Source organism: Arthrobacter celericrescens (assembly GCF_003614925.1).
In the GTDB taxonomy this organism is placed as follows: domain Bacteria; phylum Actinomycetota; class Actinomycetes; order Actinomycetales; family Micrococcaceae; genus Arthrobacter; species Arthrobacter celericrescens.
The window spans coordinates 1-57,671 of the sequence record NZ_QYLP01000031.1; the positions used below are offsets into that span (position 1 = coordinate 1).

At 60.2% G+C, this 57,671-nt stretch carries 49 protein-coding genes (1 of these 49 running past the window's edge); 25 read left to right on the forward strand and 24 right to left on the reverse strand.

All coding sequences use genetic code 11. The features are described from left to right. The first annotated feature begins 1,216 nt into the window (after positions 1-1,216). From D3654_RS06735 to D3654_RS06750, 4 genes are all read left to right on the forward strand, one after another. Complete coding sequence (locus D3654_RS06735) at positions 1,217-1,774, forward strand: helix-turn-helix transcriptional regulator (RefSeq protein ID WP_120520748.1); 558 nt, start codon at positions 1,217-1,219, stop codon at positions 1,772-1,774. Between the two features lie 662 nt (positions 1,775-2,436). Beyond that, positions 2,437-3,594, forward strand: a complete 1,158-nt coding sequence (locus D3654_RS06740) for an ABC transporter substrate-binding protein (RefSeq protein WP_245413120.1) — start codon at positions 2,437-2,439, stop codon at positions 3,592-3,594. A gap of 145 nt (positions 3,595-3,739) precedes the next feature. After that, positions 3,740-4,582 (forward strand): carbohydrate ABC transporter permease, encoded by an 843-nt coding sequence (locus tag D3654_RS06745; protein ID WP_120520750.1) that lies wholly within the window; start codon positions 3,740-3,742, stop codon positions 4,580-4,582. Further along, a complete protein-coding gene (locus D3654_RS06750) occupies positions 4,579-5,436 on the forward strand; it encodes a carbohydrate ABC transporter permease (protein WP_120520751.1) in 858 nt (285 codons plus the stop codon). The genes D3654_RS06745 and D3654_RS06750 overlap by 4 nt, the downstream gene beginning before the upstream one ends. Before the next feature lie 432 nt (positions 5,437-5,868). Here D3654_RS06750 and D3654_RS06755 read toward each other — a convergent pair whose 3' ends face one another. The 9 genes from D3654_RS06755 to D3654_RS06795 all read right to left on the reverse strand — a co-directional run bounded on the left by D3654_RS06755 (position 5,869) and on the right by D3654_RS06795 (position 14,252). Further along, entirely contained in the window at positions 5,869-6,321 is a 453-nt protein-coding gene (locus D3654_RS06755; protein ID WP_120520752.1) for a VOC family protein, read from the reverse strand. A gap of 145 nt (positions 6,322-6,466) precedes the next feature. Then, positions 6,467-7,216: an SDR family NAD(P)-dependent oxidoreductase gene (locus D3654_RS06760; RefSeq protein WP_120520753.1), complete on the reverse strand. Its 750-nt coding sequence runs from the start codon at positions 7,214-7,216 to the stop codon at positions 6,467-6,469. Between the two features lie 138 nt (positions 7,217-7,354). Continuing rightward, the gene (locus tag D3654_RS06765) at positions 7,355-8,341 is read right to left on the reverse strand and encodes a Gfo/Idh/MocA family protein (RefSeq protein WP_120520754.1); all 987 of its coding nucleotides are present in this window, start codon (positions 8,339-8,341) and stop codon (positions 7,355-7,357) included. Between the two features lie 179 nt (positions 8,342-8,520). Then, positions 8,521-9,789, reverse strand: a complete 1,269-nt coding sequence (locus D3654_RS06770; protein WP_245413121.1) for an MFS transporter — start codon at positions 9,787-9,789, stop codon at positions 8,521-8,523. A 95-nt stretch (positions 9,790-9,884) separates the two neighbouring features. Beyond that, the gene (locus tag D3654_RS06775) at positions 9,885-10,877 is read right to left on the reverse strand and encodes a Gfo/Idh/MocA family protein (protein WP_120520756.1); all 993 of its coding nucleotides are present in this window, start codon (positions 10,875-10,877) and stop codon (positions 9,885-9,887) included. Next, positions 10,877-11,776: a sugar phosphate isomerase/epimerase family protein gene (locus D3654_RS06780; RefSeq protein ID WP_120520757.1), complete on the reverse strand. Its 900-nt coding sequence runs from the start codon at positions 11,774-11,776 to the stop codon at positions 10,877-10,879. Before D3654_RS06780 ends, D3654_RS06775 begins: the two co-directional genes overlap by 1 nt. A 4-nt stretch (positions 11,777-11,780) precedes the next feature. Beyond that, entirely contained in the window at positions 11,781-12,347 is a 567-nt protein-coding gene (locus D3654_RS06785) for a VOC family protein (protein ID WP_120520758.1), read from the reverse strand. Beyond that, complete coding sequence (locus tag D3654_RS06790; protein ID WP_245413122.1) at positions 12,344-13,366, reverse strand: LacI family DNA-binding transcriptional regulator; 1,023 nt, start codon at positions 13,364-13,366, stop codon at positions 12,344-12,346. The genes D3654_RS06785 and D3654_RS06790 overlap by 4 nt, the downstream gene beginning before the upstream one ends. Next, entirely contained in the window at positions 13,332-14,252 is a 921-nt protein-coding gene (locus D3654_RS06795; RefSeq protein ID WP_120520760.1) for a Gfo/Idh/MocA family protein, read from the reverse strand. The genes D3654_RS06790 and D3654_RS06795 overlap by 35 nt, the downstream gene beginning before the upstream one ends. A gap of 205 nt (positions 14,253-14,457) precedes the next feature. On the opposite strand from D3654_RS06795, the gene D3654_RS06800 reads away from it, so the two are divergent. The 5 genes from D3654_RS06800 (at position 14,458) to D3654_RS06820 (ending at position 19,208) form a co-directional block, all read left to right on the forward strand. Beyond that, a complete protein-coding gene (locus D3654_RS06800) occupies positions 14,458-15,105 on the forward strand; it encodes a bifunctional 4-hydroxy-2-oxoglutarate aldolase/2-dehydro-3-deoxy-phosphogluconate aldolase (RefSeq protein WP_120520761.1) in 648 nt (215 codons plus the stop codon). Beyond that, positions 15,105-15,647 (forward strand): P-loop nucleotide/nucleoside kinase family protein, encoded by a 543-nt coding sequence (locus D3654_RS06805; protein WP_120520762.1) that lies wholly within the window; start codon positions 15,105-15,107, stop codon positions 15,645-15,647. Before D3654_RS06800 ends, D3654_RS06805 begins: the two co-directional genes overlap by 1 nt. A gap of 312 nt (positions 15,648-15,959) precedes the next feature. Further along, complete coding sequence (locus D3654_RS06810; RefSeq protein ID WP_120520763.1) at positions 15,960-17,378, forward strand: MFS transporter; 1,419 nt, start codon at positions 15,960-15,962, stop codon at positions 17,376-17,378. 116 nt (positions 17,379-17,494) lie between these two features. Beyond that, positions 17,495-18,307, forward strand: a complete 813-nt coding sequence (locus D3654_RS06815; protein ID WP_120520764.1) for a sugar phosphate isomerase/epimerase family protein — start codon at positions 17,495-17,497, stop codon at positions 18,305-18,307. Positions 18,308-18,419: 112 nt separating this feature from the next. After that, positions 18,420-19,208 carry an SDR family NAD(P)-dependent oxidoreductase gene (locus tag D3654_RS06820; protein ID WP_120520765.1) on the forward strand — a complete coding sequence of 263 codons (789 nt, stop codon included), beginning with the start codon at positions 18,420-18,422 and terminating at the stop codon, positions 19,206-19,208. Positions 19,209-20,041: 833 nt separating this feature from the next. Here D3654_RS06820 and D3654_RS06830 read toward each other — a convergent pair. From D3654_RS06830 to D3654_RS06855, 6 genes are all read right to left on the reverse strand, one after another. Beyond that, a complete protein-coding gene (locus D3654_RS06830; RefSeq protein WP_120520767.1) occupies positions 20,042-20,923 on the reverse strand; it encodes a sulfurtransferase in 882 nt (293 codons plus the stop codon). Between the two features lie 81 nt (positions 20,924-21,004). Beyond that, positions 21,005-21,622: a CGNR zinc finger domain-containing protein gene (locus D3654_RS06835; protein ID WP_205571748.1), complete on the reverse strand. Its 618-nt coding sequence runs from the start codon at positions 21,620-21,622 to the stop codon at positions 21,005-21,007. Between the two features lie 57 nt (positions 21,623-21,679). Next, positions 21,680-22,468: an enoyl-CoA hydratase/isomerase family protein gene (locus D3654_RS06840; protein WP_120520905.1), complete on the reverse strand. Its 789-nt coding sequence runs from the start codon at positions 22,466-22,468 to the stop codon at positions 21,680-21,682. A gap of 54 nt (positions 22,469-22,522) precedes the next feature. After that, on the reverse strand, positions 22,523-23,728 hold the full coding sequence (locus D3654_RS06845; RefSeq protein ID WP_162943654.1) for an alpha/beta fold hydrolase: 1,206 nt from the start codon (positions 23,726-23,728) through the stop codon (positions 22,523-22,525). Positions 23,729-23,740: 12 nt separating this feature from the next. Beyond that, positions 23,741-24,463, reverse strand: coding sequence for a flavin reductase family protein (locus D3654_RS06850; RefSeq protein WP_120520770.1), 723 nt, complete (start codon positions 24,461-24,463; stop codon positions 23,741-23,743). 218 nt (positions 24,464-24,681) lie between these two features. Then, a complete protein-coding gene (locus D3654_RS06855) occupies positions 24,682-25,851 on the reverse strand; it encodes a thiolase family protein (RefSeq protein ID WP_120520771.1) in 1,170 nt (389 codons plus the stop codon). 231 nt (positions 25,852-26,082) lie between these two features. On the opposite strand from D3654_RS06855, the gene D3654_RS06860 reads away from it, so the two are divergent. The 3 genes from D3654_RS06860 to D3654_RS06870 are packed head-to-tail and all read left to right on the forward strand — an operon-like array spanning position 26,083 to position 28,910. Next, positions 26,083-26,976, forward strand: coding sequence for an alpha/beta hydrolase (locus tag D3654_RS06860; protein ID WP_120520772.1), 894 nt, complete (start codon positions 26,083-26,085; stop codon positions 26,974-26,976). Between the two features lie 33 nt (positions 26,977-27,009). Then, positions 27,010-27,861, forward strand: a complete 852-nt coding sequence (locus D3654_RS06865; RefSeq protein WP_120520773.1) for an MBL fold metallo-hydrolase — start codon at positions 27,010-27,012, stop codon at positions 27,859-27,861. Then, positions 27,831-28,910 carry a TDT family transporter gene (locus D3654_RS06870; protein WP_245413123.1) on the forward strand — a complete coding sequence of 360 codons (1,080 nt, stop codon included), beginning with the start codon at positions 27,831-27,833 and terminating at the stop codon, positions 28,908-28,910. Before D3654_RS06865 ends, D3654_RS06870 begins: the two co-directional genes overlap by 31 nt. 474 nt (positions 28,911-29,384) lie before the next feature. Here D3654_RS06870 and D3654_RS06875 read toward each other — a convergent pair whose 3' ends face one another. The 5 genes from D3654_RS06875 to D3654_RS06895 all read right to left on the reverse strand — a co-directional run bounded on the left by D3654_RS06875 (position 29,385) and on the right by D3654_RS06895 (position 34,302). Beyond that, positions 29,385-30,770: an MFS transporter gene (locus D3654_RS06875; RefSeq protein WP_120520775.1), complete on the reverse strand. Its 1,386-nt coding sequence runs from the start codon at positions 30,768-30,770 to the stop codon at positions 29,385-29,387. 233 nt (positions 30,771-31,003) lie between these two features. Continuing rightward, a complete protein-coding gene (locus D3654_RS06880; protein ID WP_120520776.1) occupies positions 31,004-31,825 on the reverse strand; it encodes an alpha/beta hydrolase in 822 nt (273 codons plus the stop codon). 252 nt (positions 31,826-32,077) lie between these two features. Then, the gene (locus D3654_RS06885) at positions 32,078-32,755 is read right to left on the reverse strand and encodes a tautomerase family protein (protein WP_245413135.1); all 678 of its coding nucleotides are present in this window, start codon (positions 32,753-32,755) and stop codon (positions 32,078-32,080) included. Positions 32,756-32,810: 55 nt separating this feature from the next. Next, entirely contained in the window at positions 32,811-33,773 is a 963-nt protein-coding gene (locus D3654_RS06890) for an alpha/beta hydrolase (RefSeq protein WP_162943656.1), read from the reverse strand. Between the two features lie 61 nt (positions 33,774-33,834). After that, a complete protein-coding gene (locus D3654_RS06895; protein WP_120520779.1) occupies positions 33,835-34,302 on the reverse strand; it encodes a tautomerase family protein in 468 nt (155 codons plus the stop codon). Positions 34,303-34,609: 307 nt separating this feature from the next. Between D3654_RS06895 and D3654_RS06900 the strand changes: the two genes are divergently transcribed. The 3 genes from D3654_RS06900 (at position 34,610) to D3654_RS06910 (ending at position 37,526) form a co-directional block, all read left to right on the forward strand. Next, positions 34,610-35,527 (forward strand): MBL fold metallo-hydrolase, encoded by a 918-nt coding sequence (locus D3654_RS06900; protein WP_120520906.1) that lies wholly within the window; start codon positions 34,610-34,612, stop codon positions 35,525-35,527. 415 nt (positions 35,528-35,942) lie between these two features. After that, complete coding sequence (locus D3654_RS06905) at positions 35,943-36,809, forward strand: AraC family transcriptional regulator (protein ID WP_425359396.1); 867 nt, start codon at positions 35,943-35,945, stop codon at positions 36,807-36,809. Between the two features lie 312 nt (positions 36,810-37,121). Next, positions 37,122-37,526 (forward strand): carboxymuconolactone decarboxylase family protein, encoded by a 405-nt coding sequence (locus D3654_RS06910; RefSeq protein ID WP_245413125.1) that lies wholly within the window; start codon positions 37,122-37,124, stop codon positions 37,524-37,526. Positions 37,527-37,618: 92 nt separating this feature from the next. Here D3654_RS06910 and D3654_RS06915 read toward each other — a convergent pair whose 3' ends face one another. Further along, positions 37,619-38,101, reverse strand: coding sequence for a winged helix-turn-helix transcriptional regulator (locus D3654_RS06915; protein WP_120520781.1), 483 nt, complete (start codon positions 38,099-38,101; stop codon positions 37,619-37,621). Between the two features lie 128 nt (positions 38,102-38,229). Between D3654_RS06915 and D3654_RS06920 the strand changes: the two genes are divergently transcribed. Together D3654_RS06920 and D3654_RS06925 are read left to right on the forward strand one after the other, a co-directional pair. Then, positions 38,230-38,946, forward strand: a complete 717-nt coding sequence (locus D3654_RS06920) for an SDR family oxidoreductase (protein ID WP_120520782.1) — start codon at positions 38,230-38,232, stop codon at positions 38,944-38,946. Between the two features lie 44 nt (positions 38,947-38,990). Beyond that, positions 38,991-39,542: a PaaI family thioesterase gene (locus D3654_RS06925; protein ID WP_245413126.1), complete on the forward strand. Its 552-nt coding sequence runs from the start codon at positions 38,991-38,993 to the stop codon at positions 39,540-39,542. A 445-nt stretch (positions 39,543-39,987) separates the two neighbouring features. Here the strand turns inward: D3654_RS06925 and D3654_RS06930 are convergent, their stop codons facing one another. Both D3654_RS06930 and D3654_RS20415 read right to left on the reverse strand, forming a co-directional pair. Next, a complete protein-coding gene (locus tag D3654_RS06930) occupies positions 39,988-40,497 on the reverse strand; it encodes a VOC family protein (protein WP_120520784.1) in 510 nt (169 codons plus the stop codon). A gap of 1,834 nt (positions 40,498-42,331) precedes the next feature. Beyond that, the gene (locus D3654_RS20415; RefSeq protein ID WP_162943658.1) at positions 42,332-43,255 is read right to left on the reverse strand and encodes a hypothetical protein; all 924 of its coding nucleotides are present in this window, start codon (positions 43,253-43,255) and stop codon (positions 42,332-42,334) included. Positions 43,256-43,562: 307 nt separating this feature from the next. Here D3654_RS20415 and D3654_RS06940 point away from each other — a divergent pair, with 307 nt between their 5' ends. From D3654_RS06940 to mobF, 8 genes are all read left to right on the forward strand, one after another. After that, the gene (locus D3654_RS06940) at positions 43,563-44,996 is read left to right on the forward strand and encodes a hypothetical protein (protein ID WP_245413127.1); all 1,434 of its coding nucleotides are present in this window, start codon (positions 43,563-43,565) and stop codon (positions 44,994-44,996) included. Positions 44,997-45,188: 192 nt separating this feature from the next. Next, positions 45,189-45,698, forward strand: a complete 510-nt coding sequence (locus tag D3654_RS06945) for an SRPBCC family protein (protein WP_162943659.1) — start codon at positions 45,189-45,191, stop codon at positions 45,696-45,698. A gap of 123 nt (positions 45,699-45,821) precedes the next feature. Then, entirely contained in the window at positions 45,822-46,715 is an 894-nt protein-coding gene (locus D3654_RS06950; RefSeq protein WP_245413128.1) for an oxygenase MpaB family protein, read from the forward strand. Continuing rightward, positions 46,702-47,187, forward strand: a complete 486-nt coding sequence (locus tag D3654_RS06955; RefSeq protein WP_120520787.1) for a hypothetical protein — start codon at positions 46,702-46,704, stop codon at positions 47,185-47,187. The genes D3654_RS06950 and D3654_RS06955 overlap by 14 nt, the downstream gene beginning before the upstream one ends. After that, complete coding sequence (locus D3654_RS06960) at positions 47,187-48,191, forward strand: DUF6545 domain-containing protein (protein ID WP_120520788.1); 1,005 nt, start codon at positions 47,187-47,189, stop codon at positions 48,189-48,191. Before D3654_RS06955 ends, D3654_RS06960 begins: the two co-directional genes overlap by 1 nt. A gap of 331 nt (positions 48,192-48,522) precedes the next feature. Next, positions 48,523-49,551 carry a DUF4192 domain-containing protein gene (locus tag D3654_RS06965; RefSeq protein WP_120520789.1) on the forward strand — a complete coding sequence of 343 codons (1,029 nt, stop codon included), beginning with the start codon at positions 48,523-48,525 and terminating at the stop codon, positions 49,549-49,551. Positions 49,552-50,014: 463 nt separating this feature from the next. Continuing rightward, a complete protein-coding gene (locus D3654_RS06970; protein WP_162943660.1) occupies positions 50,015-50,887 on the forward strand; it encodes an MmpS family transport accessory protein in 873 nt (290 codons plus the stop codon). A 936-nt stretch (positions 50,888-51,823) separates the two neighbouring features. Continuing rightward, on the forward strand, positions 51,824-55,396 hold the full coding sequence (gene mobF, locus D3654_RS06975; protein WP_162943661.1) for a MobF family relaxase: 3,573 nt from the start codon (positions 51,824-51,826) through the stop codon (positions 55,394-55,396). A gap of 613 nt (positions 55,397-56,009) precedes the next feature. On the opposite strand, the gene D3654_RS06980 is transcribed toward mobF, so the two are convergent. Further along, positions 56,010-57,671, reverse strand: the 3' portion of a protein-coding gene (locus tag D3654_RS06980) for an AAA family ATPase (protein WP_120520792.1). 279 nt of this gene lie beyond the right edge of the window; 1,662 of the gene's 1,941 nt are visible here — the last part of the coding sequence; the start codon falls outside the window, past its right edge — the gene reads right to left on this strand; its stop codon occupies positions 56,010-56,012.

Consider the following 57,671-nt stretch of genomic DNA (forward strand, 5'->3'; position numbering starts at 1 on the left):
ATCCAATTCCCCAACAGACTCCCGATCTGACCATCAGGCAGACCGGACAACCGACCGGTCCCTTACACAGAAAACTTGACACCCCCGTAAATCATCTAAGATCCCCAATCTCTTAGTCTTCTCCCGCTCGACTGAGCAAGTGAACCAAACACCTCAAAGTGATGGCGTCCAGTTCGGGTCACGCTAAAGAACCAACCGACCTGACGCAAGTCAAGCGACTCCTACCATCTCAGTGGCGGAAGGAACTGTCCTCGGGAAGAGTCCTGCTGCATTTATGTGCAGCCAGTCAGCGGCAATCCCCAATGACTGGACATGAAGGGACCCGAGATCCCACCCACGAAAGACGGACACCACGCGGCGTCCACGCTGCCCCTCGTTCTGACGCATCATGGTCGCCGGGCAGGTCCTGCGCGCAACCAGGGCGCTCGCGCCGCTCACAATCCAAACCATTCGGCGCGCCTGCGTCGCTTGGTTCCTCGCGAAGTTTTGGATGTCCCCCAGCACCCCAAATTGCGTGCCGGCCCCTCAGGCTGGCGTTGGCTCCCAGATCAGAACGATGCCCGAAATCTGACCAACACCGGGCCATCGCTTTAAACCGCGACGCAGTCGCGATGGTGCCCAGTCGCGAACCACAATCACCAATTAGCCAGGAAGTCATGTAGCTCGAACCCACATCTTTCATGAAGAGGTACAAGGTCACAGAACTCCCAACCAGCCCAGGAAAGCGAGGCGCCCCGCCAACGAAAAAGGCCCCCGAAGGGGCCTAATCCGTGAACAATTTGTCCACACTCAGCGACCAACAGGCCCCTGAGCTGGGAAAACACGTGCCCGAGGTGGGACTCGAACCGGGTTCCAGGTCGCGGAAACACTGGGGACTCCCGAAAACATCGCCAATCCGGGCCAGTCCGGCCGATGTACGGCCCAGTCCGACAGGCGAGGTGTGCACATTGTGCACACCTCTCTTTGCGCCGTGAAGTGGATGAAGGAGACAGCCGAGAAGCACGGGCCCGGCCGGTGCCGGTCGCGGCAGGAATGCCAGGTGCGGACTTCGCCGAACCCGAGCTTGGCGTACCCGCCGAGCATCCGTACCACCCTCCCCCGATCGCCGCTGACCTTTCTCGCTGTTCATCGCACATCCGTCCGCGCGCTGCATGACCGGCCGTCCAAAACACGTCCCCACGCGGAAGGCATGCACGTGTCACCGTTCGGTGACATAATGGCGAGCTTAAGGAGGGGCGCTATTACACCCAAAACCAACATCAAGACGCCCACTGACATTGGCGCGATCATCCGTGCCCGGCGCCAGGATCGCGCGCTGTCCCAGCAGGCCCTTGCCGACAGGGCCGGTGTCTCACGGAAATTCCTCATCGACCTCGAAGCCGGCCACGAACGGGCCGAACTCGGCAAAACCCTTGCCATCCTGGCTGCCCTTGGACTGTCGCTTGAAGCCACGGACCCTATCCCCCGCGGCAGGGACTACGACCCTGCACGACGTGACTACGCCCAAACCTTCACGGAACTGCTCGCCAACCGCGACTTCGAGTTCGCCATCAAGATGCTCGCCGACTACGCCACCGCATCCCTCAAAGCCGGCAAACCACTCCTGCAGCGCAGCCCCCGCCTCAAAGACCCGCATTGGTCAGCCGCCCTTGCCGGTATCACCAACTACACCGCACACCGTCTCGGCCAACCCGCCCCTTCTTGGACCAGGCGCATCAAACCCCTCGACACCGCATGGATGCCGAGTCCTACCGGCACGTCCGAGAACCCATGAAGCAACTCACCATGTCCGAAACACCGGAAGAAATCGCCGCCATGAACGTCTTCATCCGCGAACGCAGCCTGGCCACCGCATGAGCGGCGGAGAACTCAACGCCGATCAAATCCGCGCCCTCCTCCACGAACTGGCCCGCCGATTGCGCGTAGTAGCATTAGCCCGATCCGAGGGTGGACGGCCTCGTTTGATGACCGGTTCAACGACTCGCCATCACATCCGAAGGCTCATCGGGATCATCGCAGGCACGAGTTAGGCGGCGATATCCCTGTCCGATGTGGACGGGCTCCCCAAGGCGGCACATCGTCCGAGTCATTGCGAAGTTCACCAGCATATAACCCACATCACATCATCCCTTGACAGGGCAACTCAACGGCTCTACATTTATTGCAACCGATCTCAGCAACCGATCTCACTGCAAGGTTCCAAGAAATGCAACCGATCTCAAGGGAGAGACTCGATGACCAATCAGCTTCTTCGCACCGTCGGTGTCCCGCATTTAGCACGCGTCGCTTGAGCACGGCATGCTCCCACTTCAGCACACCCATTCACAGGAGAAATTAATGATCAAAAAGCGATGGGGCTTGGCGCTCGTAACAGCCGTTGTGGCCGGCCTTGCCCTCAGTGGCTGTTCACCGTCAGCTTCAGAACCCAAAGGTCCCGTGACTCTGAACTACTGGGACTTCCTCGATCCCAGCCAGGCTAATCCGCGTTCAAAGGCACTGAAGGAAAACATTGCCAAGTTTGAGGCGGCCAACCCGGACATCAAGATCAACCTCTCCGTTGTTTCGCTCGGCGACATGTTGAACAGACTGCCTCAGGCCGCGGCAGCAGGCCAGGCCCCTGACGTCTTCAAGATGTTCACTCCAGTCGTTCCCCAGATGGCATCTGCCGGCGTCTACTCCCCGCTGCCTGATGCTGCTTCGAAGGTCACCGACTGGCTGCGACCCACCGACACCCTTGCGGGCCCCGACGGCAAACCGGTTGCCGTGCCGTATGAATACCGAACCTGCGCCCTCTACTACAACGAAAAGATCCTCAACCAAATCGGCGCGACAGTTCCCACCACGTACGACCAAGTAGTCGAAGTTGCCAAGAAAGCTGCTGCCGCTGGTTATACCGGCTTCGGGACCGGCTTCTCGGACACGGACAACTCGGCCATCATCAGCACATTCTTTAACTGCTTCATGTCCCAGGTGGATCAGGAAATCTGGAACAAGGATGGTCAAGCTGATTTCGCGACGGCCAAAGGCAACGAGTTTGGTGACTTCCTGGCCAAGCTCAGGGATGCAAAGGCTCTTGGTAGCAACGTCGTTTCTGACACGTACGGAACGGTAGCTGACGGCATGGCGAGCGGCACTGTCGCGATGGCGGTCTTGGGCACAGAACGAGCGGTTTCCTTCGGCTCGCAGAACAAGGACCTCAAGTGGACGGCCCTGCCGAAGGCGAGTACCGGCGACACGACAGGTACCACGATTGGGTGGACCCTGGGCATCGGCAACGGCAGTAAGAACACCGAGGCCGCCTGGAAGTTTATCGAGTACATGACCGGGCCGGAAGCCGGTGCACTGATGGCAACCGGCGGTGAGGTACCCACCCGTGCCGCCACCTACCAGCAACCGTTCTTCTCCACTCCAGAGGCAAAGACCGTCAACGACATCGCAGCCTACGTCAAGACCAACAGTGAACCACGCACGTATTCCAACACATGGACCGCGCTTGCCACTGGCCTCTCCCAGGCCGGGCAGAAACTGACTCTCAACGGTTCATCAGGCAACGACTTTATTCGTTCCGCCCAGGACGCGGCCAACAAGAAGTAGCCGCCCGAAATAGGGGGAGCCTGAGAAATCAGGCTCCCCCTGGAAGGGACAGATAATGTCAACCAAAAGCCCCACCCGCAGCCCACGCAAGACCGCAACGTCGCCCTTAGGCACCCAGACTTTTCGCCGGGTGCGTAGGGATCGAATGGTATGGCTCTACGTCCTCCCGGTCAGCGCCGTCTTCCTCTTTGTTTTTGTGGGGCCGCTCATCTACACAGCGTGGACAGCCCTGCACGAGACGTCGTATTACCAGATCGGCAAATTCTCGGGTCTGAATTCCTTTGTCCGACTGTTTTCCGACTCCGACCTGCCGAGCCGCATATGGACAACCTTGGTGTTCTCGCTAGGTGCCTTGGTCATCGCTTTGCCGGCGGGGCTGCTTTCTGCAATCGTGCTCAACAACCTTCACCGCTTCAAGCGTTCGGTCCGGAGCCTCTTCCTCCTTCCCTGGCTGATGTCACAGGCCACTGCAGGAACAATCTGGCTCTGGTTCCTCAACCCCAACTATGGTCCAGCTTCTGCGATCACCAAGTCCCTCGGGTTCGGCCCCACTGACGTATTCTCAACACCGACCAGTGCGCTGGTTGCAGTAACACTGATGACAGCCTGGTGGTCCTACCCGCAAGCCATGCTCCTCTTCTTGGGCGCCCTCCAAACGATTCCTGAGGAGCTCCGCGAAAGCCTCAAAATGGACGGCGGCGGCATCCGGCACCAGTTCGTGAACATCACGCTGCCCTACTTGCGCAACACCATCGTCTCCGTTGTGGTCGTCCTTCTGATGCTGTATGTGCAGATGGTCACCATCATCCTCGTCACCACAAGAGGAGGCCCCATAGGGTCTACAGAAACCCTGTCCATGCGGGTCTACAACCAGATGTTCGACAAGTTTGATCTCTCCGGAGCATCAGCAACAGCAATCCTGCTTTTCGCTGTCAACATCGTCCTGACCCTCGTCGCCATTCGCTTCCGACGGAAGGAAAGCCTGTGAGCATCACAACCCCCCGCCAGCGGCGCTTGGGCAGTTTCATCCGGGCAGTCCCTGCCTGGGCGTACATCATCCTGTCCGCAGCGGTCGTACTCCCGCCGGTCGCATGGATCGTGTCCACGTCACTCAAGACCGGTTCAGGCACACTGGAATTCCCGCCAAGATGGATACCGGCCCCATTCTCATCCGAGGGCTATGTCGGTCTTCTGACCTCGACCAACATCAGATTCTTCGTGAACTCCCTCATCTATGCCGGCGGCTCTATCGTCCTCGCTCTGGCCATCTGTATCCCTGCAGCATATGTGGCCACGAGGTATCGGAGCCGCCGCATGGAAACTCTGATGACGGGGATTCTGGTCCTGTCCATGGTCCCGGCCATCGTAGTCTTTATCGCGCTGTACTCGATGTTCGTCAAAACCGCGTTGATCAACACTTACCCCATGATGATCATCGTCTACACGGCAATCATCTGTGGACAGACCATCCTGTTCTTGCGTAATTTCATCGAGAATATCCCCGTCGAAATCGAAGAAGCGGCAGCCATCGACGGCTGCTCGCGGATCCAGATCTTGTGGCGAATCATCCTTCCGCTCATCCGTCCTGGTATCGCTGCCGTGGCCATCTTCATCTTCGTGTTCGTTTGGAACGACTTCCTCGTCGGCACGGTCCTCGCCACCACAGAAGACATGAAGACCGTGCAAAACGGCATAGTGCGATACATAACCACCGGCTTCGGTAGCTTCTGGGGACTCTTCGCCGCATTCATCGTCGTTGCCTTCATCCCTGTTCTCTCAATCTTCCTGGCATTCCAGCGCTGGTTTGTGGCCGGCATGACCTCCGGTGGTGTCAAGGGGTAGCTGAAAGCAAGCCACACTGTTCACGTGGAAGGCCCCGTGACCGTCACCGACGGCCCACGGGGCCTTCCTGCCGCTCTCTAGCAACTGCCACCACGGGACACTCTCTTAGCAGGCGCGCTCATGGACACAACGCAACGGCGTTCCGCCCACATAAATCAATTGCACCTGAATGACGGCTCCGCCATGGGCGCCTTTTCTCTGTTACAGGCAAAACAACAATGCCGCCATTGACGCCCCGGGGGCCGGGCAGCCCTGGCCTGTGTTTCTTGCCCGGCTTCTGCCGGGTCATGCGCAGGCTCCAAGGATGTTTTACGCTTGCGTCGTTCTGCGACCTTAAATGCAATGTGGGTGGGCAGGATGCAACCTGCCCACCCACGGCGTCGAGAAGACTCGACCTCAACTTACAGTGGCTGCCGTCGCAACCTAAGCGAACTACGAGTCCGCGCTCGGGCGCCAGTCTGGCGGCTGAATCAGCTCTACGCGATTTCCGTCAGGGTCGAGCAAGTAAACCAGCCACCCGCCTGCAATGGGGCCTGAGGTCGGAGCAACAGGTTCCGATACAGCGCTGTAACCAAGCGCTGTCATCTTGGCGTAAACCTCTCGGACGTCAATATCTGTAAAAGCAAGATGAGCCGTGCCTGGCTGCGCCTCTGATGGGTTGACGGCCGGCAGGAGCGGCTCGGCATGGGCGAGTTCCAGGCGAAAAGATCCGTCACTGGTGGCGAGAAGCATGGCTCTCACCTTGACGTTGGGCCGGCCATAGAGTTCTCCGATGTATGGCCCCGACGTCCACGCATCCAAACGCGTTAGTCCGAGGCCATCCACATAAAAGCGCTCGCTGCGGTCCATATCCGTAACGTGCAGGGCAGTGTGATGATGGCGCATTGAGTGTCTCCTTCATATTTCAGGGACACATCACTGTTCCCTGAATTGTCTTCGGGATGAAAGCAGCCCTGAAGCGCTGATATTCGGTTGAGTGGGGCACGGGCACAACACCACGACCAGCCAAGGATAGGCCTCGTCGGGTGTTTCAGGTTCCGATTCCCAGATGTGCCCCGCCGGCCACATCGAGTGACACTCCGGTGATGTAGCGGTTGGCGGGGTCAGAAAGGAACAGGATGGCCCGGGCGACTTCGTCGGGTTCGGCGAACCGGCGCATCGGCAGTTGTGCTGCCCGCTTCGCTCGATTGGCTGCCGCGTCAGGTCCGGAGTCCCGGGCAAATTGCGCCCACATGGGTGTGTTCACCGGTCCTGGTGCGATCGCGTTTACGGAGATACCGTTTGGTCCGAGCAGTTCGGCAAAGGACCACATGATGTGCAGCACGGCGAGCTTGCTCGCGTTGTAGGGCAGGTAGTTGAGGCGTGCTTCCTTGGCCGCAACTGAGGACAGGACCACGATCGCGCCGGCTGTGCCGGTCTCAAGCATGGATTTTGCGGTCTCCCGGACCATGGTGAAAGTCGCAGTGGCGTTGATCCTCAGGATGGAGTCGAACTCTTCGGTGGTTGTCGCCATGATGTCGGGGGTGGGGCCAAGGACTCCTGCTGCATGGATGAGGACATCCACACGGCCGTGTTGGGCTTGGATGTCCTGTATGACCGTGGCGCATTGTTGTTCTGAGGTGATGTCGAGGGGGTAAAACGCCTCCAAGGACTGGTCCTCTTTAGGGGAACGATCGGCACCGATGACCATGGCTCCGGCGGCTATGAGTGCGGTGACTGCGGCGTCACCGATCCCTCCGCTTGACCCGGTTACCAGGACCACTTGGTCTTTGAGGCTCATCGGTTCTCTCCGTTCTGGGCGCAGCTCGAGCGCAGTGCTCGTGTGGCCGGAGCGTGATGTGTAGGCATCATGGTCGTTTCCTATTCAGTATTGCTCGGTTCGGCAGGTCGTTGTTTGTTTGTTCGGGTTTCGATGATGTTAAGGGGTTGGCATCGCGCGGGTGCCGGAGGCTGCCGCTGTCTGGACTGCATCCGCGATTTCCGTCGCACGGAGCGCCTGGGCGAAGGTAACGGCAGGTGTTTCACCCCCGCAGAACCTCAGTGCCGCTTCTGCCTGGCGGAGGAAGAGGTCGGAGGGCTCGAAGTTTCTCTCGTGTTGTCCGCCGTCACGGTCCCACTTGTGGAGGGAATCGTTGAACCAAAGCATCCGACCACCAGTGGTCACAACATCGATGGTCAGGCTCCAATCCCCTTGGTTGAGCCCTTGGGGTTCCTGCCAGGGAGACCAGTAGGTCTGCAAGGTGAACACCGTTCCAGAGGGGAACTCGAGCGTGGAGACGACGTGTTCCGGTACCGGAGACCCATATAGGCCGCTGCTCGCGCTGGTGGCCAGGACTTTCGGGTCACCCTCGAACCACGAAGACACCAGTTCGATGGCATGAATGCCATTCACTACCGCAACGCCGCCCTCTTTCGGATCAGCACGCCACGAGTCGATGCTCTCCTTATGGGCGACCGATCGAACGTTTACAGCGATTACATCGTTGTCTCTGACCCACTGGGAGAGAAGTTCGACGGCGGGATGCTGGTGGAGTGTGTACCCCACCATGAGTCGGTGGTTCACTCCCGATGCGGATGCCATGATGGCAGCACCTTCAGCATCTGCTGCTACGGGCTTTTCCGTCAGCACCCGGAATCCCCTGTTCAGCAGATCGGCACAGATGGCCGGTTGCAGAGTGGTGGGCAATGCGACGACGACCAGGTCGAGGTGCTCAGGACGAAGGTCCTGGACGCTGGGCACCACCTGCGCTCCCAGCTCCTGGGCCAGCGGGAGTGCCCGCTCGTCTTTTTCCACAAGGTGGGTGACGTTGGCACCCACCTTGGTGAATGCCCGGGCATGACGGGATCCTGCCCATCCGGCCGCTCCCACCACGGCGACGCGCGGAGGCCGTGCCGCCGTCGTCATGATGTCGGCTCCGCGAAGGTCAGGCCTAAGGTGTAAGAGGTGCTCATAAAATGTCTCCTTGAGTTAATTCGGAAATTCAATAAGATCGGTTGCGTTTTTCGGTGTCACCAACCGTTGGTGCCTTACAAAGGCGCGTTAGGGCCTGATGTTTTCGGGTCCTGGGATCGGGGACTCCGGTGTTAAGGCCGGCTTTGGAACCGGCGCTGATCCTCAAGCATGCGTGGCTTGTTGACCATCATGGCCCCTGCCACAAGCACCACGAGCCAGGCACCAAGCATGCCGAAGGAGGGCAGCCATCCATCCCCTGGGGTGTGCAGGAGGGCGAAAAGGAACGGGCCGACGCTTGCGAGGGCGTAGCCTGTTCCTTGGGCAAATGCGGACAGACTTCCCGAGCAGGACTGCGTTCGCGTTCGCTTATTGATCATGGTGAACGCAAAGGAGTAGGCGCCTTGGCCGAGGCCGGCAAAGACGACCCACACCGCCGCCGAAGCTGGTGGCGCGAAGATGATGCCTCCGTAACCTACGGCGAAGGCGCCGACAAACAGGACGGCCACAGGTAGCGGGCGTGACATTCTTACAACAACCATGGGCACAATCAAAGCGACCGGCAAAGCAAGGATTGAATAGAGTGCCAGCATGGATCCTGCAGTTTCCTGGCTCATTCCTCTGTCGACCAAGACAACCGGGAGCCACGTGAGCGCCGCAAAAGTATTGCTGGAACAACCAGCAAAAACCAGTGCAGTGCCCCAGCCAATTGATGATCTCCAAGGCTTGACCCCGTTAGCAGGAGGCGGCTGTCTAACGTCTGCTGCCCGGGTCCCGGAGCGGGCAACCGACCGTCTGGCCACAAGGAGAATCAGCCAGGGGACCGCAGCAAATGCGCTGAGGGCAGCCCAAATACCGATGGAAAACCGCCAGCCGTAAAGAGTTCCCAAGGGAATGGCAAATTGGGCGGCCACAGCAGTGCTGACACCCAGGAGAGTGACGTGGAGCGCTGCGAGACTCCCGATTCTGTCGGGAAAGTACTTCATCAAGAGAGGCGGCGCCACAACATTGACCAGACCAATTCCGAGCATGGCGATGCACGTGAACACCAAGAATGCCAGGACGTTCGATCCCACTGCCCGGCCAAGCTGACCCAACGTTGTCAGCAGGATCGAAACCAGTAGGAGGTGCTCCAGCTGGATCCGCCGCAGCAGCGGCAGCGCAAGGAAACCCATCAATGCGAAGCTGGCAGTCGGCAGCATACCCAGGATGCCTATGGACACGGTTCCAAAAGGAAGGTCCGTGCGGATTTGACCAAGGAGTGGCGACACCGCCGAGACCGCTTCTCTCGCGCTGAAAGCAACCAGCAGGATACCCGCAAGCGCGGTGAGACGCCCGCGCAATGACCCTCTCCGGGCTGCCTTCACTCGTAGTTCACGCTGAGGCAGGCGACGTAGAGCCATGGTGGCATCTCCCTATATCCGACAGGCCGGCTCAGGCCACCATTATCAAAGGGCCCGCATCAGAAACCTGTGCAACTTTGGCGGCTGGGGCTGGTTCAGCTTGCGTTGACTGCGTGGCTCGCCCATTCGCGCCCGGTTTGCTCTTCTGTGGGCAGGCCGGCCGCGGCGAGGATCTGATCCAGTAGGCGCTGGGTGCGTACCGCTTCGCGGCCTGAAGTCAACGGCTGGGCCCTGTCGGCCACCCGGTCCAGGAAATGGTGAACGGCGGCTGAGAATCCGAGGGTGTCTGTCGCAGTAGCCCAGCCGTACGCTTCGGCGCTGAGTTCCCGTGAGGTAGTGACGCCGTTGATGGTGGTGGAAACTGTCTCGGGCGCCCTGACTTCGACGGTCTTCCCGTCACCGTAGGCGTCCAGTTTCTCGTTCCATGCTCCCGCTGTTCGGGCTGCCATCAGGACGCCGGTGTTGCCGGTGCTGAAGCGGATGGTCGCTGCGATTCCGTCTTCTTCCCAAGGATCTTCACCAGCAGCGTGGGCGGCCACGTGCTCAGGTTCGCCCCCGCAGTACCAGCGCAGGAGATCGACCATGTGGATGGCGTTCTCGAACGTCGCACGGTATTCGGATCCAGGGCGGTTCTTCTGGGCAACGCAGAAGGTGGCGCCTTTCTCGCCAAAGGCTTCCCGGCCGGCCGTGTAGACGGGCGCGTAGCGTCGGTTGAAGTCAACCATGAGTATCCGTCCGCGCTCGTCGGCGAGGTCTGCCAGATGTTCTGCCTCATTTGTCGCTGGGGCAAGCGGTTTCTCGCAGAACACGTCCACGTCGCGGTTGAGGCAAAGCTCGACGGCGTGGGCGTGCTCGGAGCGCGGGGTCAGCACGAACACTGCATCCAATTTCTGCGCGGAAAGCATCTCCTCCACACTCTTGTAGGCGGCGTTGAAGCCCCAGCGCCGGACAAGGCTGCTCGGATCTTCGCGCCGGGAAACCAATGCGGCCAACTCGACGTCGTCCCGCTGTACGAGGGTGGGCAGCTGCGCAATCGTGGCGATGTTGCCGGCGCCGATAACTCCGACACGGAGGCGGTTGGTGTTCATCAGGCGTTCCTTACTTCAGCAAGATCAGTGAGCATTGCGCGCAGGACTGCGGCGGATTCCCGGAATCCATCCTCGGGGCTGGGGAGATCTTGCGGGTGCCAGCGGTATTCAAGTTCGATGCTCAATACGTCGTCGTAGCCGTGCTTCAGCAGTGCGGCGAGAATCGGGGACCACGGTACAACGCCGCTTCCAACCACACGTGACCGGACTGCACGCTCTGAGGCGTTGACCCTGGCCGTCTCCGAGGCTCGGAAGGTCGCCGTCGGGTCGGTGAAGACAAGGTCTTTGACGTGAACGTGGCCAATCAGGTCGCCCTGGACAGCGAAGGCTTCTTCGTAGCTTTCGTCGTGCGTGAAGGTCAGGTTGGCCTGGTCGTAGAGCACGCGGACGGACGGCTGGGCAATTTCCCGGACGAGTGCCGCGGTGTCCGCTGCGGTCTGGGTCATCGTGCCGAAGTGGTTCTCCACGCAAAGGCGGACGCCAGCTTGATGGGCTTCGGGCGCGAGGGTCTCCAAGGCCTTGCGCAGTTGCCCCCACCGTGCCGCGTGGTCGGTGTCTCCGGGGTGCCAGGAGCCGGCGTAGACACGCACCCGGTCAGCCCCGAGCAGTTGTGCGGTATCTATCGCTCCACGGAATTCGTCGACGGCTTTGCGCCATTCGGCATCGTCCAGTGAGTTGATGGCGGTGGTGTACGGCGTTAGTCCCACGATGGGTATGCCTTCGCCTTCTGACGCTTTGAGCGCCTCCGCCGCGGAGTGCCGGTCCCCTAAGGGCAAGCCGGACTTGTAGTCGTCCTGGTAGATGACTTCTGCCGCATCGAGCCCTGCGGCCCGGAAGAGACTAAGTGCTTGGGGAACCGTGTGGTTCGGGGTGCCGAGTGTGTGACCAGCTAGCCGCATTGTTCTATGTCCTTTCTGAAGTGTGTGGCGCTGCTGCCCAGTCCACGGGACCGACCAGCCGGGGAGGGGCCGGGACGCGGGATCGATCCACGATCTCCATCAGCAGGCCCCAGGGAGTTACGAAATAGGTCCAGCGGTTGCCGGCCACGCGCGGGCTATCGCCAGCGACTTCCTTGCGCTCACCGAGCACCCGCACCCCAGGTGTTTCCTGCAGCACGGCAATGGCTTCGTCGACGTCATCCACGACGAAGCACAGATGGTGCCCTCCCGCGTCGCAATGCCTCGGTGGCGTCTGGCGCCGCTCACCGCTGCTCCACTCGAAAAGCTCGATATTGAGATTCGGTGGCAGCCGCAACATGGCGAGCGTGAGCTTGGCATCTGCCGGGACTTCAAAGTTCGTGGGCATGAACTCTTCGTCTGGCCCGCGTTCGGAGCGGTATAACTCTTCAGCGCCAAGAACGTCGACGAAGAAACGAATGCCTTCTTCAAGGTTGGGAACCGTCAAACCGACGTGGTCCGTATGCTGGAGCCCCGGCAGACGCCGAAGCCTCTGCTCTTGCGCCCCGCTCATTTGCGGAGCTCCGAGGTAGAGCCGCGGACCAGAAGTTCGGGTTCGAGGACGATATGGTCCACGGAACCGTCAACATTTTGCTTTTCAGCCAGTTCGATGGCGATGTGTCCCATGTCTGCGATTGGCTGCCGCACAGTTGTCAGTGGTGGGTTGAAGCGGGCACCTAGAGCGAGCCCATCAAACCCGATGACCGACACGTCTTCCGGTACCCGAAGGCCACTTCGGCCGAGCGCCGAAATCACCGCGAAAGCCACCATGTCGTTGGCCGCAATGATCGCTGTGGGTGGATTGTCCATAGCCAGGAAATGCTCCGCACCTCGCGTGCCCGCATCGAGGTCTGACCCGCTGTCGAGCACCACAGGTGTGCTGCCGCTTTGGGCGGTGAGCTCCAGATAGGCGTCCATCCGGTCCTGGGCGGTGTGTGTCCCGGCGATACCGGATACGTATCCGATCGAAGTGTGCCCCAGACCGTGCAGGTGATCCAACGCCAGCATGATTCCTTTGCGGCTGTCGACGGTAACCGTTGGAACGGAGTCGTCGCCTTCCACGCGATCAATCACCACAACCTTGTGGCCGAAGGCGAAACGCTTCAGCGCCTCGGTGTCCACCTTTGTGGAGGGTGCCACGATTCCGAACGGGGCATACATCGCCTGCATGGCCGTAAAGTAGCCATCAGATTTGGCAGGGTCGCCATTGGTGACGCATAGCATGAGCTGGTACCCGCGCTCGTCAGCTGCCTGTGTCATCGTCTTGGCCAGTTCTGCGAAGAACGGGTTCGTAATGTCGGGCACGATCAGCGGAACGATAGTGCTGGTCTTTCGACGGAGCGCTTGTGCCAGCGGACTCATCGTGTAGCCAAGTCCCTCGGCGACCCGGAGGATGTGCTCGCGTGTTTCACTCTTCACCGCCTCCGGGCGCGAGAACGCCCGGGAGACCGTTGACCGGTGAACACCGGCGGCTTTAGCGACGACGTCGATACTCAAGTCAGGCATGTTCTCTTCCTCCGTGCTGATCGTCATAGGCCCGCCAAATGGGGCGCATGACATCTTCGAGCTGGGCCAGCGTTGTCAGGCCCCGGAATCCATCTTCCAGCGTCCGGGCGACACTTCGGACAAACGGATCGTAGAGTGGGTCGCTATCGACATTAAGCTTGTCGACTTCCGTGGTGCCGTCCGTCGACGTGAAAGTAGCTGTGCCGTCAGAATCAACGGCGGCGAACCCCGCTTCCCCGACCGAGGTGAAGCTGCAGTACCGCTTCAGCGGCGAGCCCGGGAATGCATAGCCGACTTCCACGATGGCTTCGCGGCCCTCGGGCGTAGTGAGGATAAGGCTCGCGTGATCCTCAATATCCTGGCCGTGAAGAACCGATGAGAGCCGGGATTGCACCTGAACCTCTGAATCGCCGGTGCCCCTTAGGAACAGGTCAACAAAGTGCGGGGCCAGGTTGGCCAGGCAGCCTCCTCCGACCTTGACGGGGTCGAGCATCCAGGGATTGGCGTTGTCGAGATACCGGGCCGGTGGGCCGGCAATAAATGAGGCGCGCTGGTAGCTGGGCTTTCCAGCTTTGGCTAGCCACTTCTCGGTGGGGCCGCCGCGCTGTACCAGGGGCACCGTGGCCGGTACGCCTGCTGCTTCGGCGGCTTGTCGCACTGCAGAAAGCTCGCTGAGGGAGGTGCCCAATGGCTTTTCCACCACGAACGGAATGCCGCGTTCGATCAGGGCCATGCACTTTTCTGCCATCCCGTCGTGGGGACCAAACACATATGCGAGTCCGATGTCGGGTAAATCCACCAGTTTCCGCCAGTCTGCTTCAACCGGCGCTCCCCAACCCTCGGCCAGTTTCTGCACCTGCACCCGGGAGACATCATCGTCGCCTACTGCGACCATATCGTGCTCTTCGGCCATGGCCTGTGCGCAGAGCGGGACATGCCAATGGGAAGCACCAAGAATGATTGTTCGTACTTTAGTCAACCGCAATACCCCCTTGTATGAGATCGGTTGCTGAGATCGGTTGCAATAACACTATGGATGGTGGGAGAGTTTGTCAACGGAACATCAATAGAGCCGGGGTGGCCGGAGAAAAGACGCCCCCCGGCAGAGAGAGGCCACCATGTATAAAAAACTTCGTACCCTGCAGACCATCGACGAGTCCGGGGCTGTCCTCATCGTGCGGCTTGAGAGCGCCGAGGTTGCCGAGAAAGTCGCGGAGGCTGCCATCGAGGGTGGCTTCCGGGCATTGGAGATCACCCTGTCGATTCCCGGCGCCGTTGGGGTGATCCGCCGCCTCGCCGCAAAGCACGGGCCCAGCGGCGTGGCCGTCGGGGCTGGAACCGTCCTCGACGAGCACTCCGCGTACGAGTGTATTAGCGCCGGCGCCGAGTTCCTCGTCAGCCCCCAACTCAACCCCACGATGATCCGTACAGCAAACCGCTATCAGGTGCCAACCATCAGCGGAGCCTACACTCCCACGGAATTCGTTGAGTCTGCCGAAGCAGGCGCTGACATCCTCAAGCTCTTCCCCACCGAGGCCGGCGGGGTGGCCTATGCGAAGGCAGTGCTGGCACCCTTGGCGCACCTGCCGATCATGCCTGCAGGTGGCGTCACACTGGAAAATGTGGGCGAGTGGTTCGCCGCAGGCGTGGCAGGCGTCGGCGTGGGCAGCTACGTAACCAAGGCATGGCAGCCCGACGGGGACTTCACTCGCGTCACCGAAGCAGCACGCGCCTTCCTCGCAGCAGTAGCAGAGGCCCGCGGATAATGTCCCCCCAGGTCTTCATCGTCATTGGACCAGCCGGCTCAGGGAAAACAACCATCGCCCAACAAACGGCTGAGAAGCATCGAGCGACCTACCTGGACAAGGACCGGGTGAGCGGCCGCTTCGTCGAATTCGCCCTGGCCGCCACCGGGCATGACCCGACCGACCGCGAGTCCAACGATTACTATCGCGCCAATCTGCTGCCCCTTGAATACGAGACTCTTATGGATGTGGCAGGTGTAAACCTGCGCCTCGGCCGCTCCGTAGTGCTCGATGCCCCCTTCGGGGCCTATTTTGACGATCCGGACTACCTGACCCGTGCGGCAAATGACTTCCACTGGCCCTCTCCCGAGATCACCGTGATACGGGTCCGGGTGCCGCAAGACGTCCTGCGTTCGCGACTCATCCGGCGTGCTTTGGAGCGCGACAACTGGAAACTCGCACACTGGGATGACTACTGGGCCACCTACGGCCGCCTGGAATGCACCTGGTCCGGCGTGCAGTTTCAGGACTTCAACAACGAGGCACCGCTTTCCCTCGATTGATGCAGCCTCGCGACGGGCTCTGAGTGGCGTTGGCATGGGGCCGAAGCGTCGCTACTGCACATTGACAAAGATCACATTCCATCCGTATCGTTGAATGCAACCGATCTCAGCAACCGATCTCATTCGGGACTGCGGAGGATTGTGAAAGCTTTGTTCGCTTAGGAGCAAGCAACGCCGCCCGCCCCGCGCCGGCCGCCTCCCCTGGCATTTCGTCAACCGGTCGGACGCATTTAAAGGCGGCCGGCCCCGCACACCAGGTGCCAGATCCAGCACTATAACCACAGCGCTAAACGTGAAAACATGGAGAGTTCAATGAAGACCTCAAAAGAAGCAGTCGGCAGTCCCGACACTTCGGGGCGTCCCGAAACGTCCAAACATCCGCGCCGCACCCTCAACCTGATTGCAGGCACGATCGGCCACTTCGTCGAGTGGTACGACTGGTACATCTACGGCCTGCTCGCAGCGGTATTCTCGTCGCAGATATTCCCCAGCGACTCCGCGTTCGCATCCCTGATCGCCGCACTCCTGACATACGCCGTCGGGTTTGTTGTACGGCCTCTGAGCGGCATCATTATCTCGCCACTGGCTGATCGTTTTGGACGGCGGCTCATCCTGACTCTATCCGTCTCCGGGATGGCGCTCGGCTCACTCATCATCGGCCTTACGCCATCATTTGCGAGCATCGGCTATGCGGCACCCGTCCTCTTCCTGGTTGCCCGCGTCATCCAGGGCATTTCGGCGGGCAGCGAGGGCCAAAGTGCCATTGCGTTCATGGTCGAACACGCTCCAGCGAACAGGCGAGGCTTGTTCGGTTCCTTCACCAACATGGCAAGTGGCCTTGCAACCCTGGCAGCTACGGGCGCCGCAGCGATGGTGACGTCATCGTTCTCCACCGCCGATCTCGCCGCATGGGGATGGCGCATCCCCTTCGTTGTGGGCGGCTTCCTCGGCATTGTCGGCCTGATCCTGAGGGCCCGGGCTGAAGAAACCCCCGAATTCGAAGCAGAAGCCCTTGTCGACCAGAAGTCCGCTGCGGCGCGCCTGATGGATCTGCTTCGCGAGCACCCGAAGGCCCTGCTTCAGGCAGCTGCACTCTCCGCACCAGCCGTGGCCTACTACACCTGGGCCACCTTCCTCCCCACGTACGCCAAACTCACCAGCGGCCGGGACCTCTCGTCCACACTCGCCGGAAGCGTTATCGGGCTGGCCCTGCTCGTGGTTATCGTGCCGACATGCGGCGCACTCTCTGATCGACTCGGCCGGCGAAAAATCTTCCCAATCATCGGCGCCCTCGGCATGATCGTTCTCTTCTACCCCTTGCTCCTGCTCCTCAACCAACCGGGCTTCTGGGTGTACGTCCTGGTATCGGCCTCCGGGTGGGTAGTTCTCGGCATCTGGCAGTCGGTCTATCCGACCATCCAGGCCGAATTGTTCCCGGCCTCCGTCCGGGTATCAGGCATCGGCTTCGCGCATCAGATCGTTATTGCCGTCTTTGGTGGAACCGCACCTCTGATCGCTGCCGCATTTGTCGGAGCCGGGCAGCCGATGCTCGTCGCTGTCTACATGATCGTCGTCGTCGCATTGTGCCTCGTCGTGTACTTCACGCTGCCGGAGACCGGCAACCGCGGTGACCGTTCCACTGTGGCACTCGCAGACCCTGAGGTACTTGAAGGCGAACAGTTGGTTTCGGGCACGACGTCGATGGTCGACGTCTCCCGGCACTCCAAATAGACGGTCGGCTCGGAGTTGCGGCAGCTCGGCCGCAGCTCAAAATTTATCGTGCGTTATGAAGGGAAGCCTTTTTCTCCATGGCGCGGAATTGAGAGGACTTCTCCTACGTGAACAGCATGATTATCAATACGTTTTCATATCTTTGGTCAGCGACGGCGATCGATGCGATAGCCGAGCTTGTCGACAACGGCTACAAAACGTTCGAGGTTCCAGTCAGTTCTCCGCACTGCTGGCCGGATGAGTTAACAACCTCCGAACGCACGGCCGTCCAAGACAGGCTCAGCCGGTACGGTGCGAAAATACGGTCCTTGAACGCTGGCGGCTATGACATCAACCTGGCCAGCCCCGGGGCCAGCATGCGCCGCAAAAGTATTGATCACATCAAGTCGGTAATTGACTTGGCGGCCGCTTGGGACGTAACCGAGGTTGTGATCTCCCCCGGCACCCGCCGTCCTATGATCTCGCCCTCGCTCGAAAGCGTCCACGGATGGATGTATGAAAGCCTGGAAAGTCTCATCCCGGTGGCCAAGCAGGCCGGCACACGATTGCTCTTCGAAAACACCCCGTACTGCTTCACTCCCACAATCCAGGACTTGGCAGGTGTCGTCAGCACGATCAACGACGATTCCGTCAAGATCGTCTACGACGTCGCCAACGCCGCTTACATCGGAGAAGATCCCGTCGCTAGTCTGCGGGAGCATCACCAGGCCATCGGACTGGTGCACATTTCCGACACCGGCGTGGAAACTTGGGGTCACGACCCCATCGGCACGGGAGTCATCAACTGGACTGGGCTGGGCGACGCCGTCAAGGACACGTGCGGCGTCGGGAATGTCGTTCTGGAGATCATCCGTGAGGACAATCCGGTCCACGAATTTGCGAAAGCAATGCAGGACCTCAAGAACCACGGATGGGAACTGGAGAGTTAACTCCTCACGCCGAAAACCGGGCTCCACCAAGAATTTATTCGAGCATGGAAGAAACCAGCATTGTTGAGATCTGATTTTCAATGCGAAACAACCTGAAAGAGGAGTTTGTGTAATGAGGGCTTTGGTCAGTGGCGGAAGCAGCGGAATCGGCGCAGCAGCATCCCTGAGACTCGCGGAGGCAGCCCTTGCGCGCGGGGAGCAGCCAATGATTGCAGTCTGCGGACACGAATCAAACAGCAGCCAAGAGCAGGTTGTTCGTTCAATCCAGGCTATGGGAGGCACCGCCATCGCACTGGCGGGTGATCTCGGCGACCCCATCGTGCCAAGCCAGCTGGTCAAAGCTGCAGTTGCAGAATTCGGTGGCCTGGACGCGTTGGTAGCCAATGCCGGAATCGCCAACCCCGGACCCATATGCGACGTCTCCCTTGAAGACTGGGACGCAATGTTCTCCGTCAACCTGCGCGGCCCATGGCTTCTCGCCAAAGCAAGCTACCAGCACCTAAAGGACAGCCACGGCGCCGCCTGCTTCACCTCGTCAATGTCCGGTCAACAACCACACGCGGGATCCGGCGCCTACAGCCCAAGCAAGGCCGCACTGACAATGTTGGCCCAGACACTCGCATTGGAATGGGCACCCGACGGCATCCGCGTCAACGTAGTCTCCCCCGGCATGACCCACACTCGGATGACCGAAAAAATGTATGAAGATCCCAAAATCAAGAAGGCACGGGAGGAAATTATCCCGCTCGCAAGAATAGGAGATCCGATGGACATCGCCAACGTGATCGAATTTCTCGTAAGCCCACTGTCCGGCTACGTCACCGGTCAAGATATCTGCGTCGATGGCGGCTTCTCTAAGTCCATTCTTAGCCATATCCCCGGACGACCCAGCTCGAAATAACAGAACTGAAGGCCGGTCATGGGCCGCAGGACTACCTGCGGCCCATGACCTTCAGACGGCCGAATCGTCTCCAGAACAAGGATGGCACGCAAGGAGGTGCCGAAACTTATTCCGTCCAAGCTGGTGACTGACACGGGCTCGCGGGATACCGGCGTTCGCGAGGTGGCCGGCGGCGGAGCTTATTGATAGCCGTTCGAACTTCATTTAGCAAGAGACGAGGAGGCACCTTGTATATGGCAAAAAGCATTCTCGACGGCACCGAATGGACCGCCACAGAATTTGCGGGTCTCCTGCCCGAAGAGCAGAGAGCAAACCGTCAGGAGTTGGCATGCCTGTCTTGTAACGGACGCGCTGTGTTCCGAGCGGGACAGCAACGTCAGCCGTCGTTCGCAGCCCGACACCGGCAGGACTGCCGATTGGTTTCGAGGCCGTGGAGCGCCTTCAGATTCCTTGCAGAAGCAGGACGAGGTACTTAGCGTTCCGTACGCATGGTTCCGCAGATTGATCACCACACTTCGCCGGCCGTTTCGAGCACTGACGGCTTGTCATGGACACCATAACGAGTTTGAGCCTGGACTCGGAGGACTGTGCCTGGACCTTGCACCAGCCCGAGGACCGAATATCCAACATCGACCTTCTGAGATAGGCGCGAATGTCCCCGAAGGCAGCTATTTCTGCCGGAGGTTCGGCTTCACACGACTCCTACGGCTCCTTTCGCCTCCTGCCTAGCCGTCCCGGTGAGAGTTTCGGTGCCGAGGATGGAGGCCCTGGCGTAGACCGGCCATCTAAGCTCCGGCCGAGCAGTGGCTGAACCACTTACCCAAACAGGACCTTCAATGGCCTACAGCTATCGGAGCCCGTACGGCATTGCCCCACTCGGTCCATGAGCCGTCGTAGTTCCTCACCCTGTCCATGCCCAGCAGGAAAGTCAGGGCGAACCACGAATGGCTTGACCGCTCGCCAATGCGGCAGTAGGTGGTAACTTCATCGTCGGCTCGCAGGCCTACTTCATTGAAGTAGATCTCCTCGAGTTCCCTCCGCGGCCGGAACGTCCCGTCTTCGGAAACAGCCCGCGCCCACGGGACATTGCGAGCCCCAGGGATATGCCCGCCACGAAGGACCCCCTCCTGCGGGTAATCGGGAATTGAAGTCCGCTCACCCGTGTACTCCTCAGGGCTGCGGATGTCGATGAGCGATAGGCCGAGGTGTTTCTGGACGTCATCCTTGAACGCCCGGATGGACGAGTCATCGCGCATGACTACCGGATAGGACACTGCGGTCTTGGCGGCCGGCACCGACGTCTCAAGGGGACGCCCTTCAGAGATCCACGTTTCCCGCCCGCCGTCGAGCAAGCGGACGTCAGGATGGCCAAAGAGCCGGAACACCCACAGGGTATAGGCAGCCCACCAGTTGTGCTTGTCACCATAAATGACAACGGTGCTGTCCCGAGAAATACCCCTGGACGTCATAAGATTGGCAAATTCCCGCCCTGTCAAATAGTCGCGGATAACAGGATCGTTCAGATCTGTATGCCAATCAATTTTGACGGCCGACGGAATGTGGCCCAGTTCATAAAGAAGCGGATCCTCGTCAGACTCCACGATGACCAGTCTGTCATCGGCCATGTGCCGTACAAGCCATTCGGCCGTAACCAGCCTGTCAGAATGCGCGTACTCAGTGATTCGGGCGGAATGATTGGGAGGTAAAGCCTGCATTGAGGTCCTTAGTGGGGTTGGTAGCCCGGTGAACGAAAAGACCCCTTCTGCCCATTGTTCATGAACGAACAGAAATGGGAGTCAATTCACGAGCCTTGATTCAAGTTTTCGGGCCCGGTGTGCCCGGAGATTCGCCGGGTTTCCGCAGATTTTTACGTCATGCCACACGCCGCTGTTGTTGCGTGAGCGATCAAAGAACGCAACCCTGCATTTTTCGCTTCGGCACAGTTTGAGCCGGTGCCAGGTCCCTGCGAGTTGGGCCTGGAAAATCTCTGTCATTGTCAGGGATTCAATATGCCCGGCTCCGGCTCCCTGTGGTTCAGCCTGGATCTCGCCATTCGATTTGAGCCTCAGGGATGTGGCGGTCGTCCAGACTGTGGGCAATGCGTCGATGTCTGAATCAACGACGGCGTCAGGGTCGCCTCCGGCGTTTAGCGTGCTGGCAAGTTCGTCACGAAAGTACCGCAGGTGTTCCAGGTCGCGTTCCGTAAGTTTGACTTCGACATAACGCCGGCCGGTGGCCAGTGCCCACTGTTCCAGACCAGCATCCAGCCAATCCTGGGCAAGCCCGAGATCAAGCAACAAATCGGTCCTTCGAGGCTTTCCAGCGGATTTCGTGTTGAGCAGGTCATGCACAAAACCCAGCCCTCCAGGAGCACTTTCCATGTCATAGCGTTGCGTCGCGTTCCAGTCGCTCACTGCATCCCTCTCGCCGACTTCCAGGGCACCCCTGGCCATCTACCATGTTAAGTGCGATTAGCGGCCTTGAAATTCCAACACAGGCCGTGGCCGTCCTGCTTCCAGTGCCTCCACGGCCGATTTCAACCCGGCTTGGGTGTCTTCGCGATCAAACAACGGCATGGCAATATCGAACATCGCTTGGTCCGCCGCAGCGACGCCACCCAACGACCAGGTTCTCAGCAGTGCCTTGTGCGCAGCGTATGCCTGTGTGGCTCCGGTAGCGATCCGTTGGGCAAACGCCAAGACTTCTTCGGTGAGCTTGTCGACGGAAACGACGCGGTTCACGACTCCTGCACGGTTCATTTCCGAAGCGGATACTTTCTCCGAAGTCATCGCCCATTCTGCTGCCCGGGTCTTTCCTGCCCTTTCGGCGACCCGATAGATGCCACCCAACAGCGTAACGATGCCAAGAGTTTGCTCTGGATGCCCGAACTCCGCTGATTCTGCTGCGAAAATGAGGTCAGCTCGCAAGGCGAGTTCAAACCCTCCTCCAAAGCAAAGGCCCTGGACTTCGGCAATCACCGGCATTGGCAGCTGCTCCAACTGGTTGAAGACTGACATGTAGCGTTCAAACAAGGCACGCAACTCCCGCGTTTCCGCGCCCGGCCACGTCATAATGTCCCCTCCGAAGCTGAAGTCCGCGCCTTCAGCCCGAATAATCACCACACGGGCGTCGCTACTGCCTATGGCGGTTATGGCTTCGGAAAGTTCGTCCGCCATCTCAAGGTCGATTCGGTTCTGGGGCGGATTGTCCAGGACGATGGTGGCAGTCTGATTGTGGACCGAGAACGTAAGGTGGGTCATTGGCATAAGCCCTTTCGCTAGAAAGTAGTTGCGAACCAGCTGAATCCGAAGGAATCAGTCGGCGGAGTAGAAGCGGGATTCATCGCCCACGGACTTCCCGAGGCGTGTCCCCAGTTCAGCCGAAAACCGGAGCGCTGCGTCCAGCGGGCGATGGTGGATGGCGGCCGAGACGATCTGGCCGGCTTCGTCCTTGGTGAGGATAGTGACTCCGTTGATTTTGAGACCGCTGAACGCGGTGGCCTGCCATTCAAGGTAGGTGCGCAGCCCATTGACGGTTTGATGGGTGAACTCCAAGGATTCGTAAATAGAGCTGGCGGCGCTCATTACCGCTTTCACGTTCTCCCGGCCGGTGATCGGCGACCGGATGACGGACGCCTCAAGGACAACGTCGCGGTGGAAGGCCTCGCCAAAGTCGTCCGCGGATTTGCTGGCAAAGGCGTTTATCCAGCCTTGGACGCCTGCTTCATCAGAGGTAGTGGCAGAGGCTTCGGAAACTTCTTTGAGGAACCGACCGATGAGTCCGGCCACGTTCTGGGGCTGCTGGACGTGAGGCCAGTGGCCTGCCCCGCTGAGTACTTCCTCCTTCACATACTGGAAGCGCGGGGCAACCGCTGAAGACACAAGTTCAGCGGTGGCGAAACCGTCCGCTTCACCGCGGATTATTAATACAGGTGAGCCAAATTCGCTCTTCTCAGGGGCGTCCGGGATCCCCTCGTTCCAGCAGTCAACGAGGTGGGTCACCACTTCCGGGCGGATGCGGCTACCTATATGGGTGAGCTTGTCCAGCCGGGCTTCGTTCAGCCCGCCGCCCAGATACATTCGAACCCCGCGCTGTGCTTCTACGTCCCCACCGAGCTGCCGGAAGGAGGTGACAGCTTCCTCAGGAAGGTGCGTCCCGCCCAAGGGAACAGGCGTAACAAATACTGCGCCCAGCACCTTGTCTGGATGGCGAACACCCACGAGTTCGGCCACGAGCGTTCCCATGCTTTGCGCGACGAGCACGACGGGCCTTTCCAGACCCGCCACGACGCGAGCGACGTCGTCGGCATATCGCACCAGGCTGTACGGGCCTTCGTCCCCGCTCCGGTCCCCCATCCCCGCGAGGTCCAGCCTCAAAAACTGGGCGTTTGCCGAGGCGAGTTCGGAGACGACGTCGTCCCAGACACTCTGGTCATCCAGGAAACCGTGGATGAAAAGCACGGCCACGTCGCCGCTGCCAGTGGTTGTCAACGACGGGTCTTGCTTCTGCAACTGCTCCATTACAGTGCTCATCTACTGCTCCTTGGTGAGGGTCGAGCCGGATGGGGACCAGGCTGCTGTGTTGATGGGTGACCAGTCATTCGGCTGACCGTCCAGCCGTGCCATGCGTTGTTTGTGCTTGGCCTTGAGGAGTTCGTCCTCAAGGGGTGTGGTGAACACGTTTTCAACCAGGGTGTACTCAGCCGCCAACCGCCCGACGGCGGTAACTGCTGCCGTATCAATCCGGCCTCGTTCCAGGTAAAGCTCGTCTTTGACGTGGAAACGGACAACTTCGCCCCAGACCACGTGATCGTTCATCTCGCCCACAGGGATGATGCGGTTAACGATGCATTCCATTGCGATGGGGGCGTCTTTGATCCTGGGCGCGGACACGGCTTGTGAAGCCTCTTTTTCAAGCCCCACTGCCTCAAACTCGTCGACACCCGAGGGAAATTCGAAGGCCGAGGAGTGCAGGGCGTGTGCCTGTGGAAGCGTCGCCACGTTGACCACAAAGTTTCCCGTTTCGCGAATGTTGACGAACGTGTCCTTGAGGGTCTTGCCGTCTGAGCGGGGCTGCAGCGAGATGGACACCATGGGCGGCTTTCGTCCCACCGCCGTGAAGAAGGAAATGGGCGCAAGATTGGCCACCCCTTCGGGAGAGACGGTGCTCACCCAGGCGATAGCCCTGGGAATGATGCTTCCGATGAGGAGTTTGTAGGAGTCGACGGCGTCGAGATCCGCACTATTGATGATCATGGAGAGCCTTTATCTTTCCTCGTCAGTGTGGGGGCGTTCCTGTTGAAGAAACGCGACCTGAGGCTGCATCGGCGCGGCCTGCGGTGGTGGGAAGTTTTGGAGCCTAGTGAAAGTCGGCTGAAGTAAGCTTATCTGCTTTACCTATTTCAGACAATAGTGTTGATTCAGAATTCCAAAACGCGCTAAATGGTGCAACCGGCCGCGAGCAGGGCCGGCAGCTATCGCTCCAGAACGACGGCAAGCCCCTGACCGACGCCGATGCAAATGGCAGCAACGCCTACACCGGCTCCACGACGTTTCAGCTCGCGCGCCAGGTGTATAAGAATGCGGGACCCGGACGCCCCCAACGGGTGGCCCAGCGCCAACGCTCCACCATGGATATTCACCTTCTCCGGGTCCAGGTCAGGCCAAAGCCGGAGGCACGCCAAACTTTGGGCGGCGAACGCTTCGTTGAGCTCCACGACGTCCACGTCTGCCCAGGTTTTCCCTGCCCGCGCCAAGGCCTGATTGGCAGCCTCCACAGGCGCAATGCCGAAAATGTTTGGATCGTTGCCAGCCACCCCGCGTGAAACGATGCGAGCCAGAGGTTCCGTTTCCAGGGCACCTTCACGGCCGATGAGCATGGCCGCCGCCCCATCATTGAGCGGCGAGGAATTGCCCGCCGTTACCGAGCCACCGTCACGGAACGCCGGCTCCAGCCCAGCCAGGGCCACCTCGGAGGTGCTGGGTCGAACGCCCTCGTCGGTGCGGAGCGCCGAATCCGGATGGGGCACAACTTCGTCGTCGTAGATGCCCTCGGACCATGCCCTGGCAGCCAAGCTATGGCTTCTCACGGCAAACTGGTCCTGCTCGGTCCTTGATATGCCAAACTTGTCGGCCAGGATTTCAGCCGTCTCGCCATTGGAGATAGTCCAGGCCTCGTTCATCCGGGGGTTGACCATACGCCAGCCCAGCGTCGAACTGTGCAGGGTTTCAGGGCCGGCCGGGTACGCCCGCTCGGGTTTTGCCAGGATCCAGGGCGCCCTGCTCATCGATTCAACGCCCCCGGCAACAATCAGCTCCGCATCCCCGATTTCCACGGCACGGCTTGCCTGGATGGCAGCCTCAAGTCCGGAGCCGCACAGTCGATTGACCGTGACGCCAGGTACCGACGTCGGAAGCCCGGCGAGCAGCGCAGCCATGCGTGCCACATTGCGGTTATCCTCTCCAGCGCCATTGGCGTTGCCCAGGATCACCTCGTCAATCCTGTCCGCGTCCAGCCCGGGCTGCCTGTCCAACACTTCGCGGACCACATGGGAGGCCAAATCGTCGGGGCGAACGCTGGCCAATGACTTACCGAATTTTCCGAAGGGGGTACGGATCCCGTCGTAGATGAAGCTGCTTGCCATGCTTCTGCCTTTCGTCGTGCATTGGTGAAGAAATCTGGGGTGGGCGGCCGGCTCGCGACCGTGACAGGAGCATACGCGAAAAACTCGTTGCAGGACAGAGCCTAAAGCTGTACGCTTATTTCACATCTTTACCCCCTTCAACCACACGTCACAAATTCCCGCGGCGCGCGGCGTTGCTCCCGCGGTTTCACCCTGCCCGTCCGGGGGGCACTGGAAAGAAAAGAGAGACTCATGGCAGAACGACTGGATGTTGAATTCACGGCCGATGGGGGCATCACGCTCCGCGCTTGGCTCTACATCCCGGATGGGCCAGGGCCCCATCCCGCCATCACCATGGCCCACGGCTATGCCGGCACACGCGCCCACGGGCTCGCGGCCTATGCCTCCCGCTTTGCCGACAACGGGTTTGTGGTCCTGGTCCACGACCACCGGAATTTCGGCGCCAGCGAGGGAGAAATCCGTCACGACATCAATCCATGGCAGCAGATCAAGGACTGGCGTCGTGCGGTGACCTACCTCGAGGGCAGGCCTGAAGTAGACGCGTCCCGCATAGGCTTGTGGGGGTCCAGCTACTCCGGCGGGCACGCCCTGGTTCTGGGAGCAACGGAACAGCGGCTCAAAGCAGTCGTATCCCAAGTGCCCGCGATCAACGGCCATGTGGCCGGTTCCCGCCGCGCCCTAGGCGACGCCAGAACGGCGCTGGAACAGTCCTTCGTCGACGACGAACGGGACCAGGCTGCTGGTAAGGCACCCAGGATGATCGCAGTGGTGAGCAGCGATCCAGCCCAGCCGGCAGCGTACCGGCTTCCCTCCGCCCTGCGCTTCTACACGCAGCCCGGCCCGGAACAATACGGCTGGGACAACACCGTCACCTTGCAATCCACCCGGGCAGCGCGCCTCTACGAACCGGGAGTCTGGGCGTCAAGGGTGTCCCCGAAGCCGCTGCTCTTCATCGTGGCCGCTGACGATGAACTGACTGGCACGGACTTGGCCCTCGAAGCCTACGAACAGGCCCAGGAGCCCAAATCGCTCGTGATGCTTCCGGGAGGGCACTTCGAGCCTTACGTAGAAAACTTCGAAGAATCAAGCTCTGCCGCCCTCGATTGGTTCTTGCTGCACCTCTAAACCACCACAAACTTCAGGGAAGTGACGCATATTATGGAACCCACAACCGAGCTGGTTTACGACGTATTTGTCTCCGGCACCCTGCCTCAAACAGGACGAGGGACACTTCCCAACGGTGACCCCCGCATCTGGTCCCCGCTGTCCTCCACGCTGATCTCCGGACAGGAGAACGCGGTGCTGGTTGACCCTCCGATGACGGTTGACCAGACAACGAGGGTCGGGGACTGGATCGAAGCCTCAGGGAAGACACTTAGCCACATCTACATCACCCACGGCCACGGCGACCACTGGTTCGGCGCAGGTCCCTTGGTCGAACGGTTTCCGGGGGTCACGGTACTGGCAACCCCGGGCACGCTCCAGGAAATGGCCATGCACGGCTCCTCGGAGTTCCGTTCCTCCTTCTGGGACTCGATCTTCCCGGACCAGATTCCGCCCACCACAACAGTGACTCAGCCAGTGGACAATGGCTCGTTTGAACTGGAGGGCAATGAACTGCAGATCATTGAAGTGGGCCATACCGACACCGACAACACCACCATGCTCTTCGTTCCCGCCATCGGGCTTCTGGTAGCCGGGGACGCCGTCTATAACGGGGTCCACCCCTACCTGACCGAGTCCCAGGACGGGGGTCTCGAAGCCTGGATGCGGGCGATTGATATCGCTGAGAGCCTGGAGCCGAAGTTCGTTGTGGCCGGGCACAAGAATCCCGCATTGCCCGATCTGCCCGGACAGATCCAGGAGACCCGAAGGTACCTTTTGGACGCATCAAAGCTCCTGGCCGAGGAACCGACGCCGGAGGAGTTCTTCTCCGCAATGCTTGCCCTTCATCCTGACCGGATAAACCCCGGTGCGTTGTGGGGTGCGGCCATGAAACTGCTCAGTTGACCAGCAGACAGGCGCCCACGATAGGGAGCGTTGCGACGGCTTCGGAAGCGCGGTTGCCCGGTCTCGTCACTGAACCACCGCCTCCCCAGCGTGAACCTCCTGCAAAGCCTCCGACGCACCCCTTCAACCTGTTCGCCATTCCCCTGGGCATCGCGGGGCTGGGAGGCGCCTGGCAGGCGGGCCGCTTGACGCTTCACGCCCCTGCGTGGCCAGCGGAGGTCTTTTACGGGGTCAGTGCCGGCATCTGGTCCGTCCTGCTTCTCCGGTACCTGGCAAACAGTTTCCGATACGGGTCCAAGGGACACTTCGACAAAGAACTGCGACACCCCGGAAACGGCCCGTCTGTATCCTTCATTCCCCTGGTGGGCATCCTCCTGAGCAGTCACTACATCGAATACAACAAGGTGTTCTGGTCCGTGCTGTGCCTGTGCTTCGTCATCGGTCTCACGCTGCTCGGAGCAAGACTCCTGGCCCAATGGGTGACCGGCGGAGTGACCCTGGAATGGGTCCACCCGGGTTACCTGCTTCCCGTTGCCGCAGGTCCCTTCATCGCCAGCATCGGCTTCTCCACCATGGGTTGGCCCCAAGCGGCGATCGCTGCGTGGGGAACCGGCGCTTTTTTCTGGCTGGTGATTGGAACGGTGGTGACGGTGCGCTTCATGGCGGGGATTCAGATGCCGGACGAGTTGAAGCCCGTCCTGGCCGCGTATGTGGCCGCCCCCGCAACGGCCTGCGTCGCCTGGATAGTCATCCGCCCGGAGGGTGCCGGAATCATCCAGACAGGACTCACGGGGATCCTCCTCATGATGATTTTGATGCAGGTCGTTCTGATTCCCCAGTACGCCAGACTGCCGTTTTCGCTGACGTTCTGGATCTTCACCTTTCCGGTGTCAACGTCGGCGAACTATGGCATCAAGTGGCTCAGGACCGTCGACGTCGCCGGCTCGGAACTCATTTCCTGGGGCCTCTTGGGCGTTGCTACGGCCTTTGTTCTTGGTACCGGAATACGGACGCTCATCTACGGTTCGCCAGCCAAGAAGCCGCGCTGACGCTTCCGCGCGGCCGTAACAGCAAGTCCGCGCGGAGGCGCCCAACTGGATGTTCGACGTCGGGCCCTTGAGTTGTGGGAAACGATTGCGGCGTGCAGGGGCGGCAAGGAAGGACCTTCGGGTGGAGTGGGACTTGTAGAGAGTCCAGCTCCACTCGGAGGTCCTTTCCGCGTTCAGGGTACTCGTCAGCGGGGCATGACTGCGGCACGGGATAAATCGACCCCGGGCAGCTTTTGGTTCCGGGACGCCATTCGCTCTCCCGTCGGCACGTGCCGGAGGCGCTGCCCGCGAACTACGCCTGGAGGCGTGACAGTCCCCCCGCCCGGAAGTCACCGAACCTTCCCCTCCTGTTGAACCGGCAAACAGTCGAGCCACCTTGCTCCGGAGCAGGAGCAAGGTGGCTCGAATTGGTATGCAGGGTCGCTGCCGACAGGTAACCCGGTGACGATCAGCGTCCGTAGATGCAGCCCCTTCTTATGAGTCGGAACGTGAACGGCGGGTGCTCATCGCCTTGACTGTCCCCACGGCCGCGGCTCCCGCCAGGAGCGGAATAGCCAGGGCGAAGAAGATCTGGTCCACGCCCCATCCCGCACCCAGCATCACGCCACCCAACAGACCGCTGACGATGGAGCCGGCCTTGCCGAAGCTGTGCATCCATGACACGCCGGTTGCGCGGGCTTCAGTGGGGAAAACCGATGTGCTCAGTGCGTTCATGCCGCTGTTGGCACCCACCAGCACAACGCCGATGGTGAAGCCCAGAACAAGCAGCAGGGGCAAGGTCAGGTTGACGGATGCAAGGATCCAAGCCGCTACAGCGGCCAGCGTGAAAGCGGCACCGAGGGATACATATTTGCCCAGCTTCTCCATGGCAAAACCGATAGCCAAGGCTCCGATCACACCACCGATGCCGAACATGGACACCACATTGCCGGTACCTGCGGCGTCGATATTGAGCTGCTTGACGATCAGCGGCAGGTAGTTAAGGAACATATAAACCACTGCGGCGCAGATGAAGTAGCAAAGCCAGATGAGCAGCGATACCACCACAAGTTTCTTGGACAGTACCGCCCTTACACCTCCAACCGGCTTTGCGGCGCCAGCCTGCGGTGCGCCCATCAGATCCACTGTGCTCATGTCAAAGCCGGGGATAACGGCACTCAGTACCTTCGTCACGTTTTCAGTCCGGCCTCCCCTTCGAATCATAAACACCGTTGATTCCGGAAGGCCCCACACCAGTGCGGGCAGGAGAATCAATGCCAGGACTGTTCCGGTTCCGAGCAGCCACTGCCAGCCCAGGGTGGGAAGAATGGTGGATGCCAGGAAGCCGGTGATGACTGTCCCCAACGGGAAACCGGTGAACGTGATGGCCACAATGGCGGCCTTACGCTTTTCAGGCGCGAACTCGGCAACGAGCGTGATGACCAGGGGCATCACAGCTCCGAGGAACAAGCATGCCACCACCCGGAAGATTCCCAACGTGAGGTCGTTTTGTGCCAGGGCACCGCCTAAGGTGGCCAGCCCGAATCCTGCCGTGCCTACGATAATCGGGAGCCTTCGGCCGATCTGGTCCGATAGCGGGCCGGCAACCATTGAACCGACGGTGAGGCCCACAACTCCCAGCGTCACCATGGTGGTGACTGTTGCCAGGGAGGTAGCCCACTGGGTGACTATTTGTGGGTAAATGAATCCCCACAGGCCGATTTCAACTCCTTCCAGGGTCATGGTCAGGAACCCGAGCAGGATGATTACGCGTCTCCTGTTGCCAAGTGGCGCTTCATTGAGTATTTCCTGAACGGTCAAACGGGAGGATCCCGGGGTCCTGAGGCTGGTCATCTTTGACGCCTCGTTGGCAATTGCCATGTAGTTCGCCTTTCTAATGCACGCCGTCGTTGGCGTGCGTGAGCTGATGCGAAGCTCGTAGTGCTCGTGGATCGGGGCACGCAGTCTTCCGTGGGAGATTACCGTCTAGGTTGTTCACTTGCGCCGTGCTCATGGCAACCGAACCCTAAAGTGTGATCGGGGACACAAGATGAACTCTGCGATTGAAAGAAGCTTAGGCTATACGACTCTTTCAAGCAATGGTTTTTCGGTACTCAATCTGCTGGCCTTACCGTCCGGGAGACGGCTTCGACCCGCTGCGCCTTCAGCCAGTCACTGATCACACTCCAGGACTCTTCCCAGCCGCCGTCGAGCATCATGTCATGTCCGATCCCGGCGAGTTCCCGCACATCGGCGCCGTAGCGCCGCGCGGTTACGCGCGCTGACCGCACTGGCACCATTCGGTCGTGCTTGCTGTAAACGGACAGAAGTGGATATTCAGACTTCATCCTCGCCGGAAGGTGGAAAAGCAGTTGGTACTGGACCCAGGGCGACTCGCCGCAAAGGGATCGGGAAATCTCCCCCGCCTCTTCAGTGCCCATTCGCTCGAACAACATGTCCGGCGGCAGCCGAATGCTTCGACCCGCGAGAAACCGCATCGCTTGCCAGGGATGGCTTCTCAGCACCGAAAAAACCGTCCCGAAGGCCGGACCGGAAGTGATGGAGCCAACAAGGACGCCCGCGCTCACCTTCGCCGGCTGCAGCGCCAACACGCGCTGCACCAGCAGGCCACCGAGCGAGTGACCAACTAAGACGAGCTCATCAGCATCGACAGCCTCGACCGCGCGAAGGACGTCTTCAACATAATCCTTCAGCCGCGCCGAACGGAGGCTTCCTCCGCTGCCGCCGTGACCCCTGAGCGAGACCGCGTACGCCGCATAGCCATCCTCGGAGGCTGCGTGCATCCAGTTGTGCCAGCACGTGGCGTCATGGCCGAGGCCATGCACAAAAAGAAAAGCAGAACGGGGTCGGATCCCGCCCGGAGGGCCGGACGCGAGAATCTCGAGTTGAACATTGCTACCGGGGTTAAACATCATCGTTTCCACAGCAGCTGAACCTATCAGAGAGTGACAGAAGTAACAATAGTTTGCTTATGTCTACGGGCATCCTGCCGGGCCATGGCATGCTCAGCACCATTTCATCAGCGACATCCGCAATATCGCACCTATCTGGTTCTTCCCTGCCGCAAGCAAAAATGCTCGACCGGGAACCCGGCCGAGCATTTTGCCTGAACTGTTAGTGATTCCCGAGCAGGCGATGTTGCAGGAACCTGCTTGGAAATCGGCTGCTCAGTAATAGGGAACGGGACGGTTTTCTTTGCGCCAGAGCTCTTCGAACTCGGACCATCCAGGTGGCGGAACGAGGCCTTGAACCCGCCAAAGGTCTTCAGGAGTTTCGTCGACGTGAATCTCCCAGTCGTAGCCGCGCTCTTTTACGAACGGCACAAGGACCTCCTCTACCTTCTCGTGGAAGTCTGCCCGGATCTGTTCCGAGGTCAAGCTTCCGAGGGCGATTCCGTTGACCATCGTTTTCTTGTGCGTGTGGTGCTCGATGTAGTCAACTGTTTTACGGGCAATGTGGTCAAGGCGGATTCGTATGAAATTGTTCGCCGCTTCGCCTCCGACGTAGATGCTGTTGCGGGGCATCTCGTGAAAGACGACGACGACGTAAAACTTCGGCAGATCGACCAAATCGTAGTAGATCGACGTTATTCCTTGAGTCAACGCCTCCTTGTCCTCATCGGTAAAAGCGTCCTCGGGTGTGTAAATCTCCCAGAATGGCATTCCAGGCTCCTCCTTCTCCTTTGTAGGTGTTGCATGGGTGACCGTGGACCCCGTCGCAGGCTTAGCAGCGCTGCAATCGTGATCTTCATCACCGTAGAGCCGCTCGTGACTGCCGGATTGGGACCAGGGCGTCAAGGTGATGTACAACTGCGCCTCGTTGTACGGTGCGCGGTTCAGGCGCACTCCGGCCAAGTCCAGTTGCGTGGTTTAACGCGGAGGCTGCGTGATCTACTAATGCCTATCCAGCGCCAACCTCTGCTGGAACAGCGGCCATTGAGGGGAACTCTTCGCCATCGCGCAGGTGCTCCAAGAACCAGGAAGTAGCGGCTTCGCTGGATTGCTCGAAGTGGTCCGTGTAGGTGTCGAAGTGGCCGCCTTCATGGACGAGAACCTGCTTCGGATGACGCGCGGACTCGAATGCTGCCAGCTGGACTTCCGGGAAGGTGCAGGTATCAGCCCGACCCACGATCATCAGCAAGGGCTTCGGTGCCAAGTGAGGAATCCATCCGGCTGGTTCGAACTCCAGCAAGTGGGCTACCGATCGTAGCGTCACCTCGTTGCTCCACGACGGCGAATCCTGGAGAGCGAAGTCGATAAAGTCCTGCTCAACGCTCGGAGGAAGGGCACAGAGCGTGTTGGGGTCCGACGAGAAGACCGGAATCATTTCAGGCGCTTCTCCGGCGATGCGGCCGCGGCGGTCTGCCGCGAGGCGCCGTTCGAGTTCGGCTCTCTGCTCAACGCTGAACATCTGCCGGCTGTTCAAGTGCCCGCTTACCTGCGGAATCTGGGCAACGACACAACGGACCCTGTGGTCGTTGGCGCCGATCACCATGGCGAGCCCTCCTGCAAAGCTGGATCCCCAGAGACCAACTCCGGTCGCGGCGTCAACCTCGGGAAGTTCTGTAGCTTGCGTGATCACGTCCCGCCAGTCCGCCATCTGGACATAGGGGTCAACCTCATGGCGGAGCTTGCCCTCTGAGGTGCCAAAGCCTCGGTGGTCGTAGACAATGACGGTGAAACCGGATGCCGCGAAGGCCGCCGCGTAGTGGTCGATGTGCTCTTTTATCCCGCCGAATCCATGGGCCATGACGATGCAGGGGGCGGCCACGTTCGGTTCTGCATGTAGATAGCCACGAAGAACGGTTCCGTCCTCTGTCTTGAATTCAATATCTCTTCTCACGAATGCTTCACTATTTTTCACAAGTGTTTCCTGATCTAACTCGTCGGCAGTTGGTGGGTCAGTCGCAGTCCTGTTGGCCTGCTCAGTAGTACGGGACGGGACGGTTCTCCTTGCGCCAGAGCCTCTCAAAGTCCGATTCTCCGGGTGGCGGGACGAGGCCTTGCACACGCCAAAGATCCTCAGGAGTTTCGTCGACGTGAATCTCCCAGTCGTAGCCGCGCTCTTTCACGAAGGGCGCCAGCATCTCCTCGGCCAGGTTGTGGAAGTACGCCCTAATCTGTTCGGTGGTGAAGCTTCCCGCGGGCATCCCATTCACGAGCATGTCCTCGTTCATGGCGCGGGCGATGTGGTCAACGCGGATGCGTATGAAGTTGTTTGCGGCTTCGCCTCCGACGTAGATGCTGTTGCGGGGCATCTTGTGGAACACGACCACTACGTAGAACTTCGGCAGATTAACCAATTCATAGATCGAGGTGATTTTCTCTGTCAGCGCTTCCTTGTCCTCATCGGTGAAAGCGTCCTCGGGTGTGTAAATCTCCCAGAATGGCATTCCAGGCTCCTCCTTCTCCTTTGTAGGTTTTGCATGGTTGACGACGGACCCATTTGCAGGATTAGCAGCCCTGCAATCGTGATCTTCATCACCGTAGAGCCGCTCGTGGCTGCCGCATTGGGACCAGCGCGTCAAGGTGATGTACAACTGCGCCTCGTTGAATTGAACTGCCCCCTGCTCCTACGGCTGACCCTGGCGCACATATGCGACTGAGGGACGCGGTTTTCCTATGGGGACCTCGTTGTTCATCCGTAGCGTGGCAACTGTGGCGCCTCGTTCGGAGCCGCCAACCACTCTGGAGGTCATCATGAGCAACAAAATCCGCTCCTCGAAGCTGAGCCCGCCGGTCCGTGCGACGGTCTACTGCGGCCGTTGGCCCGAGATCCCGGTCCGCGAGTTCCCCGGCATCCCAACTGGTACTTTCTCCCCCACCACGGCCACTCTTATCAGCGGCCCTACGGAGGCAATCCTCGTTGACGCGCTATTCCTCAAAGAGGACGTCCAGGATCTCGGGGACCTGATCGAGCGCTCGGGAAAGAAACTCACCACGATCTACCTGACCCATGCGCATGCCGACCACTATCTGGGCTTTGGACCGCTCCTGGAGCGCTTCCCCGAAGCAAAAGCCGTGGCGCTTCCCCACGTAGTGGAGGCCATCAAGGAATCAATGGAGCAACAGCGGGTTCAGTGGGATCTGTTGTTCGGCGACGCCTGCGTGACGCCCGGGCCCCTTCCCGAGCCCCTTGAAGGCCACACACTGCATGTCGACGGGGCGCTGGTGGAGATCATTGAGGTGAAGCAGGCTGACATCAACCCAACCACCGTGGTCCATGTGCCCGACATCGGCCTTGTGGTGGCAGGCGACTCAATCTATAACGAAATCCATCCAATGCTCGGACTCTCCACGCCGGCAGAATGGGAGGACTGGCTGGAAACAGTGGACCTTGTGGAGGGCCTCAATCCCCGGATGATCGTCAGTGGCCACCGACGGCCCGACGGTGATGACCATGCCGTCACTGACATGATCGCCACTACCCGGGCTTACATTAAGGATTTCGCTGCCGCCTATCAAAATGCCAAGGATGCCGAAGAGCTCACCCGCGTCATGGTGGCCAAGTATCCGCATCACGGAAACCTGTGGACACTTCAGTTCTCTGCCCAGAGTGCGATAGCGCTCCGTGATTCCGATGAACTCCTCGTAAGTGCCGGGACAGAGGTGAACTAGTTACTGTTCTTCTCCTGCGATGGTGAAATAAAGCCCCATAGCCTCTTCCTTAACATAGTCATTCAACTTATGGTTATGTCGGCGCCATGATGGAGGTCCGAAGGTTCATCCATCGGGTTCGAGGCTACCGTGCGTACCTTGGAACGTCCCGCCCAGTGGGGCGAAGTGAAACGTGGAAAGGGCCGTTTTGTTAAACCTGCGAAATACTCTCAGTACCAAGTCGGAGTTGGATGCTCATTGGAGGATCGAAGCAAATAAGCGCATCGCACGGATGGATCTACGGTCGATTGGAACAACCGAGCGTACAGGGAAGTTCCTAAAGCGCGACCTTGGGGACGTCCTGATGACGGACTGGGATTCTCCGTCGGTCGAGGGGGTGCGCAGCGCGAAGGACGGACGTGGAGGTGAGGAGGCAATGCTGCTATTCACAGCCTCCGCGGGAAAACAGGTGATGGACACGGCGTCTGGAAGCGCGGTCCTCGAGCCCGGGACCGTGCTTCTGGCCAACACCCGCGAGCCGGGCAAGTTCATCATTCCGCATTTCGTGCGGAAGAAGAGCGTAAGGATACCTTCGTCCGCCCTCATCCCATTCCTTGCCAAAACGAGCATGCCGGACTCGTTGACCCTCCGGACTGCGGACAGCCCCCTGGCGCAGCTCCTACAAGATCTACTGCACGGGATAGGCCGTCAATACACACGCATGTCGCAGTCGGAACTGGAAGGTGCCCGTAACGCGATGCTTTCGCTCGTTGCCGGACTGGTCCTCGGTAACAAGGCCAACGCTGGCGGCAGCGACTTCCTGCCGATGCTTCGGCCGCGTCTTGAGCAATGGATTAGCGAGCATCTTCAAGGCCGGGCCCTCCGAGTAGAAGACATTGCCACAGCACATAATGTCTCGCCGCGCACGGTGCAGCGAGTCTTCGCTTCAACGGGTGATACCGTCCGGTCTGTTGTTCGCGCCCATCGACTGGCTGCGGTCAGGCGCGACTTGCTCACGTCCAACCAACCGGTGGCCACCATTGCACACCGGTGGGGTTTCTTCGACGCTAGTCACTTAAGCCGCATATTTAAGCACGAGTTTGCCATGACTCCAGGGGAGTTTCGTGAGAATTATCATCAGTCAGCATCACCGGTATCACCTGTTGCACCCGTTGGACGCAGCGTTCCGGCACCAAGCTCGGGAGTCAACGAAACGGCACGGTCAACCGGTTTGATGTCCCCACCCTTGGATGACGCTTGGGCGCCACTCTTTAGAACCATTGCAGTGCCGAGTCCTGCATAGCAGCAGTTTGCCTTCTGGGACCAATTACCCGTCTGAGACGCCCTTTTAGGGAATTTGCTAGGTTGTGCCGCTTCAACGCGTGCCCGGTTGCTGGCAACCGGCATTTGCTGAATGACGCCTCATCAGATCTCCCAGTGGCCCGCGATGTAATGTCCAGCTGCGCCTCGTCGGGGGCGGTAAGTCACAAACGCCTCCGATGGGACTGCGAGAAAGTAGCGACACTGCTTGCCTTCTGGAGAACAGCTGAACTGGCAGAGCCACAGAACACCACGCCCCGGTTGCAATACCGACGGCAGAGTAAGGACACAAAATTTGACGAACATCGACGCAAACCATGCCGCTACCACGTCCGGCCTCGCCATCAGAGAAAAAGTGATGGGGAAAGAACACGTCCAGAGATCTCTTGAGGAAGCGAGTGACTTCTCGCGAGCCATTCAGGAACTCGTTACAGATTTCGCTTGGGGAAGGATCTGGACTAGAGCGGGCCTAAATCTGCGAACCCGCAGCATGCTGAATCTGGCCATGCTGACTGCTCTGAACCGAAACCATGAACTCGCAGGGCACGTCCGCGGAGCACTCAATAACGGCGTTACCGAAACGGAGATACAAGAAGTATTGATTCAAGCAATGGTCTACTGCGGTGCTCCAGCCGCCTTGGAATCATTCCGTGTCGCAGAACAGGCGATCATCCTGTACAACGCCGAGAACAACAGCTGACTAACCGCTTGACCGGCGGAACGCAGGGCGCCACCGTGGCCAGAGGACGACGGCGGGAGGTACCGCCGTCGTCCTCTGTTCGGCTTTTGTTCTTACTGCTCCGATGCCGAGTCCGTACCGGCCGCTGACACGAGCGGCCCGAACATCAGACTTCCGGGGGTGAACTCGTCCCCGCATTCCGCACACGACACCACGGGTTTAAGGTCGGCCCCGCAACTGTGCCGGTAGGAGGCGCGGGGTGTTTCATCGCGCATCCATGTGCTGCTCCACGCTGCGAGTGAAATGAGGATGGGCGCGACTTCGGCCCCGGATGTTGTGAGGTGGTACTCGTAGCGCGGGGGGCGCTCGGAGTACTGGACACGCTCGATCACGCCGTGGCTTTCGAGTGTGCGCAATCGGCCCACCAGAATGTCGCGGGACGCGCCGGTATTTCGAGCGATCTGATCGAACCGGTGAACGCCCAAGGACATCTCGCGAAGCGCCAGCAGCGCCCACCTCTCCCCCAGGACTTCGAGCCCCGCTGCGATGAAACACGCCCTGGGGCCATCTGCTGCCTGGTCGGCCGAATTCTTCAATCGTTCCCCTGCTTTCAGTACTTTCCCTCAAGTATACGAGTTAGTTGGAAAATCCAACTAACTCGGTTACTGTGATGTTCCAAGGTCGCGACAACCGCGTCGCCGCCTTTCTGAGATCAGGAGAATTCATGCCACTGCTATCTGGCGCCGTCGTCCTCGTTACGGGTGCAAATGGAGGCCTCGGCCGCGAGTTCGTGGAACAGGCCCTCGCCCGGGGCGCCGAGAAGGTATACGCGACGGCCCGCCGCCCGCAAAAGTGGAGCGACTCCCGGGTGGTCCCCCTCGCCCTTGATGTCACCGACCCTGAATCGATCCGGGCCGCCGTTACCCAGGCCCGGGACGTCACCGTTCTGATCAACAACGCCGGCATCAGCGTCGAATCGGACACCCTGCTGGCACTCTCCGACGAGGAGTTCCGTGAAGTCATGGAGACCAACTTCTTCGGACCTGTGGCCTTGACCAGAGCATTCGCACCGGTGCTCGCCGCCAGCGGGACTTCAGCGGTCCTCAATATCCACTCGGCGCTGAGCTGGATAGCACTCACTGGCGCCTACAGCGCATCAAAGGCTGCACTGTGGTCGGCGACCAATTCCTTCCGCGTGGAACTGGCCCCCCAAGGCACGCAAGTAACGGGTGTTCACGTCGGCTACATGGACACAGCCATGGCCAAGGGCGTGAATGCCCCGAAGACCTCCCCCGAGGAAGCCGCGCGGAAGTCGTTCGATGGGCTCGAGCAGGGGGACTACGAGGTCATCGTGGACGACGTCAGCGCGGGCGTGAAGCTCGGACTCTCTGGTTCGATCACGGATCTTTACCCTGCCCTGGCCGCCAACAGCCCGGCATGACCGCGGCGAACCCTGAGCCACAGAGCTCCAAGGAGGAATCCCCGGTGTCAGCCAGCCCCTCGGCGCAACGCTCGGAAACATTCACCTGGATTGATCCGGCAATCGCGCTCGAACAACTTCCCCGACTGTCGGGCCTGGAGTACTTTTCCGGCCTTCGCGACGGCAGCATTGCACCGCCGCCGATCGCTTCGCTCATGAAATTCGATCTCGTCGACGCGAGATACGGACACGTCGAGTTCCAGTGCTGGCCAGGCGAAGCGCATTACAACCCCCTCGGAATGGTGCACGGCGGCCTGGCATGCACGCTCCTCGACACGGTGCTCGGCTGCGCAGCACACACCACCTTGGATGCAGGGATCGGCTACACCTCCATCGACCTGGCGGTTAAGTACCTGCGACCCATCACACCTCAGAGGGGCCCACTGCGCGCAGAAGGGTCAGTTGTAAAATCCGGCCCGCGGGTCATCTTCACCGAAGGCCGCCTCTGCACCGCCGACGGAAGGCTCCTCGCCACAGCCACGAGCACGCTGCTCGTCTTTCCCCACCGACCCGGCACGGCAACAACCTTGAATCATAGGGGCGCGTCCGTTACGTGAAGCCGGCCGCCTTTTATCACGCCTCGCCCTCGGCTCCTCCATTCAGGCATGCCCGCACTGCCCCGCATCGGCATGTCCTCCGGGCCAGCCGGGCCCTGCCGACTGGCCCGCTGCGAGGGTTTTCGCTCGACGCCGTGGAGATTCCCTCGAGATGACAACCTCCTGCCCCGACCTACAGCGCGACCCAGTCCCAGCGGCGCCTGTTACGGGCGCCAACGCAGGTCACCCGTGCGAGGCTTCTCATTGGAGGTACTTGAAAGCGCTCCAGGGGCGGGCATTCAGTGACATGCTTTGTCGTGCTGCGCGCCGAAGGTAGGACACCGTTTGGATGACACGATACGGAACGTTGCTTTCTGTCCGCACGCAAGACAAACCATCAGGTGGCGGCGCTCTTCCTGCCAGGGCCCTTTCCATCCGATCGAACTCTTCGGCGGAGATGTCGTGGCTATCGAGGAGACTCAGTGCGCGCTTCATTGGACCCGTCGCCCTCCAGCCACCCTGGCGCCTGGGTTGATTCCACCCTGTTTCCCTCTGGATCGAGCAGGTAGATCAGCAGTCCTCCTGCGTTTGGGCCGTAAGCCGGCTCCACCGGTTCCGACAAAGCCCCGTACCCGTGCTCCGTCATGTCGCAGAACACCTTACTGACGTCGACCCCGGTAAAGGCAAGATGTGTCGTGCCGGGCTGTGCCTGTGATGGATCGACGGCAGGCGGAGGATCCTCGACCTGGACAAGTTTCAGCCGGAAGGTGCCGTCACCCGTGGTGAGCATCAGGGCTCTGACCTTCACATCGGGACCGCCGAAAAGTTTGCCTATGTAGGTTCCCGACGTCCACGCGTTCAATCGGCGTAGCCCGAGACCGTCCGCGTAGAAGTTCTCGTGCTCGTAGCGTTGTGGTGCGGGTTTGCGGACGGGATTAAGGTGCGGGAGTCGCCGTGACGCCTCCCCTGCAGCCATTAATTTAGCGTAAGGTCTTAGCGGCCTGTCCTGCCGGACCGGCCAACGGCACGGGACGTACCGCCGTTTCCTGCGCCCCTGCCCGTATTTGTACTGCCGCCAAGAACGGGTGATCAACTCCCGCAGGCAACGGACCCCAGGTCAGCAGTACCGGGGTCCAGCATGGCCCGGCACCCCACGACGGATGCACCTCGGAGGTGGCACTCCGGCTCTGCCTTTGAGCTATGGTCCCTGGTTCTGGCCAGCCGACGCCGAAATTCCCTACCCCTCGCTGCGCATCGTGCCTAGGAGTTGTGCAGCTACTCTTCAGGTTCAATGGCGTTGGTAGCTGGATGGAGTCGACCGGCCCCTCGCTTGCACTGGCGGGATCCTGCATCGCCCTGTCCGACGTACGCCTTTCCAGAGCAGGTCGTCCCGGAATCGAACCGGACTGCGGTGAGCGGTTCCACATCGGCCCTGCCAGGTTCATATCCCTGGCGTAGGTTTCATTGTCTGCGGCTCATGTGTGCGGAGACCCTAGATTCTCTCACCCCTGGCCATTATGTAATTACTGCACGCGTTCCAGAACGGCCCTGATCTCACCTTCCAAGGGACTCCACCGGTGCCGGCATACGCGCTTCAAGAACGATTACCTACATCTCCTCCTTGTTCGGGCGCATGCCCGGTCGGGCCGCTCCCGATTGCGGAAGTCAGACCAAATCTCGCGAACTAGCTGGTACCTGCTCCAAGCCGGCCCCGTCATGTCGTTGTGGAAGGCGCCCACCAATGAAGCTGTGTGAGCAAGAAATCCGGGACCGTCCCTTCCCACCAAGCAAACTTAAGTGTGCACAATGTACACACCCTCTTTGACCGAACAAATGCCATGCGCCAGATCGCAGCAGGCAGCTCCGAGGAACAGCATCATAAAAGATCTTCAACGTATTTGCCGAAAGTCATGTCATCGGTACATATGGCAACCATGTATCAGTGAACGGCCAACAGGGGCCGACGAAACACCAGAAAGGAAACGCCCGGATGACCCCACAGCCAGGCAAGCGGAACGCCCACCGGCAAAGACGTTGAGCCCGCTCCCCCACCCAAACTGAACAGGCCGCACCCGGCGGCCAGGCACCATCCGGGACGATGAGGCAGAGGCACTTGTCAAGCTTTGTACAGACTTAAAAGCAAAACCCCCTCTGACGAGGGGTATGCCGTGCCCGAGGTGGGACTCGAACCGGGTTCCAGGCCTTGAAAACACTGGGAACTCGCGGAAACATGCCGAGTACGGCCCGATCCGGCCGATGTACGGCCCAGTCTGACGGGCGAGGTGTGCACATTGTGCACACCCCCCAATTCTCCCGATTCAAAAGGCCTACCATGAGCTGCCGCACCCACATCGAGTGGGTGGGGCGCCTCGTTGTCGAGGGAGAACGTCGAGCTTGTCGAAAGCGACCACACGTATCGACAACCAAGTCTTGCCCACGCTCATTGCGGGATTCCTGTAAAGGCAGCGCGGCACTCTTGGTCTCTGATGTCTTCACGGCACTTCCCCCGCCTCCAGTTCATGGTCTGGTCGGACGGCCGTGGCATGACCGGAGTGAGTATTCCGCGGCTAACGGCCGAGGGCCCGCAGCACCAGGCCGCGGGACCCTCAGTAATCCATAACAAGGAACCTGCCCTTGTCTTGCTCTGAAGTTTAGTCCCATGGAAGATCGACCCCTCAGACGACTCAGACGCAGTCCGGATCACCGACACACCGGTTTCGACAACGGGCCATGCCATAAACCCGCAGGTGACTGATACGCGTCCCTGAGGAATCATCCGCGCTGAATCGCAACGACGTGACGACAAGGTCCTAATCAGGGTCGGTGTCGTCCTGCGTAGCGCGATTGACTTTGCCTTCCGGACGAGGGGTAACCCTATCCCCCAAGAACTGCAATCGCTGGAGAATCCGGACGCTGATACTGCCCAGCCGCGAGGCAGCGTTCGACGGAAACAACGCCTCCGATTCCTCATTTATGTAGCCTGCCAAAAGTGCGTAGATTTCATCAGTGGACATTGGCAGAGTCTTTTCGAAGTCTTGCGCTATCTCGTGCAGGTACCCTGTCTCGCTCAGGTCCTGGGTCAGGCCCCGAACAAGCTCCAGGAGGACGACGTCCCGAGTGCGCCTGATGACACGGGGCTCTATTCCAGACGGTAAATGCCGTCTTATTCGCCAGTAGCCTGACCTTTTGGAAGTGGCCGGATGCTCGTGCCCAGCAACTGTAGCTTCCGCGACGAGGTTGAACTCGTGAAGGGAGGGGTCTTCCTTGAACACCATGTCGACGACGGAGAGGTAGTCAAATAACACGGTTGTATGGTCGAAAGGAGCGATCCTGACTCGCGTAGATCCGCTGATAGAGGGAGTGGAACCACCGGCTGGTGCTGCATTCAGATTCTTGCCAAGTGTGAACAATTGCGGCCTTACGGCATACCGTTGCTGCTCAACGCCCTCCAACCGGAGCTCGATATTGGTTACCGTCACAGGCGTCCGCCCGGGATTCTCCAAGATTATTTGGGCAAGCTCGACAGCTGGAAGCGCAGGCCATCTTGGATTCAAGGCATAGGCGCCCCTTTGTGCCACTGCGAGGACGCCGTTACTGGAAGTGTATGCCGCGAGATTCATCCTGACTTTAATACGTCCGCCGGAATCCCGGTGAATCTGTATGGCAATAAAGATTGCTGCAAGGGAAATGATGGCAGCGCCTACTGCCACCCAGTCGCCGGCATCAAAAGTCATGAGTTCATCATGCCAGCGTCTTCGACCGCGGTCCCAATGGGTGTATGTAGGGAAGGGTCCCTCCTCGCGTCGCGACAGGCAAGGTTGAGACCAGCAACACCGCGATCAAGAACATCAAACGCCCCCCCGCTGCTACCGCAACCCGGACAGGTACAAATCAATTGTTCTCCTAAGAAGTGCCGCCTGGACGGCGGCTGACACTCATCCCTGGGATCCATTGCCCCACCAACATCGAAGAGCCCGTAATCCAGGCATGTAACCCCGAGTGTGGCGGATAAGCGGTGCAAACTTCCCGTACCTTGGATACGTGAGCGAGATTGAACAAAGCCAGCAGACCCCTGCGGCGAAGCTAAACGCGTCGACTGACTTAGAGCGATTTGAGCAAGGGGTACACGGCATGCTGGCAGAGGTCGGGTTACCTGTGGAAAGGCTCTTCGTTCCCGTGGAGGAACGGAGAACATTGGTCACGACGCTGCCTGGTGTCCTCCGCCGGCTGGACTCAGTGGTGTTGGGTCGATCGCACTACATTTCAAAGATGATCGCAGCAGCAACGGTGGGCCTGTTCGACGCGGCTCTTAACTACTTATGGGATGAACTAGTTAGCGAGTTGCGTCGCCGCGTCGCAGGGTTCGATCTAAAGTATTTCTTTGACATCGCCGCGGGAGCGAATACTGACCTGCGTAAGGGCCTCAAGGGTGAAGAGGACCTTGCGAAACTCGATGACGCCAAACTGCTCACGGCGGCACTTGCGATCGGGCTTCTCACCGATACTGGCTATCAACGCTTGGACCACATTAGGTTCATGCGCAATCACGCCAGCGCAGCTCATCCGAACCAAGTGAGTCTTACAGGTCTTGATCTAGCGACCTGGCTCCAGATTTGCATAATGGAGGTCATTAACACCCCTCCGGACACGGTCACGGCTAACACTGGGCGCTTGTTGGCCAACATTAAGGCGGCCGCTCTTGAACAGGCTGCCATCGAGGCGGCTGCCGCCTTCTTTGATCAGCTTCCCCACGAACGGGCAGCAACGTTGGCGAACGGTCTCTTCGGGCTCTACACGGACCCAACACGAACCGTGATTGTCGCCGATAACGTCCGAATCCTCTGGCCCAAGCTATGGCCTTTCGTCACCGAAGAGACACGCAACAGCTTCGGGCTACGTCACGCTCGCGCTTCTGCCAGCGCGGAAACTTCGTTCGCGACCGCGGCGCGAGAACTCATCGAACTGGTGCATGGAAGCTCGTATCTCACGCCTGAAGTACGGGCCGTTGACATGTCCGACGCTTTGGACGTCCTCGATGCAGCGCATACCGGCTTCAACAACTTCTACAACGAACTGGCACCAGCGCGGCGGGTGGCCGAGCTAGCCGGAGACCAAGGCGACGTGCCTGAATCCATCCGCTCGCGATATGTCCGAACCATCACTGGTTGTTTTCTGGGCAACGGATACGGAGTAAGTAGCGCTGCCGCATTCCACTACGAGAAGATGCTCAAGGCCTTCTCGCCCGGCGACGCAGGCATTGCCCTTCGTCTGTTCATGGACCCTCCGATCAGCTCGGTGCTCAGCTCCAATGTTGGACGAGAACAATGGGCGGAGGTCATGGATATTTTGGAACCAAAGCTGACCAGCACCAGAGATCGCAATTTGATGCAAGCGATCCGCGGATTCAGCGGTGCGTTGCAGCAGATGAGGCTCGACACCCGCATCAAAAAGCTAGCCGCCAGTAAGGAGCCCTAATCTCTCAAACAGGCAGGGCCAGTCAGTTGGCGGAATTTTAACCACTTGGCTGTCGCTCCGCCGCAAGCACTCTGCTCTCAATGTTGAGACTGCCCCGGTTTGACTGCTTCCTTGTCAATTTGACCGTGAGCGGCCCCATCAGGAATGCCTTCCTCGACCAAAATGGTTGGGCATCAGTGCGAAAATATCCCCATGACGCCGAGACTCTTCGACCTCAGCTCCACCTGGCATCTCTCGGCCACCCCTGAGCGAGTGTGGTCAATAATCGCGGACGTCGACATGAGCTGGCCAAGCTGGTGGCCCCGCTGCACCTTCGCCGGACCACTGGTTCGCGGCGAACCCAGTAGCACCTCCCAGGAAGACATCCTGAAAGCAACCACCGCCCACCTCAACTTCAAGGCCATCCTCGGCTATACCCTCACCATCAGCATCCATCCCACCAAGGTCATCACGCCGAGCGAAATCGAGTTCGACGCCGGCGGCCACCTTGAAGGCACAGGCAGAGTCACCCTCAGCCCTGAACCCGACGGCGATACGCGCATGGAGATTGAGTGGCGCGTTCGACCGACCCAACGCTGGATGAACTTACTTACCCCGATTGCCGCGCCAGCCTTCACCGCCGCTCACTCCCTCATGATGCGTCAGGGAGAAAAAGGCCTCATCAAAGCCCTTGAGTACGAGACCCAAGCAAACCCAAAGTAGACCCGTCTACACATCCACTGGCAACCTGAACTAGACCGTCCTACCATGGAAATGGTCAGCTGATCCGGGGGCTGAAGCCCCACGTCGATCGCCGACTTCCGGACACGGTGGATTGGGGGCACCTTGAATATCAACGCCAGCCTCGCCGCGAGCCTCAAGCACCAAGAAGAGGCAGATCCGGACAACTGGGAAACCACCTTCCGCCAGATGGTCCTCTTCGACCTCGCCGCGGACATGGAGCTCGGGTTTTTCCTCTCGTATTACCGGAACTTCGCCATCCCGGGTATCGCTGCCACGCTCCACAAAAACGCCGAAATCCAACAGCGCCCCATGAAACGCTCGTACGACACCGCCATCGTCATCTACGAGCTCATCGCTTGCGGGCTAGACAGCGAACGCGGCAAGGAAATGATCGCTCTGCTCAACCGTGTGCACCGCAACGTCCCCGGCAGTAAAGACGGCTTCCTCTACGTCCTCCTCACCCTCCTGGTCGTCCCGGTCCGCTGGATCCAGCAGCACGCATGGCGGCAGCCAACACCGGTAGAGCTCGCGGCCGCTTCCAAATTCTTCACCGAGCTGGGCACCAGGATGAACATCACCAACGTGCCGACAACCTATTCAGAAGCCGAAGACTTCTTCGACCGCTACGAGGCCAAGCACGTCGCGCCGTCAGCCGAAGGCCAACGCCTCATGGACGCAACAGTCCAGGTCTTCCAAAGCCGACTACCGCTTCCGCTCCGCCCTCTGGCGAAACAAATCATCAGCACCATGCTCGACGACGACAACCTCACCCATGCCCTCGGCCTCCCCCGCGCAACCCGAGTCTCCCGGGCTGCCCTCAAAGCCGGCCTCGCGCTCCGAAACGCAATCACCCGCCGTCGGCCTCTGAAACAACAGCCTCACTTCACGCCCGGTGCCGCGGGCACGAGCCTCTACACGAATGGGTACACCCTGGACCAGATCGGCCCGGTCAACGTTCCGCGCTCCCCCGCTCCTACAGGCAATGAACTACCGTGAAGCCAGCAAAATAGCACGGAAGGCGGAGCGCGGCTTTGGCCTCCCCAGTGACGCCACGCTCCGATTCATCCACCGCAAACTGGAAGAACAGCGCGGCAGGACCATCACTGTGGCAGAAGTTCCCGGGCTCGCTGGAACTGAGCTGTGCGGGCTCTGGCTGATCTGCGCGGACCGTGACATCGTCATCCACGCGCCGGCCAAATCCAGCTGGCACCGCCAGCAGATCATCCTTCACGAATTCAGCCACATGATCCTTGGCCACGATCTCAAGACCAAAGGCAGCGAACGGTTCAGTACCCTCCTGCCCAACCTTGACGAGCAGCAGATTCTCCGCACTCTAGCGCGGAGCAGCTACACAGACGACGCTGAACTCGCTGCCGAGGCTCTCGCGGACCAGCTTGCCACGCGCATCATCAACAGCGACGTCGGTGCCAAGCCCGAGCCTCTTGCCTTCCGCAAAGTGTTCGGCTGATGGAATTCATCCCAGCCGCCATCCTCTGGGTGCTGTCCGTCGTTCGACTTCCGGCCGCCTTTGATCCCCACCGTGGCAGCGTATTCCGCGCAACGATCCTTGCCGCAGTCGCCTGCACGCTCTACATCCCGGTGGTTTACTACAGTGTCGACCCACTCCTCGGCGGCCGAAACCGCACTGGCCTGGTCACCCTCCTGTCCTTGCTGCTCGGGTTTTGGCAGTTCCGGACGGCAATCCTTCTGGCGACAGTGCCGGACGTTCACGGACGACGGCGGCAGCTCGCCTTTGGGCGATGGGTCGCCGGCTTGGCGTGCTTGACAGTAACCGTTGCATTCCTCACCAGCCGCGTTGAGGTTACCGATCCAAACTTGCCGCTCACCTACGGCGATCAGCCTGGGATGGCGGTCTTCCTCTGGACCGGCTCGGCTTTCATCATGTGGATCTGCGTCGATATTGCCCGGGTCTGCCGCCGGAACCTTCCACAGATGCACGCACAGGTATTCCGTTCCGCTTTTGCCCTCATCGCCGGCGGCTGCTTCCTGTTCGCTTTGATGCTTCTCGATCGGGTCCTCTACGGAGCTATCGTCAGGATTCAAGGCTCCGAAAGTGCGACGACGGATATTCTCAACGTCTTCTACTGGTTCGGTGAACCGGTAGCCGTTCTTCTGGTCAGCCTCGGCCTGCTGCTCCCCCGCCTGACGGAGCAGCTCAAACATCGTGCCTTCGGAATCCATGTACGGCGCCTCCTCCTTGAAGTCCGCCCGATCTGGAACCGGGTCGCCGCCCACCAACGCAGCATGGTGCTCGAAAAGCACCGCGCCAGCCCGCTCATCGTCCTCAGCCGCCATGCCGAAACACAGCTGCACCGACGCATAGTAGAGATACGCGACTGCGAGATGGCCCGCCAAGCACCAAACCTTCACCTCACTGCCCGCGAACGTTCCGTCGTCGAACGCGCTGAACTTGCCCTTCAAAAGCGCGGCGGCGCGGGTGCAAGGTCGTAGCGGGGCTGGCAGACATATCAGCTTTCAGAGGCGTCATGCCGCGCTGTCCAAACCAATCCATGAATGACCAGAAGCAACTTCGCTGTTTGTCATTCTGATCCCCATCATCGCTGGGCGGGTCCTCCGCGCAACCAGGGCGCGCCGCGCCGCTCGTGATCCAAAGTTTCGTTCGGCGCTCCTTCGTCGCTTATTTCCTCGCGAAACTTTGGATCTCTCCCGGTTCCCCAAGTTGCACTCCGGCCCCTCGTACCCAGCGGTGATTCCTCTATCAGAATGACGCCGAAATCTGACGGGCACACCCGGTGCCGGCCAGGCGCTGAAGGAGAGAATCATGGAAACGCTCACCATCAAGACCCCCGCGGACGTCCTCAGTTTCGTCGGACACACCTTGGGGTTTTGGCCCAGCGAAAGTCTGGTCTGCATCACACTCAGGGAGAACCGCGTGGGCGCAACGCTCCGCGTCGACTTGCCAAAGGCCGGCGCCGAGCTCAGCTACGCACGGACTGTCGCCGGATATCTGGCACACGACGCCGACGCCGGCAGTGTGCTCTTCGCCGTGTACACATCGGCGCCGCAAGTGCCGGGCCAGGCAAGGCCTCACGCAGCAACCATCGCGGCACTGACGGGTGCACTGGCCGGGCACGGAATGACCATCCGTGACGGTCTCCTTGTCGGCGACGACACCGTCTCCGAGTACGACGGCGACCCGGCCCACTGCTTGTCGCTTCCCTTAACCACCACTCAGTCGAGCCAGATCAACGCCGAGTTCGTTTATCGCGGCAGCACTATCGAGGCTACAGACCGCGTCGTGCTGCCACCGTCCACCAAGGAATCCAGGAACACGGACACCGTGGACCGCCGGGTGCAAGCGATTCAGAGCTTGAACATCCGAGATGCCCTCGAGCAAGCCAGGGATCTCTGGAATGCCATGTTGGAGTCGAATTCGTACCCGGACAATGAAAAAACGATGAACCTCATCGCTGAGCTGCAGTGTCCGGTGATCCGGGACCACCTCATGGCCGAGATCCCCGGAATCGACGAACCCCTGGACCGGATCCTTCTGGCGCAAACTCTCGGCAAACCGCAATGGTCTCGCGTGGAATGGGCGCAGCAGCTCCTCGTTCACGCCTACACCCTCAGCAGTACCAAACACTCGGCACCGATCCTCACGGCGATCGCCTTCATCAACTGGTGGGAAGGCCACGGCAGCAAGGCCCACCAATTCCTACAGCTCGCGCTCGAGGCAGACCCTGGCTATCACCTGGCCAAGCTCAGCGACCAGATGATCGGTTCGGGGATGGTCGCCGGCTGGAATATGGATAAGGCGACGGCGTTTCCGGGGCGGGGGCTGGAGGCCTGACGAGCAGACTGAGGTTCCCGATAAGGAGCGCACGCTGGTTTAAACCCGCAGCTGAGAACGCCACCATGCGGCCTGCCGTTCATAGGACCGAAAGAAGAAAGTGGCCAGGGCTGCACTCCCCCAGAAGGTAACGCCGAGGCCCGGCGCAAATTCAGGAGTACACACGGAGACGCCATCCTGATGGCTGACGCCCTCAAAACTACCGACATTAGAAAGATCATCGGACAACCACGCCACGGGCTACTGTACCTGGGCATGGACGCCAACCGGACAGCAGCAGCCGCCCTCCCGGTTACCGGCGAAGACGACTTCGAGCAATGACAGTGGCGAGTTCGATTCCCGTTTTGGGTATCTCCCGCGCTATTGCTTCTGTCAAGAATGAGTACAAGTTACTCGTGCTCGCCAAGGCGGATTCGGATTAGATGTTGGCAAGACTGAGGTAGCTTGGACCAAGGGGATTCCGTTGGAAGAAAGACCATCTATCGGGACAAGAGTGCGCAACGCTGTCACGGCGTTGCTATTGGTCTTGCTGAGCACCGCCTCATGCAGCGGCGGACCAACAACTGCAGCGCCTGATGCCAGCCCTCAGCACCCCGCCACACGCGACCGCTTCGATATCAGGTGCTTCGCCAATGACGGGTTCGGAGCAAAGTACGGCTCCTTGGTTGAAGCCTGGAGAGCGTCCGAGAAAGCCCCCTTCACGAACTGCACCGCTGAACTGAAACGAGGCGAGAGCCAGGTCCAATTGACTGAGGATGATCGGAAAGCAACCTCAATCATTGAATGGGGGGATACTACGGACGTTTACGGGTTTATCCTCGAGACCTGCGCTGAGTGGAACCCAGAATCTGCGGGCCTGGACTTGGATAAGGCAGGCTACAGGCGCTTACAAGCCGCGCTCTTGGTCTGTCCCGACTCCCCATACATTGACGGTATGAGGGCCGCGCTGAGCCGACAGACTGAGCCGTCCGGGTGGGATCTTGTCACGCCGACCCCTACAGCAACGGTGACAGCCCCTCCGCTGCCCACCACCAAGACGGTGACTTATGTCATCGAAGCGGATGGACCCATTGGTCTCATTACTTACACGAACTACATCGAGCGGCAGATAGGCCAAGAGCAGACCACGAATGAAGTCAACGGACCGGTTAAAAAGACGTACACCTTTCCCGCATCTGCGTTTTTCGAGGGAACGTCCTTCTCCCTGGGAGTGATCGCCCAGGGCAGCGGGTCCACAACATCAATTACATGCCGGATCCTACTCGAGGGGCACGAGCTGACGAAGCAAACATCTTCAGGGCCCTATGCCGCGGTGTCATGCAACTACACAGGATGAGCCAGTAGCCGACCAAGGCTGCTCTGCACGCGATTGCGCACCGTCCTATACCTATGGGCACCAATACCCGGAATACGGCCGGCTCCGCCCCGCAGTTACTGGGCGCCTCAACGCATATGGGGGGCCTTCGTCACAGGCCCCGGCCGCACCAGTGCCCGAACGCGACCCCGAGTTCTTTGCCGGGATCCCATGCTTCGGCTATGAAGCCCCAGAGCATTCCGTACCCGCCAAAGCTTCTCGCGATCGTTAGGCCCTTGGCCTGGCCTTGGAACCATCCCGGGACCGACCAGCGACATTCTCATCCCTCGGCACGCGGAAGGAACTTCCCCATCCTTCACACCTCTGGCATCCAAGGCCGTCGCCGTGAGCGCTGACTCACGGCGAGTCATGCCGTCGATCGAGTCCGTGTTGATGAACGGTCGTGAGTGGGAGGATTTGCCAGGAATGCCGCGAACCTTTCGTGCCGTCGCGCAGATCGCAGCGGTTCTGTTCAGTTCGTTGTAGCAACAGGCAGCGGGACCGCCGCCGACGGCGGCACCCGAGCCCGGCCCCGAGCACAGCACTCAGCAACGCAGTTGCTGACGGAGCACCGACACCAAAGACACAAGACACCAGCGCTGGGGCGCGGCTCACTACCGTCCTGAGCGAAAACCGACGCAGCCTCGATACCCTCCGCGCGCAGCTCCGGGCTCAGTCGGCAGACATCGACGAACTCCAAGCCGAGAACACCGAGCTACGCTCCACAATCAACACCCAACGTGGCGAGATCGCCCGCCTCAAAACCACCCAACAAGTCGACACCCAAGACCTGATCCACCTTGCTAGCCGACTCCTAGCCCTCACCCACGCCACCGGCGTCGAACTCGACAACGCAACCAAAGAACTGTTCCGCCGTCGCGGATGGACCACCGCCGCCCGCCAGACAGCAGCAAGACGATGACCATGTCCATCGCCCGGCTCTCCGCGCAGTCCGGCCTGAAGTATCTCTTCAAGACCACCATGATGGATGACCTCACCGTCACGCCAGCGGACGCCACCGCGTACTACATGAAGGCCGGCACGCCACAGGGCCGCTGGCTCGGCTCCGGCCTCCCAGGCATCAATCGCACCACCGGGGACATAGTCACGGAATCCGACGCCAAAGCCATCTTCGACCACGCCACCCACCCCGACACCGGTGATCTCTTGGGCCGGCCGCACGGCCAACCCGCGCTCGTCCAAAACAGCCAGGGCAAAACAGAAACGCGCCACGCCGTCGTCGGATTCGACCTAACCTTCAGTGTTCCCAAATCCGTTTCCGTCCTCTGGGCCCTCAGCCCCCGGAGCATCCAGAACCAGATCCTCCAGACCCACCACGAGGCAGTAAACGCCACCATGCACTGGCTCGAAGAGAATGTCATCCACACACGCGCCGGTCGCAATGGTGTGGCCCACCTCGGCACCCGCGGCGCCATCGCCGCCGCCTTCGACCACTGGGAATCGCGCGCAGGAGATCCGCAACTGCACACGCACATGGTCATCGCCAACCGCGTCCAACGCATCACCGACGGCGCCTGGGTCACCTTGGACTCGCGCACGCTCTACAAGGCCGCGGTCGCCGCCAGCGAGCACTACAACGGACTGCTCTTCGACGCCCTCCAGCGCAACATCGGCACGGACACAGACATCCGTGCACCAGCCGCCAACACCCACAACCCCAGTCAACAACTCACCGGCGTCGACGACGCCCTGATCCGCGAATTCTCCAACCGTTCCCGCCTCATCGATTTGGAAACCGACTGCCTCGTCGCCGAATGGACCACAACCCACGGCACTCCCCCAACGGCAACCACCACCCTCAAGCTCCGGCAGCAGGCCACCCTCTCCACGCGCACCCCCAAAGCGGATGCGGTCACCCCTCTCCACGAGCTCTCCGCCCAGTGGAGGACCCGCGCAGTAGCCAAGGGCTTCAAACCAAGCCTCGTGCTCGCCAACACCATCCGGCGTTCGCACTCCGCCCCGTTCCGAACCGGCGACTTCACCGCCGACTGGGTCGACGCCGTCGGCTCACTGACCCGCGCGCGCGTCGCCGCCAAACGCGCCACCTGGAACCGATGGAATCTCCTCGCCGAAGCCGAACGCGTCTGCGCCGACATCCGCTGCCACACGCCCGAGGACCGCACTGCGATGATCGACGCCGTGGCCACCGCCGCCGAAAGCCAGTCCGTCGCCCTCAACGATTACCGTTACACCGTCCCCGCCGGCGCGCAGCCAGACCTCGCCTTCGCGGACCGCAGCGTCTTCGACTTCCACGGCGCCCGCCTCTACACGGATGCGGTGACCCTCGCCAATGAGGACATCGTCATGGCAGCAAGGAATGACGACGGCGGGCCGGCCGTGAGCGCTGCGGTCGCTATGGACTCACTCGCCGCATACAAGCACCGTGGTCGCCTCGAGCTGCACGGCGACCAACGCGCCGCGGCCGCCGAAGTTGTGCTGAGCGGCAACCGGCTCGACGCCGTCGTCGGTCCCGCCGGAACGGGCAAGACCACCGCGCTCGGCGCCGTCAAAGCTGCCTGGGAAGCGGAGTTCGGAGCAGGAAGTGTAATCGGCCTGGCGCCGGCAGCCGCGAGCGCCGAGGTTTTGGGCCGCGAGCTTGCCATGGCAACGGAGAATGTCGCCAAGTGGCTGTACGAGTCCGTCGGTCAGGGTGCCGGCAACCGGGCCGCTCGGTTCTTCGATACGGAGCAGCGTCTCGGCGAGCGGGTGGCGGATGGGAGCCCTCGCTCCACAAGGCTTGCCCAGGAAGCTACCCTTCTCGCCGCCGAACAGAACAAGTGGCGATTCCACCAGAACCAGCTCGTCGTCGTCGACGAGGCCTCCATGGTCTCCACGCTCCATTTGTCTGCCCTCGTGCAGCAGGCACAGGAAGCCGGCGCCAAAATCCTCTTGGTAGGAGATCCGGCGCAGCTGGACGCAATCGACGCGGGCGGCATCCTCGGATGGTTGGACCGGCAAGGCAAGACCGTGCGGCTGAGCACCATCCGGCGGTTCGAGCATGCATGGGAACAGGCAGCGTCCTTGAAGCTGCGGGCAGGTGATTTCGAGGCAATCGCCGAGTATGAAGGGAATCACCGGATAGAGCACGGTACCTATCTGGGTATGGTGGACCATGCCTATTCCAGGTGGCAGGACGACATCAACGCGGGCAAGTCGTCCATTCTCATCGCAGCCGACAACGAGACCGTCGGCATGCTCAACGAACGGGCCCAAGCCGATCGTGCAATCCAAGGCGCGGTGGATGCGGAACGTACCGTGCCGCTTAGCGACGGCTTGCGGGCGGGCACCGGAGACACCGTCATTGCTCGCCGCAATGACCGGCATATTAAGGACGGCATCGGTGACTTCATCCGGAACGGGACACTGCTCGACGTCGTCCGTACCGGGCGGCGTGACGGCTCACTGACCGTGGTTCGCCGGGATACCGGCGCGACGGTCACACTGCATCGCGACTATGTCGAATCTTCAGTTGAGCTGGGATATGCAACGACGGCGCACCGGTCCCAGGGCGTCACGGTGGACACCGGGCACACCGTCGTGACTCGAGGCCGACTCACCCGCGAACTGTTGTATGTGAGCATGACCCGGGGACGGGCAGGCAACCGCGCCTACGTCAGCGAGAACGACCCGCTGGACGATGAAACCTTGGAACCCGCGTCGCGTGCTTCTTGGCGCCAGATTCTTGGCGAGGTCCTTGCAGCTGAAGGTGCTGAACGCACTGCCCACGAAGTCCGCGAAGCCGAGCAGTCCAAGACGGACAGTTTGGAGCGGCTCTGCGCCGAGTACGACTACCTCGCGCAGACCGCCGCATCGGAGGATCTCGCTCGGCTCGTGAACGCCCAGTCACCTGGGAAGACCTCAGAACTTCAGGAATCACCTTCGTGGGGCGCCGCCGTGGCGGCCTGGCGCCGCGCCGCTGCCGTCAGCCGCCCGAGTGCGCGGCGTGTTGTGCTCAGCGGCTTGAAAACGAATGCTGGCGCCCGCGACTTGGCGGCCGTCGTCCATTCCCGTCTCCGGCAGTTCCTAGCGACGATGCCGACCGCCGGAATAGATGCGCTGACCGAACCAATCCACACTGCCCGCCACGATCTCGCCAGCGTTATCAGCCAGGTACGGGCACGGATGCAAGACAGGACGGAGCGCATCACCCGATCCGCCATCGCGTGGGGCGCCGAGTGGAAGCGAAACCTTCTGGAAGCCTTGGGTCCCAACGTCCTGCCGGAGAATGCAATGGACGTCATCCATAAGGCCGCCGTCTACAGGGACAAGTGGGGTATCGACGATTCGGTCCTTCCATTCGGACCAGTTCCGGCCTCGCACGAATGGGAACAACTTGAGCAGCGGGCAACCATGATCGGACTGATTGATCAAACCGCTCTCTCGTCCGCCGGCCAACTGCAGGCTCCAACGTGGACTAGCGACCTGGTGGCCTCGGAACAACGCCTTATCAATGTCGGTTGGCAACTCTAAACTGGGCAGAGGGGCAATCCATGGATAAGAACCCAGTTCTGAAACCGAAGCTTGTGACACCCACGCTGATCCTAAGCAGCCTGGCAATTCTGATGTGCTCGGTTTTCCTCGCAGCAATTGCAACCTCAACCGAATCTCCCCCAATGTTTCTATTGCTAACGGTCGCGGCTTTCCTTCTCGCCGCTGCAGTCGCCGCGGTCTGGTTCGCCCGGAGCCGCAAGCGCCAAGAATGGACGGCAGCCGCAAACGAAAAGTGGATCCACCTGGAGAGGGTGAAGCAAACCAGCGGGACCACGACAGAAGTCACCGTCCTGAGCGTCGATGCCCTTGAACCGACAGGATCGTGGATCACCATCAAGTGGAACCGATTCAATCACGTCCAGCGCGCCTGGCTCGAAGCGCTGCATGACCCGATCTGGCCTGGATCGGTCCTGTTGATATCGCCCGACCCCACACAAGTGAGACCCGGAGCTCCATGGCCGCCAACGTATTACATACAGGCATCAAGGTGTCTTGCTTGGGCACCAAGTCGAGGCAGCCCAAACGTTCAGTCAGACAGGGGTCACCTACCCACGGAGCAAGTAGCAAGCGAATCACAGCCTTAGCCAATTCGTTAAGTTCTTGCGGATTCACTCTCTGCACCGACGGCCTTCAAAAGCCTGCGATGCAAAAGTCGAAGCTGCTTCGCACCTGCTGAGCTGGGTCGGGCTTTGTCGTTCTCTACCAGCCAATTCGCGACCGCAACTTTAGATGGCGCCTTCAATCCTTGTTCAGTTATCCAGCCGTCAAGTTGCTTCGCCCATGACTGTTTGGTCGGATCTTCGAGCGTGGGAAGGCTCGGGACCGCTGTTCCTGTATTGCATTCGCCCAGGGGGGCGGTCAACGCCTCAAGATAGGCGATGGGCTCGAGCACATTCTCGATCCCAGGAACGTCGAGACGAACGATCAGCGTCTCTGAAACCCCAGCTCTGACGAGTCCCTTCTGTAACTCATCTCCGCCACCGTCCCCATCAAGGAGGTAGGCCACCTTGGCACCCTCGAGATCAAGCTTCGAATAGAAGTCCTTCGGCACCTCAGACAAGCCCGGGGCCACTTGATATGGGAGCGATTCCATTGCAATTGCGGTACGCAATAATGTCGGCAGCAGGATCATTTCGGTGGCGCCCTCAGCAAGGACGACACAGCGCGCAGGGGTGAATGCGGCCGCGGCCGCCCCCATCGCAAGCATTAAGGGAGAGTATCCTGCAGCCCCTTGCCAGAAACTATTCCTAATGTCGCTGACCTGAAGATTGTCCTTACGCGGAACCACTGATCGAATCCCGGACCCGAGATCCGGAGGAAGGCAGGCCGGGCTATGGGTCGTGTACACGACCTTGACGGCCTGTTCCTGAGTCACAAACATGTTGACTAGGTCAGCCTGAGCGTCGATGTGAAGGTGATTCTCAGCCTCGTCGATCAGCAGAATTGGCGGACGCTCCGTGCCATGTACCTTGAGAAAGGCGATTAGGGCAACGAACATCCTGAGCCCCGCGCTACGCTCGTCGAACACGGTGATGTTGTCGCCGTCCTCCCAGATGACGATACGAAGGTAGGAGCCGTCAACACTGAAGCGAACCGATAGGCGCGATTGCCTCCAAGCCTCCTCGAACAGCGTGTCGAGCCTCTTGTTCGCTTGGGCGATCGCGGTGTCCCGTCGAGCAATATCCCCGCTCTGGACATGCTGGACGATCGCGGCCAGGTCAAGTTGACCCACGCCGGCCAAGTTTTGCAGCGCGGGCGGCACATTCGCCAGCAAGTCATCACCGAGCACGTAAGAAGAATGGATCGTTCGATCGTTTTCATCAAACATCAAGAGATCCGGAGCGCGGCGCCAGAGTACAGAACGCACCCTTGGCGCAGGATCCTCACGTTCCATCCATTCAATGACGGCAACGAGACCTTCTCGAAGTGCTCGAGCCCTTGAAACATCGAGAATCGCAGACAGCAGGGAACTAGCTCGCTCACCCAGATCGGAGTCTTCTCCAGAATGCGAACCGACCAGAATCGCATCGATATCATCAACCAGATTGGCCAGTTCCGAGGGAAAGTCAGCGTCGAAGTCCGGATCGCCGTACCTAGTGTTCGGATCGACCCAGCCCGCCAGGTCTTTTGAACTCGCGCCGCGGCGGAGCTGTTTAACCGCCTGCGTTAGCGGCGCCCGAGCCTTCCTTGGCAATGGCTGAAGTCCCACGGCGACCGTGCCGCCCTGAGCCTTGCGGCCGACTGTCATTGTCTG

Excerpts from the sequence above, each read along its gene's own strand:
- D3654_RS06735 (WP_120520748.1), top strand. The coding sequence starts at position 1,217 with ATGGCGAGCTTAAGGAGGGGCGCTATTACACCCAAAACCAACATCAAG.
- D3654_RS06745 (WP_120520750.1), top strand. The coding sequence starts at position 3,740 with ATGGTATGGCTCTACGTCCTCCCGGTCAGCGCCGTCTTCCTCTTTGTT.
- D3654_RS06755 (WP_120520752.1), bottom strand. The coding sequence starts at position 6,321 with ATGCGCCATCATCACACTGCCCTGCACGTTACGGATATGGACCGCAGC.
- D3654_RS06760 (WP_120520753.1), bottom strand. The coding sequence starts at position 7,216 with ATGAGCCTCAAAGACCAAGTGGTCCTGGTAACCGGGTCAAGCGGAGGG.
- D3654_RS06765 (WP_120520754.1), bottom strand. The coding sequence starts at position 8,341 with ATGACGACGGCGGCACGGCCTCCGCGCGTCGCCGTGGTGGGAGCGGCC.
- D3654_RS06770 (WP_245413121.1), bottom strand. The coding sequence starts at position 9,789 with ATGGCTCTACGTCGCCTGCCTCAGCGTGAACTACGAGTGAAGGCAGCC.
- D3654_RS06775 (WP_120520756.1), bottom strand. The coding sequence starts at position 10,877 with ATGAACACCAACCGCCTCCGTGTCGGAGTTATCGGCGCCGGCAACATC.
- D3654_RS06780 (WP_120520757.1), bottom strand. The coding sequence starts at position 11,776 with ATGCGGCTAGCTGGTCACACACTCGGCACCCCGAACCACACGGTTCCC.
- D3654_RS06785 (WP_120520758.1), bottom strand. The coding sequence starts at position 12,347 with ATGAGCGGGGCGCAAGAGCAGAGGCTTCGGCGTCTGCCGGGGCTCCAG.
- D3654_RS06790 (WP_245413122.1), bottom strand. The coding sequence starts at position 13,366 with ATGACGATCAGCACGGAGGAAGAGAACATGCCTGACTTGAGTATCGAC.
- D3654_RS06795 (WP_120520760.1), bottom strand. The coding sequence starts at position 14,252 with ATGGCCGAAGAGCACGATATGGTCGCAGTAGGCGACGATGATGTCTCC.
- D3654_RS06800 (WP_120520761.1), top strand. The coding sequence starts at position 14,458 with ATGTATAAAAAACTTCGTACCCTGCAGACCATCGACGAGTCCGGGGCT.
- D3654_RS06805 (WP_120520762.1), top strand. The coding sequence starts at position 15,105 with ATGTCCCCCCAGGTCTTCATCGTCATTGGACCAGCCGGCTCAGGGAAA.
- D3654_RS06810 (WP_120520763.1), top strand. The coding sequence starts at position 15,960 with ATGAAGACCTCAAAAGAAGCAGTCGGCAGTCCCGACACTTCGGGGCGT.
- D3654_RS06815 (WP_120520764.1), top strand. The coding sequence starts at position 17,495 with ATGATTATCAATACGTTTTCATATCTTTGGTCAGCGACGGCGATCGAT.
- D3654_RS06820 (WP_120520765.1), top strand. The coding sequence starts at position 18,420 with ATGAGGGCTTTGGTCAGTGGCGGAAGCAGCGGAATCGGCGCAGCAGCA.
- D3654_RS06830 (WP_120520767.1), bottom strand. The coding sequence starts at position 20,923 with ATGCAGGCTTTACCTCCCAATCATTCCGCCCGAATCACTGAGTACGCG.
- D3654_RS06840 (WP_120520905.1), bottom strand. The coding sequence starts at position 22,468 with ATGACCCACCTTACGTTCTCGGTCCACAATCAGACTGCCACCATCGTC.
- D3654_RS06845 (WP_162943654.1), bottom strand. The coding sequence starts at position 23,728 with ATGGAGCAGTTGCAGAAGCAAGACCCGTCGTTGACAACCACTGGCAGC.
- D3654_RS06850 (WP_120520770.1), bottom strand. The coding sequence starts at position 24,463 with ATGATCATCAATAGTGCGGATCTCGACGCCGTCGACTCCTACAAACTC.
- D3654_RS06855 (WP_120520771.1), bottom strand. The coding sequence starts at position 25,851 with ATGGCAAGCAGCTTCATCTACGACGGGATCCGTACCCCCTTCGGAAAA.
- D3654_RS06860 (WP_120520772.1), top strand. The coding sequence starts at position 26,083 with ATGGCAGAACGACTGGATGTTGAATTCACGGCCGATGGGGGCATCACG.
- D3654_RS06865 (WP_120520773.1), top strand. The coding sequence starts at position 27,010 with ATGGAACCCACAACCGAGCTGGTTTACGACGTATTTGTCTCCGGCACC.
- D3654_RS06875 (WP_120520775.1), bottom strand. The coding sequence starts at position 30,770 with ATGGCAATTGCCAACGAGGCGTCAAAGATGACCAGCCTCAGGACCCCG.
- D3654_RS06880 (WP_120520776.1), bottom strand. The coding sequence starts at position 31,825 with ATGATGTTTAACCCCGGTAGCAATGTTCAACTCGAGATTCTCGCGTCC.
- D3654_RS06895 (WP_120520779.1), bottom strand. The coding sequence starts at position 34,302 with ATGCCATTCTGGGAGATTTACACACCCGAGGACGCTTTCACCGATGAG.
- D3654_RS06900 (WP_120520906.1), top strand. The coding sequence starts at position 34,610 with ATGAGCAACAAAATCCGCTCCTCGAAGCTGAGCCCGCCGGTCCGTGCG.
- D3654_RS06905 (WP_425359396.1), top strand. The coding sequence starts at position 35,943 with ATGCTGCTATTCACAGCCTCCGCGGGAAAACAGGTGATGGACACGGCG.
- D3654_RS06920 (WP_120520782.1), top strand. The coding sequence starts at position 38,230 with ATGCCACTGCTATCTGGCGCCGTCGTCCTCGTTACGGGTGCAAATGGA.
- D3654_RS06930 (WP_120520784.1), bottom strand. The coding sequence starts at position 40,497 with ATGGCTGCAGGGGAGGCGTCACGGCGACTCCCGCACCTTAATCCCGTC.
- D3654_RS20415 (WP_162943658.1), bottom strand. The coding sequence starts at position 43,255 with ATGACTTTTGATGCCGGCGACTGGGTGGCAGTAGGCGCTGCCATCATT.
- D3654_RS06945 (WP_162943659.1), top strand. The coding sequence starts at position 45,189 with ATGACGCCGAGACTCTTCGACCTCAGCTCCACCTGGCATCTCTCGGCC.
- D3654_RS06955 (WP_120520787.1), top strand. The coding sequence starts at position 46,702 with ATGAACTACCGTGAAGCCAGCAAAATAGCACGGAAGGCGGAGCGCGGC.
- D3654_RS06960 (WP_120520788.1), top strand. The coding sequence starts at position 47,187 with ATGGAATTCATCCCAGCCGCCATCCTCTGGGTGCTGTCCGTCGTTCGA.
- D3654_RS06965 (WP_120520789.1), top strand. The coding sequence starts at position 48,523 with ATGGAAACGCTCACCATCAAGACCCCCGCGGACGTCCTCAGTTTCGTC.
- mobF (WP_162943661.1), top strand. The coding sequence starts at position 51,824 with ATGACCATGTCCATCGCCCGGCTCTCCGCGCAGTCCGGCCTGAAGTAT.